Here is a 57,671-nt window from a genome sequence, read left to right as displayed (position 1 = left end):
TCATTGGTTATATGATTTCCACCTACAGGTATTAATTTTGAATAAATTAAAGTTTTTCTCTTAAATACTGAAATATCCATAGTTTCAGCACCTACATCAACTAGTGCTACTCCAAGTTCTCTTTCATCATCATTTAGAACAATTGTTGATGTAGCAAGGGGCTCTAAAATAATTCCATCTACCATTAAACCAGCTTTTTGAACCGTTCTAATTATATTTTGAACATTTGTAGTAGATGCAGCAACCAATTTAGCATCTACTTCAAGCCTTACTCCAACCATTCCAACTGGATCTCTTATCTCATCATATCCATCTACAATATATTGTTGAGGTATAATATCTATTATTTCCTTATCCGGCGGAAGCGCAACAACTTTTGCTGCTTGAATTACCCTTAAGACATCCTCTTCTGTTATTTCTTTATCTTCACGGGATACTGCAATAACTCCCTTATTATCAATTAAAGTACAGTAACCTCCTTTTATGTTAACAAAAGTAGACTTTATTTTAATATTAGACATTTGCTCTGCCATTTCTACAGCATTTTTAATAGCTTCAACTGTAGAATCTATATCAACGATTACCCCTTTTTTTACACCACTACATTCGGAGGTCCCAACACCAATAACATTAAACTGTTTCTTGTTAATTTCTGCAATAACTACGCTTACCTTTGAAGAACCAATGTCCATCGAAACTACTACATTGTTCATCTATATTAAACCTCCTTAATCCTAAAATACACCTAATAAATATAATTCAACAAAATTATCAAAATTCCTTTTTAAAATTAACAAAATTATTTGGTAATTCTTATATATTTAGGAATTATATTTTTTTTAAAACCATTTATATAAATCTTCTTTTCTTTTGTCATTCTAACATATAGTTGTCTATATTGTAGTTCTTTTATCTTGCTCTCTGGCATAGTCATAGCAAAGTATAACGCATCTGGATCTCCTATAGCCAATATTTCAAAAGGAGGTACAATATACTCACCATTAACCTTTATAACAGGCCCCTCGCAAGTAATTTCTGATGTAGAAATAATTCTTTTACCATTTACTGAAATAGCTTCCGCCCCAGCATTTTTTAAGTCAAATATTACATATAATATATCGCTATTATGGGTAATATAGTCCAATATATTATCATCATTAAAACTATAATTTCTATTATCATCTATAATTATTTTCAACCCAGGACCTTCAACATCTTCATATCCTGAAAAAAGTTTAACATAATCCAATTCTTTTTTCATCAAATTTAAAACATCTTGATTAACTTTACTACTGTTTTGATATTCTTCCAACTTATTTTTTAATAAAGTCAAATCATTTTCTAAACTTTTTATCTCATCCTTTAATTGAGTTAATTCCAATGTCTTTTTTTGAAATTCCACATAAGTTAATATTAAAGTTGGTTTAAAAGGAAAAGTAATAATAAAAGATGTTAATACAACACCACATAAAATGCCTAATGTAAGAAGGAAAATATCCTTTATATTAAACTTCATCATTTTTCCTCCTTACATTTTTACTACGTGCCATACTAAGAATTAACCTTCTAATAATAGCAAAATTATTAAACAATCTACTTCCAAAAACAAATACAGCTGCTAAATATATAGGAACATTAAGCCTATCTCCTAAGTAAGCTAACAAGGAAGCTATTATAACATTACCAAAAAAACCTGATATAAATATATCAGATTCAAACTTACCTTCTAGGTAAGCTCTAAATCCCCCAAACACTGAATCTAATGCCGCTAATATAGCAACAGGAACATATGTTGAATAAGCAGCTGGTATGTCAACTTTTAAAAACAGTCCCAAGATAATTCCTATTAAAAGTCCAATTAAAGGTATCAACTTATCACCTACTTCCTTTAACAAATTTATATTCTAATAACTTGTTATACTTTGATATTTTAATATTATTGGATCTAACTATTTTAATATCAAAGCCCCCTATCTTCTTCAAAACTTCAATTATGCTATCAGGCATTTTAAATGCTCCTTCTAAGATTGCAGGATCACCAATTGCTTTAATAACAAATGGCTGTGATGGATCAAATTTGCTATCATTTATTTTAATAGACAATCCTGCTTGTCTAATCTGAGTTCTACCAACATACCTTTCTCCATTTATTGATATTGCCTCTGCCCCTGCTGAATTTAATTCATTTACAATATCTATTAAATCTTTATAATAAATTTGAGAAGGCTGCTTATTTGAAATATCGTTAATAGGAGTTATAGTAATTTCAATCCCAGGTCCTTCAACATCTGTAAGCCCTGCTAATACTCTTAAATTATCTAATTCTTCCTTCATCTTACTTGCAATTTTATTTGTGCTTGCTACAGATTGTTCTATTTCATCTATTCTTTTTTGGTATTCTTCAACCTTTTTTTGTAATTCATCCCTCTGCTTTTTTAAATCTTCTGCCTCTTTTACAAGATTTTCAAACTGTCTTGTAGTATACTGATATTTAGGAGTTTTTATATATCTTAATTGATAGGTAATCATAAAACCTAAAATCATACAAATTATACCTACCCACAATTGCGAGGATACCCTTCTCATTTTGTATCTCCTTTCACCTTCTTTTAAATACTGCTACTCCACTTGAACGTACTTGTATAATTCCTTTTTGGTTTTTAAGTATATCACTTTTTAATATAGATTTTGCATATGCTAATTTATAATCTAAATTGCTACAGTCTCCAACATCGATGTCTATACCCTTATTAGTTTTAAAAGTTATATTATCAATATTACTTAGATTAACAGATACAATTCCTAATTCTTTAGTATAATCCGAAATTTTTAATACTTCAATTAAAGATTTCAATATTTTTTCATCATTCGTAACATATTCATTAGGAACATATTCTTTTATCTTTATTCCTTCAATTACAAAGATTTTATCAGTAGGAAAACTATCTAATTCCTGTATCATTCTCCCCTTATCATCTATGCTTATAAATAAGTTATCTAACTTTATAATACCTCTAATTTTTTTCTCCTTTATAATTAAAGTTACAGATGATGGAATATTTCTTTTAATCACTACATCTTCAATATATGGATTATTTTTTATTCTTTCTTTAACCTTTTCTAAAGAAATTAAAAATATATTTTTATTGTAAAGTTCAGAAAGAACAATTATTTCATCTTTAGATACCAAATAATTTCCTTGAACATTTATAACCTTTATATTAAAATAACTTGACCTAGTTAAAAGAAAAAACAAAAGAAAAACAAAAACAAGGAAAATAAACATACGTGCTTTTTTATTATTCTTTTTCTCCATATTAATCATCCTTTTTTAGGTAATTAACTATTATTTCATAAATCTTTTCGCTAGCATCTACCATTGCCATTTTTCTAGAATTAAAAGACATTTTTTCAAGCAATTCTTTATTAGTTATTAAATTAATAACCTGTTCAGAAAAAACTTCATCGTTTATCTGTGCTTCCTTTATAACTATAGCAGCTCCATTTTGTTCTAAATTTAACGCGTTGTATTCTTGATGATTATTTGCAACATTAGGCGAAGGTATCAAAATAGCTGGAATGCCAAGAGAAGTTATTTCTGATATTATCGTAGCTCCAGCTCTACTTATTATCAAATCACAAGACGTTAAAGCATCATCCATATTATAAACATATGGAACAATGACAATTCCTTTGTAATCCTTAATGTTTTTTTGTTTTAAAGTTTTTAAAACTCTATCGTATTCTCTTTCACCAGTTATAAAAATAAGCTGAATATCCTTTTCAATAAGCTTTGGTATTAAACTTATAACAAAATCATTCAACCTAGTAGCTCCCCTGCTTCCTCCTACTGCAAGTATAGTAGATTTACTAGGATCTAATCCCCATTTAGACTTATTATTTTCTCCAATCTTATTTAATATATTTTCTCTAACAGGATTTCCAGTTAAAACTACTTTATTTTTAGGAAAATACTTTTCAGAATCTTTAAATGTTATAGCAACTTTATTCACAAAGTGAGATAAAACCTTATTGGTTAAACCTGGAATAGCATTTTGTTCATGAATTACCGTAGGTATTCCTTTTAAACTTGCAGCTAAAACTACAGGTCCGCAAACATATCCTCCTGTTCCAATAACAATGTCAGGCTTAAACTGTTCTATTATCTTACTTGCTTCAAAAAAACCTTTAAATACTTTTTTTATTGCTGAAAAAGTTTTTAATGATATTTTTTTATTTAAACCTTCCACAGTTATAAACTTTATATCAAACCCTTCATTAGGAACTAACTTTTTTTCTAATCCATTTTGTGTCCCAACAAATAATATTTTAGCATTAGGATTCTTTTCTAATATCTTTTTAGCTATTGCTATTCCTGGATAAATATGTCCTCCAGTTCCTCCTCCAGATATTAAAACTTTCACTTTTATCACTCCGTTCTAAATATCTCTTGAAATATTTAAAAGTATACCTAAAGCAATTAAAGTAAATAAAAGTGATGAACCTCCATAACTTATAAGAGGCAATGTAACTCCTGTAACAGGCATAGATGATGATACAACTAAAAGATTAATACTTGATTGTATAGCAATAAGTGAAGTTATTCCTGTTGCTAACAAAGTCCCAAATTTATCTTTACAATTTATAGCAATCCTTATACCTCGCCATATAAGAATTGAAAATAAAAGTATTATAATAAAAACTCCTATAAAACCTAATTCTTCTCCAATTATTGAAAATATAAAGTCATTTTGAGCTTCAGGAATATAGTAATTTTTTTGCCTGGATTGTCCAAAACCAACTCCAAAAAGTCCTCCTGCCCCTAAAGCATATAAAGATTGTATAGCTTGATATCCATTGCCAAGAGGATCAGCCCATGGATTTAAAAATGCAGTAAATCTTCGCCATCTATAATCAGCGCTCTTTATAAGTAAAAAACCTCCTATACAACCTATAAACAATATCAAGCTAAGCTGGCTAATCTTAGCTCCAGCAACAAATAACATAGAAAAAGCTGTTGCCATAACAATAACAGAAGTACTCATATTAGGTTCTATTATTATCAACCCTGCAAATAATCCTGATATAATCAAAACAGGCAAAACACCCTTTAAAAAAGACTTTACTTTTTCTCCCTTTCTAGTAAGCATATCTGAAAGATAAACAACCAAAACTATCTTAGATAACTCAGATGGTTGTATACCAAGCCCTCCAAATCCAATCCATCTTCTTGCTCCTTTAACAGGCGGCAAAGCTAATACAATAACAAGTAAAAATATAGTTATGAGCATAGCTAATCCAATAAGCTTCCTATTTCTATATCTTTTATAATCTACCTTTGAAGTTATAAACATAAATACAATACCTAAAATTGCCCATACAGTTTGACGTTTAAGATGATAAAACCCGTCATTATAAATTTCCTTATCAATATACATACTTGCACTAAAAACCATATTTATACCAATAACCAAAAGTATAACAATAACAGCAAACAAAACGTAATCAAAAGATTTGCTCTTACTCATACTAACCTCCTAAATACTTATTGCTAAAAAAGCAATTAAACACAACACAGCGGTAAATATAGCAAACCATGCTACAATCTTAGTTTCATGTTCTCCTTTTTGCTCAAAATGATGATGTAACGGTGCCATCTTAAATACTCTTTTTCCAGTTAATTTAAAAGATATAACCTGTATTATAACCGACAATGTTTCAATAACATATACTCCACCAACAATTACTATAATAAAAGGCATTTTTAACAACACAGCAAGTGCAGAAATAGCTCCTCCTAAAGCTAAAGACCCTGTATCTCCCATAAATACCTCAGCAGGATATGCATTAAATTTTAAAAATCCTAATAAACTACCTGCTAAAGCTCCACAAAATATTGACAAATCTTTTTTGCCTAACCCATAAGTAACAACAGCAAAAAATACACTCACAATAAGAGTTACAGTCGCAGCAAGCCCATCTAATCCATCAGTTAAATTTACTGCATTGGTAGTCCCTACAATAACAAAAATCATAAATGGAATATACCAAATTCCTAAGTCTATAAAAGAATTAGTAAAAGGAATGTGCACCATACTACCTATTTGAGTATTTTTATATGCATAAAAAGATAATATAAATGCAAAAGTTATTTGCCCAATCAATTTTTGATATGCTCTTAAACCTAAATTTCTCTTCTTTATTATCTTTATACTATCGTCTAAAAGTCCAATAATTCCAAATCCTATAGTTGTCAAAAGGGCGATAAGTAAAGCTCCTGTTAATTTACCAACCACCGTAAAAATTGTTATCGTAATACTTAATATAAATATAATTCCACCCATTGTAGGAGTTCCAGCTTTTTTAAAATGAGATTTAGGTCCTTCTTCTCTAATTGCTTGCCCAAATTTAAACTTTCTTAATGCAGGAATAACAACTGGTCCCAATAGTAAAGAGATAATAAAAGCAATTATTGTAGCATAAATTGTTATCTGCATTTTCTTCCCCTCTTCCCTTTAAATCTTTTGCTCTATTTCCTTCAAAAATTCATTAACTATTTCTTTTTCATCAAAAGGTATAACTTTATCTTTTATAATTTGATATGTTTCGTGCCCTTTTCCAGCTATAACTATTACATCTCCTTCATTGGCATTCATTAAAGCATATTTAATAGCTTCTTTTCTATCCACTATAACTTTATAAGGACAACCCGTGCTTTCAACTCCAGGCAATATATCCTGTATTATTTTTTCAGGGTCTTCACTTCTTGGATTATCAGAAGTTACGATACAAAAATCTGCTAAACTACCTGCAGCCTTCCCCATAAGGGGTCTTTTAGTTTTATCTCTGTCTCCACCAGCACCAAACAATATCACTAGCTTGCCTTTTGTATATTCCCTTGTTGCTTTTAATATATTTTCAATACCATCTGGAGTATGAGCATAATCTATTATAACGGTAAAACCTTTTTTAGAATTTATCTTTTCACTTCTACCTGGAACACTTTTTAAACTTTCTAGCCCTAATTTTATAGTTTTTAAATCAATTCCTAAAGAAATTGCAGCTGCAGCACATCCAAGGGCATTATAAACATTAAACTTTCCTGGTAAATGCAAATTAATATCAACTTCTTGATTGTCATAACATAATGTAAATATAGTTCCGCTATCTTCTATTTTAAGGTTTTTAGCAAACACATCTGCTAAATTTTCTATTCCAAAAGTTATAACATTACAATTTACTAAATCTAAAGCTTTCCTTCCGTAACTATCATCAATATTAATTATAGCATGTTTTGTCCTTTCAAAAAGCTTTAATTTAGCTTTAAAATAATTTTCCATAGTTTTATGAAAATCAAGATGATCCTGAGTAAGATTTGTAAATATTCCTGCTTCAAATGTAACTCCATAAACCCTATCAAGTTCTAATGAATGGGACGATACCTCCATTACACAAAAATTACATTTGCTTTCAACCATTTGCCTAAACATAAATTGTAAATCCATAGACTCTGGAGTAGTTCTTTTGGCTTCAACTATATTATCTCCTATAATGTTATAAATCGTCCCAATTAGACCAGTTTTTAAATTTTTAGCTTCTAATATGCTTTTCATCATAAAGGTTGATGTTGTTTTTCCATTTGTTCCTGTAATACCTATAACTTTTAATTCTTTTAAAGGATTGTTATAAAAATTTGAAGAAATAATTGCCATTGCTTTTCTTGTATCTTTTACTTTTACTAATGTAACGTTTTTACTTAAATTTACATTTTTACTTACAACTAAAGCCACAGCTCCATTGCTTACTGCTTCCTCTGCAAATTTATGACCATCTAATGAAAAACCTTCTATGCAAAAAAACAACGTCCCTTTTTCAACCTGTTTACTATTATAAGAAATCTTTTTAATCTCTACATCCTCACCTATAAGCTCATAACTATCTAAACCATATAATAAGTCTTTAAGCTTCATAAACATACCTCCTAACAATTAAAAACGAAGTCATGCCAATAAAATTGGCTCTGACTTCATGCTAATCTTCTGGAACTTCAAGCATAACTTTTACTATGCTTCCCCTTTTAATTTCTGTATTAGGTGATATATCCTGCGAAACGGCAATTCCATCACCTAAAAACTCAATTTTTATTCCTATTTTTTCAGCAATTTCTAATATCTCTTTCCTTGTTTTTCCTGTAAAATCAGGAACTGCAACCATTAAATCCTTATTTTCTGAATTTCCCAGATATAAAACAATTTTAGTATTTTCTTTTACAACTACTCCTGGTTTTGGACTAATGTCATAAATTAAAGTTCCATTTCCTTGAATTTCATAATCTAATTTGTTTTCTTTTAATACTTTAATTGCAGAATCTACAGATTTTCCTCTAATTTCTGGTATAATAACTTCTTTAGGTTTAGAATCTGAAGTATACTTAGGAGGAACGTTTAAATATCTTAAAATATCCTCAAGAAGTTCTCTAGTTAAAGGTGCGGCAGTACTTCCTGCATAATAATTAGAAGGATCAGGTTCATCAATAGATAAAAATACAACCACCTTAGGATCATCTATTGGAGCAATAGCAGCAAATGAAGATATATACTTAGAAGGAGCATATCTACCATCTATAACTTTTTGTGCAGTCCCTGTCTTTCCTCCTATTCTATAACCTTCTATATATGCTTTTTGGGCTGCACCATTTTTTACAACACTTTCTAGCATAAGCAATAACTTGTTGGCTGTCTGAGGAGATATAGTTTGCTTTATTAATTTGGGTTGAAATTCCTTTACTACTGTAATGTTACCCTCATCATCTGTTTTTATTATTCTTTTAACCAAATGAGGCTGCATCATCTTTCCTTCATTTGCTATGGCTCCAAGAATTGAAATAAATTGTATTGGAGTTACAGAAATTCCCTGACCAAAGGATTCCGTTGCTAATTCAACTGGACCTACCCTATTAATGTCTCTTACTTTTCCAACAGCTTCTCCTGGATAATCTATACCAGTTTTTTTACCTAAATTAAAAAGCTCAAAATACTTATGTAGCTTTTCTTTTCCTAGTCTTTCACCTAACATTACAAAGCCAACATTACATGAATTCTCTAATATATTAGTAAAATTTTGTATACCATGTCCTGTCCTCTTCCAACAACGTATAATTCTGTCAGCAACTTTAATAGAACCATTGCAAACAAACTTATCATTGTCTGTTACTACATTTTCTTCTATTGCTGCCGCTGCTGTTAATATTTTTAATACAGATCCAGGTTCAAAACTATCGTTAACAGCTCTATTTTTCCATGATTTTACAGCTTCTTCTACAGAACCCTTAACTGGGTTGTTAGGGTCATAATCTGGCTTATTTGCCATTGCAAGTATTTCCCCTGTTTTAGGATCCATAACTATAGCTGTTATCTGTTTAGCCTTATACTCTTTAAGACCTTTTTCTAAAGCTTTTTCAGTATAGTATTGTATATATTGATCTATGGTTAAAACAATGTCATTACCATTTTGAGGTGGAATATAAGTTGCTAACCTATAAGGCAGTTCCTTAAAAAACTTATCCGTCTCCCCCATAAATCTTCCTGGGACTCCCTTTAAAACATCATTGTAATAGTATTCTAAACCTGCTCTACCATTGCCATCAATATCAGTATTACCCAAAACATGCGCTAAAAAGTTTCCATTAGGATAATACCTTTTTGTATCTTGAGAAACTACTATCCCTGGTAACTTAAGTTCCCTTATTTTATTACCTTGTTCTTTTTCTATTCTTCTTGCTATGGTTACACAACCTACAGGTTGACCATTAGACAACCTTTTATTAAGTTTTGCAAGAATAGTTTCCTTACTAATACCTAAAATTTGAGATAATTTTTCTGCTATCTCTTCTCGGGTTATCTTCTTGTCTTTTTCTGCATCAAAAATATCCTTCATAAATGCATCTACTCTTTCAACATTTCCACTTACAGCTAAAGGATTGCCATTTCTATCAAGAATTTTTCCCCTTTTAGCATCTATTTTTATATCATGTGTCCACTGTTCAACAGCCCATTTTTGTAATTGAGGAGCCTGAACTATTTGTATGTAAGCATACCTTAAAACTATTCCAGCTTGAACAAGAAATATGATAATTAAAAGAATTGCTGCCCTTTTCTTATTTAGTAAAGAAGTTCTTTGATTATCCAATTAAATACCCCCTATTGTATTAATCCAAGCAATCTATAAATAAATGACAAATTAATTTTTTTATTATTCTCTTCATCTTTTGCAACATTTAATGGAGTTACATCAACGTAATAAACATCACTTGGATGGGGAACAATCATTCCATATTTTTGAACTGCTAATTTATCAATATTTTTTAGCGTATTAAACTTAGCAATTTCTACTCTTAAATTATCATTTTCATCTTGAACTAATTTTATCTCCTTTTTTAAATTTCTTATTTCTGCATTTAACTTTATTATATTATAAAACCTAGCAAGAATAATAAACGAAAAAAATGAAACAAACAATACTTTTAATACAAATTTAAATAATTTTTTACTTTGTTTATTTTTCCTAGGTTTATTTTGTGTTTTCTTCTCTACTTTATTATCTTCTTTTAATTTGTATACAACAGACCCTTGAACATAATTTTTATTATTAGTCATTACCAATTTATTCACCTCACAATCTATTTATAACCTATATTTTTTCTGCTATCCTAAGTTTTGCACTTTTAGAACGAGAATTTTCTTTAAGTTCTTCTTCTGATGGAAGGATAGGCTTTTTAGTAATAACTCTTATATCAGGTTTCTTGCCACAAACACACATAGGAAAATCTTTAGGACACTTACAAGGATTTTCCCTATCTTTAAAAACATTCTTGACTATTCTATCCTCTAATGAATGAAAAGTTATAACACAAAGTCGTCCTCCACTTTTTAAAACGTCTATACAGTCATTAATAGCTTTTTCTAGTATATCAAGCTCCTTATTTACTTCTATTCTTATTGCTTGAAACGTCCTTTTAGCGGGATGTCCTCCTTCTCTTCTTGCTTTAGCAGGAATAGCTGATTTAATTATATCTACAAGTTCAAAAGTACTATTTATAGGTTTTATTGTTCGTTTTTTAACTATCATATCTGCTATTCTTGATGCAAAGTTTTCTTCCCCATATTCTCTTATAATTCTTATAAGCTCATCTTTAGAATAAGTATTAACAACATCCCAAGCCGTTAATTTATTTTCTCTATTCATTCTCATATCAAGCCTTGCATCGTGCATGTAACTAAATCCTCTTTCGGGAGTATCTAACTGATAAGATGAAACGCCAAGATCTAATAAAATCCCATCTACTTCTTTAATATTCAAATCTTCTAAAATAGATTTTATATTTGAAAAGTTATCATGAACAAAAACTACATTATTAAAGCCTGCTAGTTTTTGCCTTGAAGCCTTTAATGCATCAATATCTTGATCTATACCTACTAATTTTCCATTTTTTAATCTTTTTAAAATTTCTGATGAATGACCAGCTCCACCTAAGGTTCCATCAACATAAATTCCATCTTCTTTTATATTTAATCCTTCTATACATTCATTTAACATTACAGGATAATGTTTAAATTCCATGTCCCTCACCTTCTTATTATATTCCTAACTCTGACATTTTCTCAGCAATCTCGTTTAAATCCATATTTTGTTCGTTATACTCATTCCATTTTTCCTTGCTCCAAATTTCAATTCTACTTAATACACCTATAGTTACTATTTCTTTTGTGATACCAGCATATTCAATTAAATTTTGAGGAAGTAAAACTCTGCCTTGTTTATCCATTTCAACTTCTGCTGCCCCTGAAAAAATAAACCTTACAAAAGCACGAGCATCTTTATTGGTTAACGGAAGACCTTTTAATTTTTCTTCAAGTTTTCGCCACTCTTCCATAGGATATACATAAAGGCAACCATCTAAGCCTTTGGTCATAACAAATTTAGAGCCTAACTTTTCTCTAAATTTAGCCGGAATAATTACCCTATTTTTGCTATCTATTGCATGTTGATATTCACCAATAAACATATTTTATCCCCCGTTAACCACTTTACTCCACTTTGCACCACTACAAATATAATTCTATAATATTTTTTATTTTCCTTCCACAGTTTTTAAAAAATAAAAAAATTAAAGAGGCTTATGCCTCTTTAATTTTCAATTCCTTTTATATCATTTTTATTTTTTAACAAAGAAAAATAATATTGACTTATCAATCTATCTAAATCTTGACTTAAATTTATTATAACTTCATAATCATAGTTTAAATCTATGTATTCATGTAACTTATTCCTTAACTTTTCTATTTCATTTGTAATCATTAGCACCACCGCCATTTAAATTTGTTAACATAAAGTCATAACGTTTATATTTTACAATAACTGTTATTTTATGTCAAGATTTTATTTTTAAAATCCTATAATAACATTTTGTTTAAAAATTCAACAATTTTAAGCTCACTTGAATAATAATATCGAATGTTATATAATATTACAATGTTAAATTTAAAAATACTCTAAAGAAAGGAAGAAAAGTTATGAAGCTTGGAATAGTTGGATTACCAAATGTGGGTAAAAGCACGTTGTTTAATGCTATAACACAAGCAGGTGCTGAATGTGCAAATTACCCATTTTGTACTATAGAACCTAATGTAGGTGTTGTTGCTGTTCCTGATAAAAGATTAGATGAACTTGCTAAAATCTACAATCCTGAAAAAGTTACTCCTGCAGTAATAGAATTTTATGACATTGCTGGACTTGTAAAAGGAGCAAGCAAAGGCGAAGGGCTTGGAAATAAATTTCTTTCTCATATTCGTGAAGTAGCTGCTATAGTTCATGTTGTAAGATGTTTTGAAGATTCTAATATAGTTCATGTTGAAGGCTCTATAGATCCTATAAGAGATATTGAAACTATTAATCTTGAATTAATATTCTCAGATATGGAAGTATTGGAAAGGAGAATAGATAAAACTAGAAAATCAGCAAAATCCGGAGATAAAAAAGCACAAGAAGAACTTCAATTTATGGAAAGACTTTATGCTCATCTTGAAGCTGGAAAACCTGCAAGAACCCTTGAAACAACAGAAGAAGAACAAGAATTCTTAAAACAATACTTCTTATTAACATCTAAACCAGTATTATATACATGTAACATATCTGAAGATGATTTATTATCAGGCAATATTGAAAACGAATATGTAAAGAAAGTAAAAGAATATGCTAAATCTGAAAATGCTGAAGTAGTTGTTATTTGTGCTAAACTTGAAGAGGAAATATCATCTCTTGAAGGTGATGAAAAGAAGGAATTCTTATTAAGTTATGGTCTTGAAGAACCAGGACTAAATAAATTAATTAGAGCAAGCTACAAACTTCTAGGATTAATTAGCTTTTTAACAGCAGGTCCAAAAGAAGTTAGAGCATGGACAATTAAAAAGGGAACAAAAGCTCCTCAAGCAGCAGGAAAAATACATTCAGACATGGAAAGAGGATTTATAAGGGCTGAAGTTATTTCATATGAAGATTTAATCAAATGTGGTTCTGAAACAGTTGCAAAAGAAAAAGGATTAATTCGTCTTGAAGGTAAAGATTATGTAATGCAGGATGGAGACGTAGTAGTATTTAGATTTAACGTATAAAAGGCTGCCTTAGTTTAGGCAGCCTTCATTATAAAGCTTTAATTTATTTTCTATCTTTTCCCTTATAAATTCCATAATATTTTTCTTTTTAGTTATTTTTTCATCACACAATATTTCAAAGCATTCTTCAATATTATCAACAGCATAAATGTTAAAAAGTCCTTTTCTTACTGCTTCAAGCACTTCATCTTTCAAAATAAGATCAGATACATTGCTGGATGGTATTATTACCCCATGGCTACCATCTAAACCAAAAATCTTGCAAATTTCAAAAAATCCTTCTATCTTTTCATTTATACCACCAACCGGTTGGATTTCCCCCCTTTGATTTACAGAGCCTGTAATAGCTATACTTTGTTTTATTGGTATATCTCCAAGGCTAGAAATTAGTGCTATAAGTTCTGCGGCAGAAGCACTATCTCCTTCAATACCACCATATAATTGTTCAAAACATATACTTGCATTAAAAGAAAGAGAATATCTTTGACCAAACATTTGCCCTAAATAACCTGTTAAAATAAGAACTCCTTTATCATGGATAGTTCCTGACATTTTTACCTCTCTTTCAATATTTATTACTCCACCTTTTCCTCTATATGTTGTAACTGTTATCCTATTTTGTTTTCCAAAAGAATAATCACCAAGGTCTATGACAGATAGAGCATTTATTTCCCCTATCTTATATCCACTTAATTGTATAATATACTTTCTTTCTTTATACATTTCAAGCACTTTATCTTTATATAAACTATGCCTGTTCTCTATTTGAACTATTGCCTTTTTTATATCCTTTTCAGTAATACTTTTCCCATTTCTTTCTTTGCATACAACACAAGCCTCATCTATAATATTTGTAATATCCCTAAAACGAGCCGTAAAATATCTTCTACTTTCTGCTAATCTTAAAGCATACTTATATAACTCAATGAAACCTTTATTGCTTATATGGGGATAATTATTTTGTGAACAATATAAACTTACAAATCCTAAGAAGGCATTAACATTATCTGGAGTATTTTTTATTACGCTATCAAATTCAGCCTTTATACTAAAAAGCTCTTTAAACTCTTCATCATATAAATAAAGCAAATAATATAAAAATTCACTTCCTAACAGAACCACTTTTACATTCAAAGGTATTTTTTCTGGTTTTAAAGATACTATTGGTATAATCTCTAGTTGATTTCTTAGATTCTCTATTGTAATGCAATTATTTTTTAATGAATTTTTCAACGCCTTCCAACCTTGATAAGAACTTAAAAGCTGTATGGCATCTATAACCAAATAACCACCATTAGCTTTGTGTAAGCTTCCAGGCTTGATCATAGTAAAATCTGTAATCATAGCTCCTTTATCATTCTCATATTCAATAACCCCTATCAAATTATTAAATTCAGGATTTTCCTCAAAAACAACAGGCGCACCTTCATTTTTATTACAAGTCATTATATTTACATAATACCTTTTAAAAAACTCCTCATCAATTCCTTCTTCTTCATCCTGCAAAAACACATCTATATTATTTATTAAATCTTTTTGCAATTCATCAAGATATTCGATTATTTTTTTATTATATCCATACTTTTCTTTTAAAATATTTATTTTAGCACCAATTAACTCATAAGACTTATTTTCATCTAATATTTTTAATTTCTCAAGCATTTCTTTTCGTAAAGATTTTGTTTTTTTCAAAACATCAAGGGCAAATAATTTCAAAACTTTAACATCCTCTGCTATTTTATTCTTTTCATCAGAACTGAGTTCATTATATTGTTCTTCATTCATTTCCTCATTATCCTTTAACGGAATAAAAACAAATCCTTCTTTAGTAGATTTGACTACAAAATTTTTTTTCTTAGCTTCACTATGCAATTTTTCAATAACATTTAATATATTTTTTTGATAATAATCTATTATATTTTCCCTTTCCTTTTCATATTCTTCATCAGAAAAAATCTTTGGAACATCATCAAATAATGAATTTATCAAGCTTTCAATGTCATTTTTAAAATCTTCAGCAGTTCCTGCTTTTAAATTTATAGCAATAGGACTTAAAGGGTCATTAAAATTATAAACATAACACCAATCCTCTGGAGAAGGTTTATTTTTTGCAATCTCTTTCAATTTCTCTAATACAAATTTTTTCTTTCCACTTCCACTTATTCCGCTTACATATATGTTATATCCAATATTTTCTAGCTTCAATCCCATCTCTATGGCTTGTATAGCTCTTTCCTGACCTATTAAATCACAATAATTAGCTATTTCCTCGGTAGTTTTAAAATCAGGTAAAAAATCAATTTTTATAACTAAATCTTCATATTTAAGTTTTTTATACTTTGTCATTAAACCCCCCCTTATAGCCTTATTATATAATATTCACAATAAAACAAAAATATCCTAAAGGATTAGTATTAATCCTTTAGGATATTAAAATTAATATGCTTGTTGTTCCCCTGACTTACCAATTATTTTTAATGATGAGCTTGCACCTATTCTATTAGCACCTGCTTCTATCATTTTAACTGCATCTTCAAAACTATGAATTCCACCAGATGCTTTAACTCCCATTTCAGCTCCAACAGTTTCTCTCATTAACTTAACATCTTCAACTTTGGCTCCCCATTTACTAAATCCTGTTGATGTCTTTACAAAATCAGCACCTGCTTCCTTTGCTAATCTACATGCAATAACTTTTTCTTCATCTGTTAAAAGACATGTTTCAATTATTACCTTAACTAAAGCTTTGCCTTTTGCCGCATCAACAACAGCTTTTATATCTTCCTTAACATAATCATAATTTTTAGACTTTAACATTCCTATGTTAATAACCATATCAACTTCTTGAGCTCCATCTTCAATAGCCTTTGCTGTCTCAAAAGCTTTAACTTCTTTAGTAGTAGCCCCTAATGGGAATCCTATAACAGTGCATACTTTAACATTAGTTCCCTTTAATTCTTCTGCTACTAACTTAACGTGACAAGGATTTACACATACAGAAGCAAAAGAATTTTCCTTAGCTTCAGCACATACTCTTTTAATATCTTCTACAGTAGCCTCTGGTTTTAATATAGTATGATCGATAATTGATGCTACATATTCTTTTGTAATCATAAAGACCCTCCTTAGTATGTATATAAAACAGCATATCTATTTTATACTAAAATATTAAAAATGTCTATATTAATTAAATTATTTTCTTTTTTACATATTTGGAATTCATAGCTGCAAGAAATCCTCCATAAGTAAGGTAAAATTCCACTGCATCTCCAACACGTAATTTTTCAACATTGGTTACATCAAGTATTAAATGATCACTACTAGCTCCTAATATTTTTATATTTTCATTACAAGGAATTAAAAATTCTGGAAAAATATCTTGTTTACCAATAGCACAAATAGCCCTTTTCATAATTCCTTTATCTTCAAATTGAGGTTTTCTACCAAAAGCATCTACTCCTATAATTCCTATTGGAACAGAAGGTTTAAACTTAATCTCAACAACCTCTGCATATAATTTTGCTGTATTAGTATACAACCCTTCCACAGGTTTATCAAATAAACCTATCCCCATGGATAAGGCAACACCAAGCCTTAGCTGGTTTATTTCTTTAGGCATTTCACCATTTCTCATTATATCAATATTTTCAGAATTACCACCAGAAATTACGCTTATATTTATTCCAAACTTATCTTCCAAATATTTTTTTATATTTACAAGTTCTAAAAGATTTTCCTTCGTAGGAATTACTCCACCATAACAACATAAATTTGTTCCTATGCCAAAAAGTTCTATATTATCAAGTTCTAATATTTTTTCAACGGTATTTAAAATTTCCTCTCTATTTTTGTAAAAAATACCTTCTCTTAAATCTCCTACATCAATCATAAGGATAATTTTATAAATTTTATTTTCAAGTTTTGCATATTTATTTAATTCGTATATAGTTTCAATTTCAGATACTAAAGCCATATCAGAATATTTTACAATAGTTTTAGCTTGACTTTTCATTGGTATTCTAATAAGCATTTTGGGAATATCAAAATTTTTATATCTTATTAAATTTTCAATCCTAGAATCTGCAAGCATATCTACTCCACCTTCAATAAGAGCCTTTACTATTTTAGTATTACCAGCAAAAATTTTAGTAACCCCTGCAACTTGTATCCCTCTATCATGACATTCTTTTACCATTATTTTTGTATTTTCCTTTATTTTATGACTATCAATCTCAATCATAGGATAACCCATAACCCCACCCCCAAGACTTATTTATTATAAAAGTATATTCTACCATCACAATATAAATTCCTTCTCAAATATAAAAGTCCTAAGGAAAACCTTAGGACTTTTACGCATTACTTTCTTGATTTTTAGCTGCAGGTTGGTTTTGAGGTTGAACAGGTGGCTTTGGTGGAGCCTTTTTTATAAATGTTCCTGAAACTATTAAATCCTTAGGATCTGTTACTGCAAGATGATAATCCTTAGTTAACTCTATTGCTCCTCTTGGGCAAAAATCTGCACAAAGTGAGCAGAACGTACATTGCCCTTGATAAAAAGTGAAAGTTACTTTATCTCCTTCTTCCACTTTTTCGATGGTTCTTGTTATACAGCCAGGTGCACAAACTCTTATACATAAACCACAATTTACACACTTTTCAGGATAATATTTAATCTTACCTCTATATCCTTCTGGAGCTTCTTTATTCACCTTAGGATATGGTTCAGTGCTGGGTTTTTTAAAAGCAGACTTTATAGCTTCCTTTAAATAAGGGAATTTCATTTCATTGCCCTCCTTTTTTCTTTAAGTATTTCAATTGCCTTAGCAAGGCCATCAATTATAGCTTCAGGTTTAGGAGGACAACCTGCAACTGAAACATCAATAGGAACATATTTATCTAATGGTCCTTCAACTGAATAGCTACCATTAAATACATTTGTTGATCTTGGACATGAACCTATAGCTACCACAACTTTAGGATCAGGAACTTGTGCCAATGTTCTTATAAGTCTATCCTTTGACTGAGAAGTTATAGGTCCCGTAACTAAAACTATATCAGCATGTCTAGGTGTTCCCGTAAGCTTAAATCCCATTCTTTCTGCATCATATCTTGGAGTTATAACCGATACTATCTCAATATCACAACCATTACATGAACCTGTATTTAAATGAAATAACCATGGGGACTTTTCAAAACTTTTAGCAATTAGTTCTTTAAGCAAAAGTAACACCTCCTATTAAAAACCCATCCACACAAGTATTAAGCTTAATAATGCCAATGCAGTTGGATACGTCCAGAAAAATTTTAATACTTGTTCTACTTTTAATCTTGCAGTAATAGCTTTTAATGTGGAAATAGATACTATAACAACTATAGCACTTAAAATAACTTGCAACAATATATCTACTATTAGTATTCCTGTTCCTTTACCACTTAAAAATAACGTTACAAATAATGATGTCATTATAAACATTTTTATAGCATGATTTAATTTGAATATAGCAAGAGGTACTCCACTATATTCTACTAGAGGACCTTCACATATCTCAGTTTCAGCTTCTGCAATATCAAAAGGAACGCTACCAACTTTTATAGGAATGATTAAAAGTAAAGCTATTGCTGCAGGAATTAAACTCCATTTAGTTATCATAGGTCCATATTGAGCTTGGTAATTTACTATTTGTGAAAGAGAAAATGTTATAGCTCCATTATTTAAAGCCATGCCTACTTTTTTACCTATTGTTAAAAGAACAATCACTAAAGGAAGTTCATAGGAGATTATAGCTACCATTTCCCTGGAAATTCCAACTCCTGCATATGGGGAACCTGATGCAGCTCCACCTATTATTAAAGCAACAGCAGGAATTGTTAAAAGATAAATTATAACGATTATATCAGCAACCGTTGAAATTGCTGTAAATTTAAACATTGGAATAAATAATGCAACTGTAACTAAAGCTAATAACCCTATAACTGGTGCATATAAGAAAGTTTTTCTTGAGGCAGTTCTTGGAACAATTGTCTCTTTGCCTAAAAGCTTAAAGAAATCATAAAATGGCTGGATAATTGGTGGTCCTATTCTTTTTTGCATCCTAGCTACAACTTTTCTATCTATACCTGATAAAATAAGACCAACAATTGTTGAAAACAACAAACCTGGAAAAACTAATACATAAAACAAATAACTTAAAACTACCAAATCCGGTCCCTCCTTATGGAACAAGTAAGAAAATGTATACTATGAATATAGTCGTTGTAAATATAGCCCATAAAGCATAATCATTAATTATACCGCTATGAGCATCATGCATAAATCCAAAGTAGTGCCTTAAATCATATTTTAATCCCCAGAATAGGTCATTACCTTTAACATGAGAGTATTCGTTTGCTTCTCCACCAAAGAATACCTCATATTTTGAATCATCACCATCTACTGGTAATGATGCTGTATTAAATCCGCCTGCAACAGCAACTATAGTTACTGCTAATAAGAGTAATGCAAATAGAACTAACCATGCAACAGGATTCCAATAACCTGCAAGCACATAATCAACAGCTGGTATTTCAACAGGTTTTCCCAATATCTTTTCAGCATATCCATTGCCCATCATTATGTCAATATACTTTCCAACATTTAACGCAGCTGAAACTGCTGGTGAAATTAGATATTTTGTTACAAAATTAGGGAATATTCCTGTTAGAACACAAAGTATAGCCATTATCCACATAGGAATTCTCATTGAAAGTGGAACTTCTTTAACATTCTCAAACTCTTTTGGCATTTGACCAAAGAATATTGATTGTGCAACTTTTATAAATGAAGCTAAAGTCATTACACTAACTAAAAGGGCAACTATAGTTACAGGTGCTAAATTAGCTTGATAAGTTGCTTGATATACAAGCCATTTTGAAACAAATCCATTAAATGGTGGTAAACCACTAATTGAAAAAGCACCAATTAAAAATACTGCTGCCGTCTGTGGCATTTTCTTTGCCAAACCGCCAAGCTTATTTAAATCAGTTGTTCCAGTTGCATAGAATACTGCACCTGCAGTTAAAAACAATAATCCTTTAAATAAAGTATGGTTAAGTGCATGATATAAACCTGCTGTTAATCCTAAAGCTGTTGATACACCAACGGCAGTTATTACATAACCAATCTGTGATATACTGTGAAAAGCAAGTAGTCTCTTAAAATCATTTTGTGCAAGCGCCATTGTAACACCAACAAACATAGTAATTGTTCCAATTATTATTAAAAGCAATTGAATTGATTTAAAACTCATAGCATGATATAAAACATAAACCAATCTAATTATAGCATATACCCCAGCTTTATTTACCATTCCTGAAAAAGCCATTGATATAGATGATGGAGCTGACATATATGCATCTGGTGCAGCTGGGTGGAAAGGAACTACAAAAGCTTTTAATGAATATCCGGCTAAAAGCAATGCAAAGGCAAATAAAGTTGAAGGAGTTAAATTATTAAACAAAAGTGCAGAAATTTGAGCCATATTTAAAGTATGAACTTGAGAATATATAGTAATTGTTCCCGCTAAAACCAATGAGGAACCTATAGAACCTAAAACTAAATACTTTAAAGCGGCTTCTAAAGCACCTTCTTGATAATTTCTAAATGCAGTCAAACCAACAGCTGCAAAAGTCATTATCTCTATCATAACAAACATGTTAAATAAGTCACCAGTAAATACTAAACCTAAAACTGAACCAGAAAGCATTAAAAACAAAACATAATACTTATCAGTCTCAGAATCCTTTTCAGTATATCTAAATGAAAATACTATTGATAAAAATATAGTAACTACTGCTATAATCCCAAAGAACAAGCCTAAAGAGTCAACTTCAAGTCCTATACCAATAGCCCAATCATGAATAGGTCTCCAATTACCCATCCAATATTGAATAACGTTGTTTTCTATCATAACAGGCTTTATAAGCATCAAAACCAAAATTAATGATATAGATGATGCAACTAATGCAATAAACTTTCTTACAGTCTCATTTTTACTACCAAAGATAACCGTAAGGAAGGCGCCTAAAAATAGAGTAACAATCGATAAAATAGGATAATGTTGCATTAGCCATTCAACCTCCTTACCTTGTCTGCATCAAGGGTTCCATACTTTTCTTTTATCTTTATAACTAACGATAAAGCCATAGCTGTAACACAGGCACCTATAACTATTGAAGTTAGCGTAAGAGCTTGTGGAACAGGATCAACAAAGAAAGATTCTGGTCTAAGTTCACTAAATGTAAATATTGGCGCTGTTCCTCCAGGATTAAAACCTATGCTTATTATCAAAAGATTTATTCCATAATCAACAAGCCCCATACCAATTATTATTTTTAAAATATTTTTCTTAGTTAAAATAACATAAAATCCCAAAACAATTAATATTATACAAGCAATATAATTTACTAATATCAAATTTATTCACCCCTTCTAATTTTCGTTATCTGGAGCTAAAAGCCCTATCATTAAAAGAATCAAAAATCCTACTCCTGTTAAAACCTTATATCCTACAGAATCATTCATGAACATAATAGTTCCTGAACTTATAAGATCCCCTACGTTTCCAATACCTACAAAAACGTTAGTAAAGAAAACTGAACCATATAGTATACCCGCAAGTCCAAATACCGTAAATAGTATAGCACCTAAAGCTTCATTTTTCTTTATAAATTCCATGTTAAATCTTTTTGAAACCTCACTGTATCCATATCCTAAATAAATTAATATTACTGCTGATGCTACTAAAACCCCTCCTTGGAATCCTCCACCTGGACTTAAATGACCGTGTAATATGATGTAAAATCCTAAAACTAAAGCTATAGGAGTAAAAAGATCAGCCGCAGTTTTTACTATAACATCCTTAACTTTTCTATTATTTGACATTTGTGTCACTTCCCTTCTTATTGCTCTTTAAAATAACCACAGAACCTGCAATAGCTGTTAAAAGAATGAAGGACTCTCCAAGAGTGTCATATCCTCTATAGTCAAACACAACTGCTGTTACTGCATTTACTGCCCTAGTTCTTTTTAAGTTTTCTCTTATCATTATGTTAGCTACTCCATCTGGTTTTTCTAAATCATAGTTTTGTTCTGGCTTTAAAACCTCAGAAAGCTTAGTTCCGCTGTAAGTTCTATCTAAAGTAGATGAATAATACATCGCATATGAGCCCATTAGCAAAAACACCACAAGTGAAAATGCAATTGCAAATCTTTTCATTCTTCTTTGCCCTCCTTTACCTTTTTGAGGGTTATTATAAATATAACCGGTGATAAAACAGCTCCAACTGCTGCTTCTGCTATTGCAACATCTGGCGCATGTAAAAGCATAAACTCAAGAGCTACAAAAGATCCAGTAATTGATAAAGCTATTATTGAAGATAAAAGATTATCAAATTTTACCGTTAAAAAAGCTGAAATTAATATACCTATTATTACCAAAGTATTTAAAATTACTATACTATTCATCAGGATTATCCCTCCTATATTCATCAACCACTAAATTATCTGGCCTTATTCCATGCTTATATGCTCCCCTTAAAATTGCATGTCCTGAAATAGCACTTGTAATAACCACAAAAACTCCAATTAAAATTACCTTTATTCCAAAAGCAATATTATTATTCATAAAAGCATAAATCGCTACTCCTAAAACTGTCCAAAGAACTCCTAAAGTTGCAATATTTGTACTTGACTGCATTCTAGTAAATGAATCTGGCATTCTAATAAGCCCTACAACTCCAGCAAAAGCAAAAAAACAGCCAAGAAGTAAAAATAAGTCAATAATTATTCTTGCAATCATAACCTTCCCTCCAAATATCTTGCTATAAGAACAGTTCCTAAGAAACCTAAAATCGCTAAAACCAGTGCAATATCAAGATAAATACTTCTATTGCTAAAAATAGAGAATACAATCAATGCAACAACAGTTAAAATATCTATACTATCAGCAGCAACAGCTCTATCAACAACACTAGGTCCTTTTAAAACTCTGTAAAGCAACATTAGAGCTAATAAAGCATAAAATATTCCAACATATACAAACTCTATCACTTCCAGATCCTCCTTATCCAATTTTCTAGTTTTCCTTTAATTATATTGCCAGCTTCTTTAGGATCTTTGCTTGCAACGTCAATCCAGTGAATATAATAGAAATGTTGTCCATCTTCTTCTACTATTTCCATTGTTATAGTTCCAGGTGTTAATGTAATTGAATTTGCAAGCATAGCTAGTCCATATTCAGATTGTAAGTCAACTGGAACTTTAACAATTCCAGGATTAATTGGAAGGTTGGGACTTAAAGCTCTTTTTGCAACATCAACATTTGCCTTCCAAAGTTCTACAGGAAATACAAATAACACATAAGTAATAAAATTAAGCAACACATTTGGTTTTAGCAGATGAAAAGCATCTTCATGAATTAAATACTTTTCTGCAAATAAAGCTACTAGTAAAGATACTATGGCTCCTGCAATAAGCTCTTGCGCCGTAAATGTAAGCGTAAACAATATCCAAAACAAATAGCACAATATAAATGTTGCAATTATTGATGATGTTTTTTTCATCCTTTTCCCCCCTTACCTTGTTAGTTTATTTTTAATTTTTTCTTTTATTGAATTGAAAAATTCTTTATTGTCATATTCCTTTCTTGATGAAAATCTGTAAACCTCAAGCTCTGGATTTAATCCTTTAGCATATTTTATAACTTTTTCTTCATCAAATTCAAAGTAATCCCTCATATCAAACTTATTTAAAAGAAGTACGTTTGCAACTGAAAACATAAGTGGATATTTCTGAACCTTATCATCACCTTCAGGAATGCTTAAAATAGCTACTTTTAAATCTTCTCCTAAATTAAATTCCGCAGGACAAACTAGATTACCTATATTCTCAATTAATAACACATCTATGTCATTTAAATTGAAATAATTTAATATATTTTTAATAGACATAGCTTCAATATGACAAGCTCCATCTGTATTTAACTGAACTACAAGAATACCCATCTGACTTATTTTCTCAGCATCTATTTGTCCAGTTATATCTCCTTCAATAACAGCAACCTTATAATCTTTAGAAAGCTCCTTTATCAATTCAACAATTACACTAGTTTTTCCAGCACCTGGAGATCCCATAATATTTATCATAAAAACTTTCTTCTCATCTAATTCCTTTTTTATTTCATTGCTACAATCTTCATTCCATCCCATTATTTGTTTTACAACTTTTATTTCCATTACTCCACCTCCAAAGATTCAACAAAAAATTCTTTGCCACTTATCATTTTGTATTTATATGCACCACATTTAGGACAACAAATTTGACTTCTTTGAATCTCACTCTCGCTTTGACACTCAAAGCAGTATATTCTAATAGGAACTCTATCTATAATAAGCTTTGCTCCTTCAACAATAGTTCCTTTAGAAACTATATCAAAATACTCTTGAATTAAAGAAGGAACAACCCCCGAAAAATCCCCGCATTTTATTTTTATATTTAAAACCTTCTTAGCTTTATTTTTTTCTGCTACCTCAGATGCTATTTTAATTATTCCCTCAGTTATAGCTAACTCATGCATATTATCACTACCTATCTAAGCATGAGAAACATGGGTCTATACTTGCTATAATAAGTCCTGCATCTGCAACAGAATTATTTCTTAGCATATAAGGAACTGTTGGAGCTGTTTTAAATGTTGGGACATGAATACTTAATCTATAATTTGTCTGTCCCCCATCAGTTACAACATAGTAAATTACCTGTCCTCTTGGAGCCTCTACCCTTTGAGTAAATTCTCCTGCTGGAACCTTTGGAATTTTCATTCCTAAATTCACAGGACCTTCTGGAAGATTCTCTAAAGCTTGTTTTATAATCTTTATACTTTCATCTACTTCTAATGCCCTTATAACAACTCTTGCAAAAACATCTCCATCTTCAACTACAGGAACGTCAAACTCAAAATCTTCATAAGAAGAATATGGAGCATCTTTTCTAACGTCGACTTTTACTCCTGACGCCCTTGCATGAGGACCTATTGTTCCCATTTGAATTGCTACATCCTTTGGTAAAACTCCAACGCCCTTTGTTCTCATAGCAAGAGTTTTATCATTTAAGATTATTTCTTTTATTTTTTCATGTTCAACTTTAAATTCATCTAAAACTTGTAATATATCTCTTCTTAAATCATCACTAATATCTCTTCTTGAACCACCTATAATAATCATGCCATAGTTAACCCTATTACCTGATATCGCTTCTAGAATATCCATTATCTTTTCCCTTACATTCCAAATATGCATAAATAAACTATCATATCCTACCAAGTGTGCAGCTATTCCAAGCCATAGATAATGTGAATGAAGTCTTTCAAGTTCAGCCATTATAACTCTTATGTATTGACCTCTTTTAGGAACTTCTATATTAGCAATATTCTCTATAGCTTGTGCATAAGCAAATGGATGAGAGTGGGAACAAATTCCACAAACCCTTTCTACTAAAACTAATGTTTGAATAAAATTCTTTTCTTGAGCCAATTTTTCTATACCTCTATGATTGTAACCAATAAAAACTTCTGCATCTTTTATTATTTCACCTTCTGTATAAAGCTTAGCATGAATTGGCTCTTCTAATGATGGATGATATGGTCCTATTGGAACTACATAACTCATCTAATCACTCCTTTTCCCCTTGAGTTTTTTTAACTAATTCACTTAATGGAGTAACTAATATTTGTCCCTTTCCTTCAAACATTGTATCTGGTAAGAACAATCTACCTCTCATCTTTAGTCCTTCAAAAGTTACTCCAATAAGTTCATGAAGTTCTTCTTCTGGCCATGATGCTGCAACATCATAAATGTGAGATATCGTAGGAAGAACATCTTCTCCCTTAACTGTGTAAGCTTCTACAGTATCTCCAACTTCATACTGATAACTTATTACCTTTTTTCCTTCCTTATCAACATAGCCATGAATCATTAAAAGCCTTATTCCTTCACTTTTCATTTTTTCTGCAATTGGAACAATTTCTTCTTTTTTAATTTCAATACTTTTAAACTTTTGCATTGCAACACCTCCATTAACATATCCTCGGGAGCTGTGCCCCTGTTAATTTATTTAATATTCTTGATCCACCAATACCAGTTTTTAAAACAACAACACCTTGATAAGAAGAGGTAACATTTCCTATTATAGCTGCTTGCTCTCCTTCCGGTAAACTTTTTATATCTGACAACAAGTCCTCTGCTATACTTTTTGCTGCTATAAGAACAATCTTACCTTCATTTGCACTATATAAAGGATCAATTCCTAAAACTTCACAGGCAGCTAATACTTCCCTTCTTATAGGTATTTTATCCTCAAATAACTCAATTGACAATTGTGTCCTTTCTACAAATTCATTTAAGGTAGTTGCAAGACCTCCCCTTGTTGGATCCCTCATTATCTTTACTTTATCACCATACTTAAAAATAATATTTGCTAAATTAATTAAAGGCATACAATCTGACTTTATGCTAGAATCCACAAAAAAATTATTTCTTGCTGACATAACAGCTATTCCATGATCCCCAACAGGACCGGTTACAATAACAACATCTCCATCTTCTATTTTATCCTTTCCATAGGATTCAACTTCTAAAAAACCTATACCAGAAGTGTTTATATATATTCCATCTCCTTTTCCTTTTTCAACAACTTTAGTATCTCCAGTTACAATTTTTACATTACAAACTTCTGCCGTTTCCTTTATAGAATTTACAATAACCTTTAAATCTTCTATTTTAAAACCTTCTTCTAAAATAAAGCTTAAACTCAAATATTTAGGTATTGCCCCACACATTAATATATCATTTATTGTTCCACAAACTGCCAACTTCCCTATATCTCCACCTGGGAAAAAATAAGGAGAAATTACAAAACTATCTGTAGAAAAAACGATTTTCTTATGACCATTTAAAATAGCCCCATCCATCAAACTATTTAAAATATCATTATTAAAAGCTGGAAGTATAATTTCTTCTATTAACTGTGATGTTTTTTTTCCTCCACTACCGAAATCTAATGTAATTATATCGTTCATAAACCCACCTCATACTCTTAAATACTTATAGTAAGCAGCACATGCTCCTTCACTTGATACCATACAAGGTCCTACAGGATTTTCTGGTGAACAAATCTTTGCAAACAACGGACACTCATTAGGTTCCATCATACCCTTTATAACTTCTCCACATTTACATGCAGTAGTTTTTTCTTGATAATCTAGCTTTATGTTAAACTTTTTAACAGTATCATATTCTGAATAACAATCTCTAATTCCCATTCCACTTTGAGGTATAAGCCCTATTCCCCTCCAAATATCATCAACAGGTTCAAATACTTCATTCATTACATCTTGAGCAATTTTATTTCCTTCATAAGTTACTACTCTTAAGTATTCATTTTCTATTATAGCAAAATTCTTTTCAAACTGCATTATTATCTTATAAATAGCCACAATTATATCTTCAGGCTCAAAACCTGTAATAACAGAAGGTTTTTTGTATTCTTTTGCCAAAAATTCAAATCCTTTTATTCCTAATATAGCAGAAACATGCCCGGGACAAATAAAAGCATCTACATCAAAATCATCAGAATTTAACAAAGCTCTAAGGGCTGGCTCAACAAACTTGTGTAATGAAAATACAGAAAAGTTTTTTATATTTTTAGCCTTTGCTTCTTTTATAGCAATAGCCGTGCCTGGCGCAGTTGTTTCAAATCCTATTCCTAAAAATACTACCTCATAATCAGGATTTTTTTCTGCAATAGTTAAAGCATCCATAGCTGAATAAACAATTTCAACTTTTGCCCCCATAGACTTTAATGTAGATAAACTCATTCTATCTACGCTTCCTGGAACTTTAAGCATATCTCCAAAAGTAGTAATTATAATATCCTTATTTTGAACTAAGGATAATATTTCATCTATTCTAGTTATAGCTGTTACACACACCGGACATCCAGGCCCAGATATAAGTTTTATATTATTTGGAAGAATAGACCTTATACCACTTTTGGCAATTGACATGGTATGCGTTCCGCAAATCTCCATTATTTTAATATTTTTTTTATTATAGTTTTTTATAAATTCCACAATATCCAAAATAGCTTTATAATCTTTGAACTTTAGCTGCATTTGCAACCTCCTTAATAAGTTCTATATTCTCTTTGGCTAATTTCTCATCCAACTTATTTATAGCAAATCCTGCATGAACATAAACATAATCACCTACTTTTAAATCTTTAATAAGATCTATTCTAACCTTCATTTTAACCCCATCAAGTTCAGCTAAAGCTTCATTGCCATTTATCTCTACTATCCTTAATGGAACCGCTAAACACATAAAAATCCTCCTCCATTTGCAACAACAGCTAGTTGCCCTAAAGCTATTCCTTCATCATTAGTAGAAACTCTTTTATGAGTATATACATCAAATCCCTTATTTCTAAGTCCTGCTACCATTCTTTTTAAAAGATAAATATTTTGAAACACTCCTCCAGAAACAACCACACAATTTATCCCATAGATTCTTCTTAGATTATCTATTATATCTAAAGACGCCTTTACTAATGTATTCATAAAACCCGCTGCAATAAATGAGACATCCCTAAAGCTTAAATCCTCTACAATATTTTCTATCATTGGTTTCCAGTCTAAAATCATAATGTCACCATTTATAATATCATATTTATAAACCAAATCACTCTCTTTAGCTATGGATTCTAAAAGCACTGCTGCTTGTCCTTCATAGGTTACTCTATCTTTAATGCCAAGTATACTAGCCACACCGTCAAATAATCTTCCTATACTAGTCGAAGTTGCTACGTTTATATTTTTATCAAGCATTAAATTTATAATATTAGCATCATCAGTTTTTATAAATTTTTCAGGAATACCTCCAAAAATATCCTTTAAAATAGAATACTTTATCCTATAAACTTCTTTTACGGCCTTATCCATACCAGGCAGTTTAATACTCCTAATGGTAGCAACTCTTTTAAACTCCTTATAATCACCAACCAAAAATTCTCCACCCCATATATTGCCATCAAGTCCAAATCCAGTTCCATCCCAAACAACACCTATCACAGGACCTTCTATATTATTATCCACCATACAAGATGCCATATGGGCATGATGATGTTGAACCTTATAAAGTGGAATATCAAGTCCTTTACTAACTTTAGAAGCATAATGAGTTGACATATAATCAGGATGCATATCACAAACTATTTTTTCAGGCTTTATATCAAATAACTTTTTAAAATGCTCTATCTGTTCTTCAAAATGTTTATATGTTTCAATATTTCTTAGTTCCCCTATATGCTGACTTAAAAAAACAAAACCATTTTTACTAAGCGCAAAGGAACCTTTTTGCTCTGCTCCACATGCTAAAATATTAGACTCTATATTAACCTTTAAAGGAAAAGGAACATACCCTCTCGATCTTCTTATAAAATATTCCCTTCCTTCGAAAACTTTAACTATTGAATCATCACATCGCACATATATATCCCTATCATGCATCAAAAAACCATCAACTATATCCTTTAAAAAAATTAAAGCCTCATCATTAACATATGATATAGGAACATCATGAGGATTTCCACTTGTCATGACTAAAACATCAAAATATTGCATAATAATATAATGAAGTGGAGTATAAGGAAGCATTACCCCCAGTGAATCATTTTCTGAAATATGATCAAACAAATTATTCTTCTTTCTAAGAAGAACAATAGGCCTTTTATAGCTATTTAAAATTTCTATTTCATCTTCATCTGCATAACAATAATATTTAACCACATCAACATCCTTCATCATCAAAGCAAAAGGCTTTTCATCTCTACCCTTTCTTTTTCTTAACTTCTCAACAGCATTTCTATTTTTAGCATCACATGCTATATGAAAACCACCTATTCCTTTAATAGCAACAATTTTCCCATCTTTTATGTATTCAATAGCTTTATCAATAGCATTTTTAAATATATTTCCTTTTTCATCTATAAACCAAAGATGTGGTCCACACTCAGGACAACAATTAGGCTGAGCATGATATCTTCTATCTTTAATATCTCTATATTCCCTTAAACAATCTTCACACATTTTAAATTGATTCATTGTAGTCTTTTCTCTATCATATGGTACATCTTTAATAATTGTAAACCTAGGTCCACAGTTAGTACAATTTATAAAAGGATATTGATATCTTTTATCATTTTCATCAAACAATTCTCTAAGACAATCCTCACATATCCCCACATCAGGAGATATAAAAGTAAATTTATTATTATATTCCTCACTTTTTATAATATTAAATTCTTTGTAATATTTCAAATCTTGAAAAAATTCTGTTTCAAGGTTTTCTATATATGCAAGTTTTGGCGGATTATTTTTAATATCGTGTACAAAAGCCTTTAAATTTTCTTCATCACCTTCAACTTCCATTTCTACACCAAAAGAAGTATTTTTAATCCATCCATTTAAACAATATTTTTCAACCAACTTATTTACAAATGGTCTAAATCCTACCCCTTGAACAATACCATTTACTTTAATAAATGCTCTTTGCATATGATTATCACCTGTGTAAAACAGTCTTTACTTGTTTTATATAACAGTTCCTACAATTAAGCTAAAAAACTATCATTAATTAGTATAACACAAATTTATTAAATTTTAAATACACAAAAATAAACTTAAAATATCCTCAAATTATATAAATCTTAGAATGACCAACTATTTCTTAAAGTTTGAATATAAAATAAGCTAAACATCTTATTATTAAATTAAACTTTCTCTATTATAATTTCTCTTTTATAGATAACCCCATACCTATCATTTATAATACATCGTCATTTTTATTATACATCCCACATAGTCCATATAAAACTTATACCCTTTTTAGGAGGTTTTTATTTTATTTTATTTAACTTTGTGAAATAACTTTTTTTATATAACAAATTAAACTAAATAACATACACATCTCCTCCTTTTTATTAATTAAATTTACATCCCACATAGTCCATATAAAACCAAGAGATATAAGAAAAATTAAAAATAAGATAATAGATTTACATCCCACATAGTCCATATAAAACTCACAACTCCAACCTTCGATATAGAATGTTTCAGCATTTACATCCCACATAGTCCATATAAAACTTATATGGTTCATAGTTACCGTTGCTACAATCACATAAATTTACATCCCACATAGTCCATATAAAACACGATGCACACCAAACGATTTAATCGATTGCGAGGGTGATTTACATCCCACATAGTCCATATAAAACAAATAATTACAAATGGGTGTTCAATATGTCAAAACTGATTTACATCCCACATAGTCCATATAAAACTTTCCACCCAGCCTATGCCACATAGAGCAACATATGACAATTTACATCCCACATAGTCCATATAAAACAGTTTTACCTTCTATCGGAGCATCAAGGGTATAATTATTTACATCCCACATAGTCCATATAAAACGTAATTGCTGCTAATTCGGTTATGGCTGAACATATCGATTTACATCCCACATAGTCCATATAAAACATTAAATGCTTTTAGAAGATGTTTTACCGAACTAAACGATTTACATCCCACATAGTCCATATAAAACTTTGTGAATTTTGATAGCATGTTTTTGCAGCAATATGCATTTACATCCCACATAGTCCATATAAAACAAGTGGCTCTTTTTCCTCCATTGCTCTCGCTTCGTTATTTACATCCCACATAGTCCATATAAAACTAATAGTGACAGAAGTTGCAGAAGCAGAAGAGGCATTAATTTACATCCCACATAGTCCATATAAAACTATCTATTTTTTCTTCAAGCCTTTTTAATTCTTGTTTCTATTTACATCCCACATAGTCCATATAAAACCAACAGGGATTAACAAATGAATTAGTGTATTATAAAGAAATTTACATCCCACATAGTCCATATAAAACTTAGTTGCCACTCGTCTTCACCACCTCTCCGCCAAAGAATTTACATCCCACATAGTCCATATAAAACGATGATGAATTTTTATTTATAGTGCCAAGAAGTTCAATATTTACATCCCACATAGTCCATATAAAACAAATACTTTAAAAGTTTTTATATGCTCTTCCCACGCATTTACATCCCACATAGTCCATATAAAACAAATTTTGGGACGATATACTTCAAGAACGTATAGACGATTTACATCCCACATAGTCCATATAAAACGCTATTTTTGCGTTTGTGATACTTGCGTCTTTTATATATTTACATCCCACATAGTCCATATAAAACTTGAATAAATAAAAACGCCTTCAAGTTAGTTTTATCAATTTACATCCCACATAGTCCATATAAAACCTTCGTTTATATCTTCACCGAACTTTACAAGAGCGTATTTACATCCCACATAGTCCATATAAAACCCTATTTAAGCATATTAAATCAATCTTTAATTATTCTAGCTTAAATTAATACTATTCAAATTTATGATTGTTATTTTTTGCAGCAAAGGGGGGATTGTGAAAATAGAATTTAAAAACGAATAGTCTTTAAATTAGTTTATTCAAGGCTTAAAATGACTTTCTTTCAAAATTAGGTTCGCTGCAGTTATATAAATATATCCTCATAGCTTTTTACAATCCCCATTATATCCTTTTTAACCTGTGCTGGAAAGTTAATTCTATATACATAAATAGAATCCTCTTCTTTTTTTATAATTTTGCTTACTTCAAACAAACACTTTTGCAACTTCCCTTCGCTTATTTCTCCCTCAAAAACTGAATTTTGAGTCCACATAAGATATTGTTTTAATTTTTTCCTAACTTTATTTACTCTTTTTTCTCCTACGTCATAGGTAATAATTACAAACATATTACCACCATGCCTTTAATGGTTTATATATTTCATCCCCTAAAAGATGTTTTATGAGTTTATAACATTCCAGCAATATAAACCCCTTATAAGATACACTTCTATTTAGTTTTCTATGTTTAATCGTTGTATGAAGTTTTTCCTCATATTCCTTTATAAACTTTTTCTTACCATTATCGTTTAAGAAGTAAAAATCATCCTCATAATCAAAATCATCCTTTGTAATTATTCTATTATTAACAAGCCTAAAAATCACTGGATCAACTATTAGAGGTTTAAAAATTTCTGCTATATCAAGACTTAATGAAAACCTTTTTGTTGAGGGTTCATGAAGATAGCTTATAGTAGGATCAAGTTGAGTTTTATAAATCTCACCTAAAACTGTAGTATACATTTGCATATTTCCAAAGGAAATCAAAGCATTAACTGGATCCTTAGGAGGTCTTTTTTCCCTAGATTCAAAACCAAAATCATTTTTTAAAATCTTGTTAAAGGCTGAATAATAGATTTTTCTTATCCTACCTTCACACCCCATAAGCTCATCTATATCCTTGACTTTTTTTATATTTTCTCTTTCCAAATTAATCCTTTCTATTTCCTCGTCTGTGTTTTGATATTCCTTTAAGTTTCTAACAATATGATACGCAGCACTTTCAACAAAACATTTTGCCAAATATAATCTTTTTTCAAAATTTGAATAATTATCTGCCTGCTTTACAAGTAAGAACCCCGAAACATTTTTCTTTTTAGGATAAAAGCTGCCAACATAATAACCATAATAATTATAAAAATTTATTATAGCTCCATGAGTTGCAATAAAACTCAAAAACTTGTTGTTTAAATCCACCTCTCCAAATACATGTATCTTTTCTACTGTCTCAATTGGAATAAGCTTTAAATTTCCTTCAGTATCTTCAAAATACACTGTGTTTTCTTTTCTTCTAAGTCTTCCATTTGAAAATATATAATAATCCTTATTCATATTAATCGACCTCACCAGAATAACAAAGTTCATAATAGGAACATTTTTTACAATAAGGCAATTTCTCCAATTTGGGGGGCCTTTCTAATTCTAAAATATCTTTAATATCCTTTAAAGCCCTTTTTATTTCCCTTTCAGCTTCTACATCTAATTTTATAAATTCCCTTCTTTTTTCCTTTACATAATTAATAACTCCAACCTTTTCTATTCCCATATTTTTTAAATAATAAAGATAATATAAAAGCTGCATTCTATCAGCCAAAGGCATCTTACTTGTTATTTTAACTTCCCTTACATATTCATCCTCTACAATGTCTATTTTCAAAATATCATCTACCATAATTTCCCTTGTTTCAATCCTAGGATAGGAGCTTTCGTGTAGTAATTTCCCTTGCAGCACTCTGTCGCTTTTATCTTCCATAGTTATTCCTTTTGAAAAAAGCCAAAGCTTTCTTTTACATACGTAATAATAATTAACCTTTATTCCTTGAACTTTAAAATCCTCTAAATTAAATTCCATAGTATCACCTTTAAATAAAATTAGTTACTTCTTCCCCAACATGAAGTCCAATTTTACTATCATATTTATAATTCACAATAAAGATTCCATTAATTTTGCTGTCAAGCAAATTATTTTTTACCCTATAGTACGGAACATCCATAGTTAGCTGTTTTATATCAATAAGTTTATCTCTTTTCCTTTTATAATCTTTTTCGTTTAAGTATTCTTCAATTAAAGTTATATTCTTTTCATAAATTTCCTTAGGAATTACCTTAACATTAGTAAAATCCCTCAGTTCTTTATGAGCATCCCTTTTATCAAGATCATAATCATAAACAGAATCCAAAAATTCCAATGCTTTATCAAATTCTTCTAAATAGTGCGTTCCTTTTAAAGATTCCCGTGAATAGATTTTATCTACAATTTCGCCCTTCTCTTTTTCAGTTATAAACTTTCCATCGTATTTTAATAATTCGTCCCTGCTCTTTTTAAAAATCTCTTCATCGTAGATAGTTCCAATACCGCTAACTTCATTACAATAAATATAAATGTTAGGTTCTTCATCGTTATATTCTCTTTTTCTAAAACATCTCCCCATTCTTTGAAAAAGGCTATCTACTGTAGAAAGTTCAGTAAAAAGAATATCAAAATCTATATCAAGGGATGCTTCTACTATTTGAGTAGTTATCCATATTCCATTTTTATTAAAATTTTTAATTTTATCTTCTTTATCAAATCTATCCTTTTGAATAAAAAGAGAATGTAATAAATTAACTTCAATATCATTTTCCTTTATCAATTCTTTTTTCACTACTTCTTCATAAAGTTCCATTGCTTTTTTTACAGTATTTACTATAATTAAAACCTTTTTATCTCGAGCCTTATCAATAATGTAATTTAAATTATCATTAATTTTTTCTTGCTTTATACAAATTTTATGTCTATTGATATCACTATAAAATTCATTAAATTGGAATGTGATTCCCTTATTTTCAAGATATTCTTTAAAAATATTAGGAAGTGTTGCTGTCATTATCATAAATTTTCCACCCATTTTATGTATCATCTCAATCCCTTTTAAAATCGCTGCTGCTATTTTAGGCGAATACGCCTGTATTTCATCTATTACTACCTTAGAATAAGCTAATGTTGCTAATATCTTTTCATATCCTTTAAACTTAAATGGAAATGTAAAAAGCTGATCTATAGTCGATAAACTTATCGGGTAAGAAAGTTGCTTTGAAATCTCATATTTTTCAAAGGAATCCTTATATCCTTCCTTGGAAAGAAAATCATAGCTTTTAGAGTGTAAAAGCCCTACATCTTTATATTGCATATCCTCTAATATTCTTTTATATATTGCATTTATTGAAACTCTTAAAGGAAGGGTAAAAAAAGCCTTATCATTATTTATCCAAAGTAAAGCCGATTCAGTTTTCCCTATGCCTGTTGAAGCAATCATAATTATGTTATTATCCTTATTTTCAAGGCAAAATTTTTGTGGTTCCCTTAAATTAGAACTTAATTTTTTTGTTATATAATTTACAACAGTTTCTGATATATTTTTTTCTGGCTTAATCTCAACATCCACATGAGCTGAGGCACTATGATCTATTCTGTGTAAAAGCCCCTTTAGCATAATATATTTTTTATAGCCTCTATCCCCTTCCTTTATCCTTACCTGCTGCTTTATGTGATTTATATATTTTTTACTTACCTTTTCAAGAGAAATCCCCATTTCTTCGTTTAGCTTTTCAATAGCAAAACTTAAATCCTTATCTAGCACCTCTTGAATATTTCTTAAATCCTCTACATCACTATCCCTTTCATGATGAAAAGCTATTGCTTGAACTAAAATTACATAATTATTTTCGCCAAACTTTGTTTTTATATATTTACTGTTTAAAAAGGCAGGAGATAAGTATCCATGTGGAATATCGTTTTTAAATTTTGTATTTAAAAGCTCCATTTTTAATACCTTTCGAATTTCATTTTGAAAGGGTGTATAAACTTTACCAAAATCATGATAAAAACATGCAATTTCAAGCATATCCCAAAACTTCTCTTCTTCAACAATATTACTAATATCATTTTCATATAATTCTTTAAGTTTTTTATAATTTTCCATTACTAAATCTGTATGTTCCTTTAGGCTTTCAACAGGATTAGACTTTGCAAAAATCATACTATCTCCCCGACCTTCTTATTAAAGAAAATAATATCTCCTTCATTATCTAAATAAATTTTTCCGTTTGTTATAACATTGGCATCCTTTTCAACGTAAACTACCTTAACTTTTTCCCATTCCCTTATTTCATTTTTTATGTTATATTTAAAATTTAAATTATAATTTATTCCTGTAAGAGCTTCATAATTATAAAACTTTGGGATATATGCAGAGTATTTTAAAACATAAATATCATCTTCTTCGTCTAAATCAACTTCTCTAAACTCAACCATCTTTATATCGTCTATCCTTACTAAATCTTCCCTTCTGCCTAAACTAAAAAATTCCTTAGAATTTTTCATATTTTCAATTATTTTATTCAATATTGCTTCTTTAGCATATACATGAATTAAAAGTTCAACATTATGAAGATAATGAACATTTAAAGGTCCTTTAGTTATTTCGTTTTGTTTGTAAAAATAAAATGTTTGTAAATTTATAAATTTATCTTCATAATCTCCCTGAACAGATATTGCCATATCCACAAAATCCTCAGCCTCAAGAACATAATGTAAAAAACCTTTAACAGTAGAATAAGGAGGCAGAGGATAAGTCTCTGCCACCTTTAATGCAAAGGGTTTTTTATAGCATGCAGTTTCTTGAAAAAGCTTAAGCTTTAGAGCCTTCATCTAATCACACCCCATAATATGTTTTGATTTCCTTTTTCATATTTTCAAAAAACTGATTTACACTCAAAGTTCTATCCTTAAATAGATCCTTTATCTCATCCTCATTTGCAAATATTCCACTGACAATTCCAACAAATGTTTTTTCCTCAACCTTACAATCCAAAACTGAAACTTCCATAGCTGATTTTATAGGTTCAAGATCAATTGCAAAAGAATCCTTTACACCCAAAAGCTTAATCCTTCCTAAAAATAGTGGGTTTGGGAAATCATAAACTCCACCAATTACAAATAGAGGTGATAAGTTTTCTAATCTTCCTCTTATTTCCCTATTGAGTATTTTTACTATATCTAAAAACTGAGATATTCTATTATACCTTGTTTCATTATCCAATCTTATTTCTCCATCTACCCCTATTTTATCTAAATCCATAGTAATTGTATAAGTATAATAACTTAAATGCTGTTCAATATTTGCAAGATTGGCATTTTCGTTAATCCTATCAGCAAGACCTTTATTGCTTAAAAACTCAATATCATTCTTATATGGCTCTAAAGAAGTTGCAAAACTTATTCTAACAGCTGCTGACCTATTTTTCCCACCCTCACCTTCTTTAGTTTTCATATATCCAAATAAGTCCATTTCTTCAGAATCTTTAATACTCAATTCATCTTTAAACTGCACAGTCCCTTTACTTTTATCAACAACCTGCAAATTCCAGCCGAACAATGCACCACCAAGCCTTGCTATATCATATCTTAAGCATTGTCTTGATGCTACTGTAAATTGTTGTCCATTTCCTCTTGTTAATTTTTTAAGTTCTGAAATATTGCTTGTCCCTTCACCATAGTTTAAGCTTTGAGCTTGAAAAATTATGCTCATTGTTGCAGTTTTACTCATGAACTTCAACCTCCTTAGTTTCAGTTATTAGCCCAGCAATAAAGCTTTGAGCTAATGTCTCAAAATCTATATTATCTTCATAAAATGCTTCTAAAAAAATCCTTGGCATTTCCATTTCTGAATTTACATAAAGCCTTAAAACCGTGTCCATAAAATCCTTTTTGTTCCCCACCTTTGCAGTATTTAAAAGTCTGTAGGCAAGAGAACTTATTTTGTTTTCTGATTTGTTTTTCTTAAGATATTCCCTCATCTCCTTACCTGTAAAAAAAGCTCTATATACTTTATCTTTCACTTTATTTTCATCTCCTTTCATTTTTATACAATTTAACAAAGCTTTTGAAAGAGTTGAATAATATATATCCGCCCCATTTGCATTGTTTTTTATGTATTCCTTCAATCTTATAAAAATAACTCTATTTAAATCTTCATTTTGTAGTATTTTATCAATCAACTCAACTTTTAATTTTCTATTTTTTATCCTACCTATTGTTCCTCTTGAATAAGTTTTAAAATATTTGGCCATAGATTTGCTAATATGCATATATTTAAGATTTGATTTTTTGCTTTGATATTGACCATTGAACTCAACAAACAAAATATTTTGTAAAGTCCATATCGATTCTTCCCTTGCTTGTTCTAATATGTCAACAATAAATTCTTTATAAGGATTATCAGAACTTATCTTCTTCTTTAGAGATTCATTCTTTTTAAATAAGTCTTCTAAATTTGTATCTAAATTAACAAAAGTATAGAAATTTCTTTTCCACCATTCTTCCTTTTCCATATAAAACTTATCAAATTTTACTACTCCTGCAGGTGCACATAAAATAACTAACTTACATAGATTGCAAATAGGATATTTAGTTATAAAATTCCAGAAAAAATTAAAAGCATTTTCGTTGCTAACACCCAAAATCAAAAATCTTGATTCATTAAAATCTTCTTTAAATGAGGGATAAATATTGCAAATTGAACAATAACTATTTGCACACAAACTTTCATTAAATTTATTTACATCCTTCTTAGATTTTTTTAAGTAATTTTTATAAGCCTTTATGTTTTCCTCTTTGCCTTGTTCGTTTTCTAAAAAACTGCTTAAATTGTTAAAATCATTATTTTGAAGATATTCTTTAACTTTAATATCAACAATTAAAGGCTTTATAAAATCCTTAAACATAATTTGCTTGTGTTCATCTAGGCTTTTATTAGATAAGCCTTTTTGAAGAAAACTCATTTGTCCAAAAAAATTATCATACATCATGCTTCTTATATTATCTAAAGCATATTTTTCTACGATATCATTCTTATTTAATAAACTTTCTATTTTATTAATTAAAATTGCCAGAGTATTTAAATCATGGTTTTTCTTGACTTTTTTAATTATATCTAATAACTCCTTGACTTCACTTTCAAAACCTTTCTTTGTCGCTTTATCAGCTAGTTTAGTTTCTGATAAAAACTTTTCTATTTCCTTTATTATATCTCCATCTGATCTTAACTTTAATTGGTTAAACCTATCTTTAATTTTTATATACTCCTTTTCTGTATATTCGTCATAAAAATAATCAAAGTAATAATTATGAAAATTGTTAATAGTTTTATCGTCAATCTCTAAAAAATCTTCTCCTAAAACAAAACTTATATCCTCTCCCTTTCTCTTTGCATGCTCTAATATCCTTATCATTCCAACAATGCACATATTGTAAAACCAATCATTTAAGTAAACTCTAACCTGCACCTATACCACCTCTAACATTCCAAAACCTTGGTTTCGCCTAAAGGATAATCCTAACTGATAAATTAAATTTAAATCTTCCACATCTCCTTTTAATTTAAAAGTTCCAGAGTATGCATTAACTTTATAATAACTATCTTTATTTTGATTTAAAAAATCCTTATTCAATTTTACAATCCTTTTTTTCATATCAATTGGTTCAAAATTAATTTCTTTTTTAATACCATAACCTCTAAAATTTTTAACTATTAAATCAGCTATATAACTTAACTCTTGATTAAATTTTTCATCATCTATATCAAGGTAATTATTATTTTTATCTTTTATACATATCGGAGATAAAGTTTTGAATATTACCTCATCATTATCTATAACTTTTTCTTTAATAAAAACTACTCTCTTTCTTTTTAGAGTATATTCTTTATAATTAAAAAATTTTGTTTTTAATAAACCATTATAAAAATTAACAAAAAACTCTAAGTCTGGAGAAGTAAGATTAAAAATTACATCTCCCCCAATATTAAAAACATTTCCATCTAATTTAAAATTATTAAAACCTATAGCAAAAGAATAATTTTTACTTTTTTTGTTCTGCTTATTTTGATAATAAAATAATTTATTAAAATAATCTTCATCCGACTTTTTTAAACATTCCTTTATAAAACTTACAAACATCATATTGTAGTCAACAGGTATGAAATTACTTTCAAAAAAGCACTTTATTCTCAAAATTTCACCTCCTATTTACTTAATTCTATAAATTTTGTAAAGATCCTTCTTCGTATAAAAAATATGGAGATAAATTTATAAAACTACATTTATAATACCTACACAAATCCCCTCGACGTTAATTCAATTTATTGCTATAATATATAATTGTTAAACTTAGATTCAAATTGTAATTTTTATACAATAAAATTTAACATAGAAGGAGAATGCTTATGGGATTTAAAGAAAAGCTTACTCAAAAACTTCAAGATGCATATTGGGAAAAATATAAAGACCGTATAACTCAAATTCATGGCCATGTATTAAGCGTAAAAATAACAGAAAAAGTTATTTTAGGATTTATCCATTTATTAACTGCTGATATAGTTGTTAAACCTGAAAGAAGTAAAGTAGTAGTTAAATGTCAATACAAAAGAAGAAGATTCTTTAAAAAGCCTGACTTTATCCAAATCAATCAAGGACATCTTTTATTAATCCAAGGATTAAAACCTAAAAAAAATAAAAAGAAAAATTCAGATGTAATTGAAATTTTAAATATCATCAATTTAACAACCAAAAAAGAATTAATTCCTGTTGGAATAGACATTAAAAAACTTCAGCAAAAACAAATAATAAGGAAGTAAAGCAAAACTTTACTTCCTTATTTTTTATACCAATATAAATTTGAAATTAAAGAAATGGTTCCTGAAAATAATAAAACTATAAACCACTGAACTATATTTAAAGGATGAGTATAAAATATCCTTTGCATAAATGGATTGTAAAATATAAAAATTAACATAAATAATGAAGATAAAACAGCACAAATCAAGTATTTATTAGAAAAAACCCCAAGCTTAAATATAGACTGCCTTTCAGATCTACATTCAAATACATGGAATAATTGAGACATAATTAAAGTTCCTAAAGCTATCGTTCTTGATACTATTATATCTCCAAAATAATTTAAACTTATTGCATAAGCAGTAACCGTGCAAACTCCAATTAAAATGCCCCTCAAAATAATTTTATGAACAAGTCCATCTGAAAAAATACTTTCATCTTTCCTTCTAGGTCCTCTTTGCATAATATCCTTTTCACCTTTTTCCATGCTAAGAGCCATAGCAGGTAGACCATCAGTTGCTAAATTTACAAATAAAATTTGAATAGGTAAAAGAGGTAAAGGTAAATTTAACAAAGAACTTAAAAACATCGTTAGTACTTCACCTATGTTACACGAAAGTAGATATCTTATAAATTTTCGTATATTTTCATATATAATTCTTCCTTCTTTTACGGCAGCTACTATTGTAGCAAAATTATCATCAAGTAAAATTAAAGATGCTGCTTCTTTAGTAACATCTGTTCCTGCCTGTCCCATAGCTATTCCTATATCAGCTTCTTTTACCGCTGGAGCATCGTTTACCCCATCTCCAGTCATTGCAACCACTAATCCTTTTCTTTTAAAAGCTTTAACAATTCTATATTTATGGGCTGGAGTCACCCTTGCAAAAACTTTTACATCTGAAATTATTTTTTCTAATTCCTTATCTGAAAGCTTATTAAGCTCATCTCCTGTAAGGACTTTATCATTATTTCCTAATATACCTATCTCCTTAGCTATTGCAGCAGCAGTTAATTTATGGTCTCCTGTAATCATAACAGGAGTAATGCCTGCCATTTTACATTCTAAAACTGCATTATAAACTTCCCTTCTCGGTGGATCTATCATGCCTAATAAACCTATGAATATCAAATCATTTTCCGTATCATCTCTATCTACCTGTTTATAGGCAAGAGCTAAAACTCTCAAAGCTTCCTTTGCCATTTCATCATTAATATTTAATAAAAATTTTTTATCTTTTTCAGTAAATTCAACTATATCATCATCACTAATTTTATATTTACATCTTTGAAGTATTTTTTCTGCTGCACCTTTTACAAATAAATATCTTTTTCCATCCTTTTGAACTAATACAGACATCATCTTTCTATCTGAATCAAAGGGATTTTCTTTAATTAACATAAAATTTTTTAACTTTTCCTTTGTGTATCCACATTTTGCCGCCATAACAAGCAAAGCTATTTCAGTAGGATCACCTGATATATTGTTTTTTTCTAAAACAGCATTATTGCATAAAACACTACATTCCATCAGCTTTTTAAAAGCTTCATTCCTTTCCAAATTTACTGTCAAACCATTATACTGTATTTCCCCTTTAGTATTATAACCTTCACCAGTAATGCTATATAGTTTATCTAAGTAAATTTTTCTAACAGTCATTTTATTTTGAGTTAATGTTCCTGTCTTATCTGAACATATAACTTGAGTACATCCTAATGTTTCAACAGCTGGAAGCCTTCTTACCACTGCATTCTTTTTCATCATCCTTTGAACTCCAAGCGCAAGTGAAACAGTAACAATTGCCGGAAGGCCTTCTGGAATTGCAGCGACGGCTAAACTTACTCCCACCAAAAACATTTTATAGATATTTTCGCCCCTTATTATTCCAGTAGCAGTAACTAAAGCACAAATTATTAAGATAAGATAAACCAAGTATTCACCTAGTTTGTTTAATTTTTCCTGTAGAGGTGTCTTAGAATCCTCTATGCTATCAAGCATATCAGCTATCTTACCCATTTCTGTATTCATACCAGTTGCTATAACTTTGCCAATACATTTACCTTTAGTTATTAAACATCCCATATAAAGCATATTTTCAGGTTTTATACTCTTACCATCATATTCTCTTTTTTCTACCGGCAAAGACTCACCTGATAAAAGAGATTCATCTGTTTGAATAAAATCTGTCTTTAAAATTACAATATCTGCAGGAACCCTATCTCCACTTTCTAATTCTACAATATCCCCTATAACTATTTCCCTAGCTTTTATAACCATCTTCTTTCCTTCACGAATAACCTTTGCAGTAGGTGATGCAAGTTCCTTTAAAGCTTCTAATGCACATTCTGTTCTATATTCTTGAATAAAACCTAAAATTCCGTCCATCAATATAATAATCAGTATAGTTATAGCATCTGCAATTTCTCCTAAAAATGCCGAAACAATAGTTGCTGCAATTAATACCCAAACTATAAAGTCATTAAACTGAGATAAAAAAATAAGTATTGGAGATTTTCTTTTTTTCTTTGTTATTTCATTATACCCATATTTATCTAATCTCTTTTTTACTTCATGTTTACTTAATCCAAAATATGCATTATCTTTTTTTAAATCTGTCTCAAGAAGTGCCAAGTTATCATCCCCCTTAATCGAAATATGTTAGTAATTTTTTAATTCTTACAGTAAATTATATTTTTTATTTTGTTTTTATATCACAAAATCGAAATATCATATTTGAAATTTATAAATTATTAGGTATAATAAATAAGGTAAATTATAGGAGGTGTTTGGATGAAAGAAATGAAAGATGTAATCTACGTATTTGGTCATAAAAATCCCGATACTGACTCAATTGCAGCTGCAATTGCATATGCTGAACTTAAAAAACGCCTCGGCTTTAACGCTATAGCTAAACGACTTGGCGATATAAACAAAGAAACAGAATTTGTTTTAAACTATTTTGGCATTCCTGTGCCTGAACTTCTTTCAACAGTTAAAACTCAAATAGCTGATTTAAACTTAGACAAAGCAATTCCAGTATCACCTGATGCTTCTTTAAAAACAGCATGGTCATTAATGAAAAAAAATAACGTTAAAACCCTTGCAGTAGTAGATGAAAATGAAAAGTTTTTAGGGTTAGTTACTCAATCTAATATAACAAATGAATACATGGATACCCTAGAAAACAATATAATAAGAACCCCTTTAAAAAATATATTAGAAACTTTAAATGCAAAATTAATATTAGGAGATGAATCTAAATTTAATACTAGCGGTAAAATAGTTGTAGCATCTTTAGCACCAAACAGTATGGAACCTTTTATTGATAAAGGAGATATAGTAATAGTTGGAAACAGAGCAGATGCTCAGAAAAAAGCTATTGAACTTGGGGCCAACTGCTTAATTGTAACTGGAGGATTTGAAGTAGAAGAAGAAGTGTTAGATTTAGCTAAAAAATCAAACTGCGTAATTATATCAACTCCTAACGATACGTTTACAACTTCAAGATTAATTAATCAAAGCATACCAATAAAATATGTAATGACAACAGAAAATATTGTATTATTCTATACAGATGACCTTGTAGATGAAATAAAAGAAAAAATGCTACAAACAAGATATAGAAGTTATCCTGTTTTAGATGAAAACAATAAAATTTATGGATTTATTTCAAGATATCATTTAATTTCTAACAAAAAGAAATATGTAATATTAGTAGACCATAATGAAAAAGCTCAAAGCGTTCATGGAATAGAAGATGCTGAAATTTTAGAAATAATTGATCACCACAGAATTGCTGACATTCAAACTGGAAAACCTATTTACTTTAGAAATGAACCTGTAGGAAGCACTTCCACTATAGTTGCAAATATGTACTTTGAAAATGGAATTAGGCCTTCAAAGAGTATAGCCGGCCTATTATGTGCTGCTATTATATCCGATACGGTAAAATTTAAATCTCCAACATGTACTTACATAGATAAAATAACAGCAGAAAGACTTGCAGAAATTGCAGAAATTGATATAGATACTTTTGCACTTGATATGTTTAAAGCAGGAACTTCCTTACAAGGTAAAACTCCAGAAGAAATATTCTATCAAGATTTTAAAGAATTTAAACTTGGAAAATTCAATATAGGTGTAAGCCAATTTAATACAATGGACCTTGATAGCCTACAAAATATAAAACAAGATATCTTGAAATTCATGGATAATTTATGCAAAGAAAAAGGATATGATCTTTTATTAATAATGTTAACAGATATTATAAAAGAAGGTTCTGAAATGTTATTTGTAGGAGAACAAAAAGAAATTATAGAAAAAGCTTTCAATGTAAAAGTAGAAGGAAACTCTTTCTTCCTACCTGGTGTTATATCAAGAAAGAAACAAGTAGTTCCTCCTTTATCACAAGCCATAGAATAAAAATAAAAAATGCGTCCTTTTATCAGGGCGCATTTTTTATTTATAAGGATGAAACTTTTACTTGAACTGGCTGATCAAATAAACCTCTTTTTACTTCAGTTGCGGTAATATGAGTTGCACCAAATTTTTCTGTCATGTAATTGCAAGCATCCCAAGGATTTATATGATCGCCGCAAGTAAACACATCTACAGCAGCATATCCCAATTCTGGCCAAGTATGAATTGTAAGGTGAGACTCAGATATAACAACAACTCCACTTACTCCTAAAGGACTAAACTTATGAAAAGCTACTTCCCTAACTTCTGCACCTGCGGCAAGAGCTGCATCAACCATTATCTTTTCAATTTTTTCTCTATCATTCAAAATTTCAGCATCACATCCATAAATTTCTGCTATAATGTGACGTCCCAATGCATTCATTCTAACTCTCAACCTCCTTTTCTATTTTTACAATAATTAAATTTTATCAAAATCAAACAAAAAGTCAAGTATTTTGCAGAAAATCTAAAATTATATTAAATTATACTTGAAAATCCTTAATTTTTCTCATTAAATCTCGTTTTTTTATATTTAAATAATTTCACTACTAAAATTAATTATATAACTATTTTCAAAAAAAGCAATAATTCTACATAAAAAAATAAGGGTAGGCCTCTAATTGCCCACCTTAACCTGTAACTTTACTTTTAGCATCCTTCATTGATAAAGATATTTTTTTATTCTCATAATCAATATCTATTATCTTTACCTTAACCTTTTGACCTATTCTAGCTATATCTTGAGGTCTATTTATTTTTATATAGGACATATTAGAAATATGCACAAGACCTTGTACCCCGTCTTCTAATTCAACAAAGGCTCCAAAATCAGCAAATCCAACTATTTTCCCCTCAATTATATCTCCTACAGAATACTTTTTAGTAAACTTTTCCCAAGGAGTTTCCATAGTCCTTTTTATGCTTCCCGTAACTTTTACCATAGCTCTATCTATCTTTATTATCATAAACTCAACGTTATCACCTATATTTACTACATCGCTGGGTTTTTGTATCTTTTTCCATGATAATTCTGAAATAGGAATAAACACATCATAATCATTAGCATCTACAAAAACTCCAGAATCAATAATAGTTTTAATCTTACCTTTTTGAACATCTCCTTCTTTTAAGCTTTCTATTTTTTTTCTTGCTTTTTCTAATTTTTCTTGCTTTGCTACATCTTTTCTTGAAACTATAATCTCAACATTTTCATCTTCTTTAACCTCTAAAATATTCACTTTAAACTTCTTTCCTACAATACTTTCTAAACTATCTTGAAAACTAAGCCCTGAATGGGATAACGGCATAAAACATTTTATATCGCCTATCCTACACTCAAATCCACCTCTAATACTCTTTACTATCTCAACTTCTATCAATGTTCCATCTAATTTACATTGCTTTAATTTTTCTATAAACTCCATACGTTCAATGTTTTTTCTACTAAGCAACACATTTCCTTCTCCATCATTTAACTTAATTACTTCAACATCATAAACTTCGCCTAATTTAAACTGTTCTTTTAAATTCACAAAGGAATCAACTTCTTCTTTTAAAAGGATCCCATCAGATTTATATCCTATATCGAAATAAACCTCATTTTCTGTAACATGTATTACCTTTCCCTTTATGATATCACCAACTTCAAGCCTTTTAAAATCACTAAAATAATCAATATCCTCATTACTAACCTCTTCATCTAAATCTATAATATTGCTTAATTTTTCTATAACCTTTTCAATTACAAACTGGGGCGTTGAAGCTCCTGCTGTTATTCCTATTTTTTCATAATCCTTTACTTTTTCAACTTCAAGCTCATCAGCATTTTCTATAAAAATAACGTTTTCACAATTATCTTTAGAAATATCATAAAGTTTTTTGGTGTTAGAACTATTTTTTCCACCAATAACTATCATCAAATCAACATTCTTAGCTATTTCTTCTGTTTCCTTTTGTCTTATTTCAGTAGCACTACAAATAGTGTTTATAACTAAAGACTCCTTTGCATAAAAAATTATTTTACTTGCAATCAAATGCCACTTTTTCAAATTAAACGTAGTTTGTGCAACAACACATACCTTTTGATTTTTAAACTTTTCTTCATTTACCTCATCTACATCTTTTATTATAATAGCACTATTATCACACCAACCATTTATCCCTTTAACCTCTGGATGTTCAGAATCTCCTATAATAACTATTTTATATCCCTTAGAATAATTTTGTTCTACTATATTGTGTATATTTTTAACATAAGGACAAGTCGCATCTATTACATTAACTCCTTTTTCTTTAAGATCTAATAATTCTTTTTTTCCAATTCCATGAGATCTTATTATTACAGTATCCTCAGGCTTTACATCATCAATACTTTCAACTACAAAAATTCCTTTTTTTTCTAAAAGATTTACTGCATCAGGATTATGAATGATTGGCCCTAAAGTTTTTACATTTTTTTCTTCTTCCGCTGTCTTTAAAGCTTTATCCATAGCATTTTTAACTCCAAAGCAAAATCCAGCACTTTTAGCCACAATTAACTCCATGTTAATTTTCCCCCTCTTTTAATTCCCTAATTTTTTGTATAACTATCTGGCTTAAATTAAAATAATCGTCGCCAGTTAGCTTGTCCTTACTATAAACAGAAAAATCAATAGGTTTTCCAAACACAACCCTCATTTTAGTAAATGGAACATAATTACCACTTATATAAACAGGAATTACTTTTTTACCCGATTTAATAGCAAACAATGCTACTCCCGAATGGGCTTTCCCAAGATCATTCCCTTTAACTCTGGTTCCTTGAGGAAATAACCCTACTAAATTCCCCTCTTTTAACAATTTTAGCGTATTTTTAACAGCATTAAGATCCGCCTCACCTCTTCTTACTGGATAAGCTCCAAGGTATTTTAGCAAAAACCTCAAAAAAGGATTTTTAAATGCCTCTACCTTAGCCATAAACCTAATAGGTCTTGGAGTAACTATACCAACAATAACAGGATCAGCCCAAGTATAATGATTAGGACAAATTAAAGCACCTTCTTTTTCAGGAATATTTTCAAGCCCTACTACTTCTATTTTATAAATCAAATTAAATACAATTTTTGCTATAAACTTTAAAACATTATATAATACCATACTCACACCCCTTAATTTTAAAGCTAATAATATTTAAAATTTCTTCTACAACCTCATCTATCGTTTTATTGCTGCTATCAACAATTATAGCATCTTCTGCCTTTTTTAAAGGGTTAACCTCCCTAGTTGAATCTATAAAATCTCTTTTTTCAATTTCCCTTAAAATATCTTCATAAGAAACTTCTATACCTTTTTGTTTAAGCTCTTTATATCTTCTTTTTGCTCTTTCCTCAACAGAAGCTATTAAAAATATTTTTACATCTGCATCTTTTAAAACATTTGTTCCAATATCTCTACCATCCATGATAACACTAGAATTTTTAGCAATATTTCTTTGTAATAATACAAGCTTTTCTCTAACTTCTTTTATAGCAGCAACCTGTGAAACATACTTTCCTACATGTGGCATCCTTATTTCTTCTGAAACATCTAATCCATCTAAATAAATTCTATTATTTACAAACTTAATTTCAATATTATTAAGCATATTTAAAAGCTGCTCTTTATCATTTATGTCAATGTTATCTCTTAAAATTTTTAAAGTTACCGCCCTATACATAGCACCTGTATCAATATATTCTATGTTTAATTTTTTCGCTATAATTTTTGCTATAGTACTTTTCCCTGCTCCAGCTGGACCATCAATGGCTATACTTATTTTTTTCATATGCAACTCCCCTTTTAAATATTATTATATTTCTATACATTTTCTTAAATTCCTTCACTAAATTCAGGTCTTAAATTAACTGCACCTTTAAGATAAACATTTTTTACCTCATTTTGTTTTTTATCACCATTAACCAAAATTAATACTCTAATACATCTTGATAAACTATTTTCTACAAACATCTCCTGAAGGCACATCAAAGAAGCATAAGTAATTCCCATCTGTCTTATAGCTTCTGCAGGATATGCGCTTTTTAAATCTTTTGTTACTGAAAATATAATACATACGATATCCTCTATATTTAGGTCATTTAACTCTACTATCTTTTTAAATAGTTCTTTGGTAGCTTCAAAAATATCTTCTTTTGTATCTTTATCAACAGTTATCGCTCCTCTTATAGAAAACACAAGCATCACTCCTAACAAAAATATCCTGCGCAATATCCAGTTGAAAAGGCAATCTGTAAATTAAAACCTCCTGTATAAGCATCAACATCTAATAATTCACCAGTTATATATAAATCCTTTACTATTTTCGACTCCATAGTTTGAGGATTAACCTCTTTTACAGAAACTCCTCCCCTTGTTACAATAGCTTCTTCTATTGGTCTTGTTCCTATAACTGTTAATTTAAATTCCTTTAAAAGATTAACAAGATTTAATCTTTCTTGTTTTGTAATTGAATGAACTTTTTTATTTGGCTCAATTCCAGATAATTTTACAACAACAGGTATTAATTTTTTTGGCAAAAGCTCATCTAGTGAATTTTTAAAATCCTTATTAATAAACTTTTCAAAATCTCTAAGTACTCTTTTATTAAGCTCTTCACGAGTTAACGCAGGTTTTAAATCTATGTAAAAATCAACTTCAGAAGGTAAAACATCCACTATGCTTCTGCTTGCTGATAACACTATAGGTCCTGATATGCCAAAATGAGTAAAAAGCATCTCACCAAAATCTTCATATATAACTTTGCTTCTATGTTTAACCTTTATAGCAACATTTTTTAAAGTAAGTCCCATAAGTTCCTTAATCCATTCTTCTTTGGTTATTAATGGAACTAGGGAAGGTTTAAGGTCTATTATAGTGTGACCTAATTTTTTAGCAAACTTATATCCATCTCCACTAGAGCCTGTTCCAGGATATGATGCACCTCCAGTTGCTAAAATTACAACATCAGAATATAACCTTTCTTTATTATTTATTTCAACTCCAATTACTTTATTATTTTCAACTAAAATATCTGTTACCTTTGTATTTAACATAATTTTTACTTTATAATCTTTAAGATAACCTTCAAATGCTTTTACAATATCAATTGATTTATCGCTTTCAGGAAAAACTCTATCACCTCGTTCTATCTTAAGCTTAACCCCTTTTTTCTCTATCATATTAATTAAATCAAAATTTGAAAAAGTATTTAATGCTTTATACATAAACTTGCCATTTCCAGGTATATTTTGTATTATGTCCTCTATGCCTTTACTTGTTGTAACATTGCATCTACCTTTTCCCGTTATAAGTATCTTTTTTCCTAGCCTATCATTTTTTTCTATCAGCAAAACTTGTTTGCCATATTTTGCAGCAATTATCGCAGCCATCATTCCAGATGCTCCGCCACCAACAACTATTACTTTTTTCATATTACCCTCCTTAGATTAAATTAATAAACCTTGTTTATTATAACATATTTTACCCAAACAAACATTACATAATAAGACAAAAAACTATCCTAATGCATGTTGCATTAGGATAGTTTACTTCAAAAATTAATTTTAATACCAACCTCTTGCCTTCATTGCTGCTGCTACTCTCTTTACTGAATGCATGTAAGCAGCATTTCTCATTGAAACATTGTATTGTTGCTTAATGTCCCAAATAGCATTAAATGCTCTAACCATAAGATCTTCTTCTTTTTCTTCAACCTCTTTTTCGCTCCAATAATATCCCATTAAGTTTTGAACCCATTCAAAGTATGATACAGTAACTCCACCAGCATTTGCTAATATATCTGGAACTACCAATATTCCCTTTTCTTCTAATATCTTATCAGCATCTGGAGTTACAGGACCATTAGCACCTTCTACAATTATCTTAGCATTAATCAAGTGAGCATTTTCTGTAGTTATAACATTTTCTAGTGCTGCTGGAACAAGAATATCAACATTTAATGACCAGAATTCTTCAGGAGTAATTTCTTTAGCTCCTGGGAAACCAAGTATTGTCTTATTAGCCTTAACATATTCCATCAATTCTTTAGCATCAATTCCATCTTCTTTATAAATAATTCCATTCCATTCAGCTACTGCTACTACCTTTGCACCAAATCTATTTAAATTCAATGCTGAATAACTTCCAACGTTACCAAATCCTTGAATAGCAGCAGTTGCCTTGCTTATATCTATTCCCATCACTCTGCAAGCTTCTCTTGCTGTTACTGCAACACCAAAACCAGTTGCAGCTGTTCTTCCTAATGAACCTCCAAATTCAATTGGCTTTCCTGTCAACACTCCAACAGCACTATGACCAACTAGTTTATTATATTCATCTACCATCCAAGCCATAATTTGTCCATTAGTATTAACATCTGGAGCAGGTATATCTACCTTTTCACCTATTAACTTATGTATAGCTTGAATATATCCTCTGCTTAATCTTTCTAATTCACCTTGTGATAATGTTTTTGGATCAACTATAACTCCACCTTTTCCTCCACCATATGGAATTCCTACAACTGCACATTTGAAAGTCATCCATAATGATAATGCTTTAACTTCATCCATTGTTACATTCGGATGGAATCTAATTCCACCTTTTGTTGGACCTACTGCATCATTGTGTTGAGAACGATATCCCTTAAATACCTTTATTGTTCCATCATCCATCTTAACAGGAATTGAAACTTCAAGAACTCTTAGAGGTTCCTTTAAAATTTCATATACTGCTGGATCAATATTTAGCTTATCACATGCCTCCTTTAATTGTCTCTGGGCATTCTCAAATGGGTTTAAATTTTCCTTTGCCATTAATAAAACCCCCCTTAATAAACCTTACACTACCATTATGCATGATTTCTTGCAAAAATTCAAGTCAAAAAAATAATATATTTCATAATTATCATAAATTTTTTAAATAAATCATACTTTTTTTATTATTTTTTGAAAAATCTCAAAAATATTAATCATAATTCTTTGAACGGCCACCATAAACATTATATTCTTCCCATATATTTTCTAATGTCTTAAATGTTTCAGAGATAACATCCTTTTGTTTAACTCCAACAGCAACTATTAAAGCATTAATAAGACTTAGTGGAGCAACTAATGAATCAACAAAAGATACCATATTACTTTGAGCTATTAGCGTGTAATCTGCATGGGCTGCTAAAGGAGAAAGAAGACTATCAGTAATAGCAACAACCTTTGCATTTCTATCTTTCGCAAATTTTAAGGCATCTATGGTTCTTAAAGAATATCTAGGAAAAGATATTCCTATAACTAAATCCCCTTCTCCTACTCTTAAAAGTTGCTCAAATACATCACTTACGCCCCTTGAAATTACTCTTACATTATCTAAAATTAAATTTAAATAAAATCCCATAAACTCAACTAAAGCCTGAGAGCTTCTGAAACCTACTATATATATTCTATTAGCTTTTAAAATTTCACTTACTACCTCATCAAAGGTATTTTGATTTATTTTTTCCAAGGTAACCCTGATATTCTCTATATCAGCTTTTAATACGCTTTTTAAAGGATTTTCCTCGTCAATAAGTTCATTAGTAATTTCAATTCTTTGAACAGAGGTGAGCTTTGTCTTTATAAGCTCCTGTAACTCTTTTTGAAGACTTGGATATCCACTAAACCCTAATTCATTAGCAAATCTAACAACAGTAGATTCACTTACACCAACTGTTTGTCCAAGCTTTGCAGCTGTCATAAAAGCAGCCTTATCATAATGCTTTAAAATATATTCTGCTATTATCTTTTGCCCCTTGCTTAACCTTGGAAACTTCATTTGAATTATCTTTATCAAATCCTGTCTATTCCCTTCCATATTCTACCCCTTTTCTTTGTAAATTGCAGTATTGCAATTTTCTAAAAATCAATTATATTTTATCATTAAATTTCAAAATTTGCAATATATCCTTCATTTTTCGGTATTTTGTTCATAATTTGTATATTCGGCATCATATATAGAGATAGTATCCTTTCCATCTTTTCTGGTTAAACCAAATATTAATCCATATTTCTTCAAATTCTTATTCAAAAAGTCAACCACTTTATACATCTCATCATAACTTTTAAATTCCATTAATGCAATCAAGTGTAGGTCTTCATGCATTTTTTTCATAAAATAACCTCCTTTGTCAGCCATAAATTAACCTCATTTATTATGTTAAAATTAGTCAAATCATAGTGTAAAGGTGTTACAGTTATATATCCATTTTTTATATAAAATACATCAGTGTCAACATCATCAAAGTCTTTAACTTCTCCAGCAAGTTGAAACTTTCTTTCACCTTCATTACCTGTTTCTTCCTCTATATAAGCATTTACATAAATCCTGTTTCCTAAGCTACAAACCTTTATTCCTTTTATATCCTCCTTTGGAACATTAATATTTAACACAACATCATTTTTTAGTTTAGAATATGAAGTTTCAGCTATCTTCTTTACATGTCTAGCTGCCCTTTTGTAATACTCATCATCTGCATTAAAATCAACAGAGACTGCAATAGAAGGTATCTTATATATAGCTCCTTCTACAGCTGCTGATACTGTCCCTGAATATATTACATCTGTTCCTAAATTAAAACCGTTGTTTATTCCTGAAATTATCATATCTATTTTATCTTCTAAAAGCTTTTCTATGGCAACCTTAACGCAATCTGCGGGTTTACCATCAACACTATATGCTATACTCTTAATTCCTTCAAGTTTAACTTTTTTAACCGTTATAGGTCTGTGTAATGTAATAGCATGACCTGCTGCACTTCTTTGTTTATCTGGAGCCACTATTATACATTCATGATCTTTTTCTAACTCTTTTGCTAAATAATAAATACCTTTTGCATAAATCCCATCATCATTTGATATAAGAATTCTCATAAAATACCTCCTTTTATGGAAATATTAAATATAAAAAGAAAGAAAGGAGCATGAAGATGATACAAATAGACGATGCTGGCAGTGGAAGTTTAGTAGGAGGAACATTAATAGGTATAATTAGAACATCAACCCTTGAATATTATTATGACATTATTCCTATAAAATATTTTCAATATCCACACTTTCAAGAAAAAAAATTTGAAGATTACTGCATTAAAATAGTTGAAAATGGTATAAAAAAACTTAACATAAATAAAAATGAAGAAATTAATATATGCAGAGGATATATATTTAATAAAACAAGAAACTATTTAACAAACAAGGGATTTAAAATTTTTAACACTAAAATAACAGATCCTTTGCAAAGCTTAGTTGAAAATACATTTAAAGAATACATCATAAACCTTGGCGTTCCTCAAGATTATATAAATTATACAAGATATCCCTTTCATTTTCATAAATTACTACGTTGGGTTTTAGCTGATCCTAAAAACAGAATAAAACTTTGTAAAACTGGCTGGAATAGTTGGCAAAAATATATTAACAACATAAAAATTGAAAAACATACCGACTATATATTTAATGGAAATTTTGTTTGCTTAAAATGTGGAAACAAAATAAATCCACCTTCAAAAATAAAAGTTCTAAAATTTTACACAAACAAAGAATATCTTATTTATTTACATTACAACTGTCATTCTTTTCAATAACAATTAAATACGGAGCTTTTTCATCCCTATTTACAAATTTAATCTGCATTACTGAAAAAACTTTAGGATCTAATGATTTTATGTAGTTTTTCAAAGCCACTTCTTCTTCTTTCCCTCCAACATGACCAGTATAGACAACGATAGTAACAATTCCACCGGGTTTTAATATTTTTAATGAATCCTCTAAAGCTTTTAAAGTAGTATCTGGCTTTGTAATTATGCTTTGGTCTCCCCCTGGTAAATATCCTAAATTAAACATAACAACTTTAATAGGCTCATTTATATATTTTAAAATATTTTCATGTCCATCGTTAATTAAGATAACATTTCTTATATTTTTCTCATCTAAGACTTTTTTAAACTTATCTACAGCATAAGATTGTATATCAAAAGAATATACTTTACCTTTATTTAAAATACTGCTTAAAAATAAGGTATCATTTCCATTTCCTAAAGTAGCATCTACGGCAAAATCATCTTCCTTTAAAACCTTCTCTACTATGTCTTGAGCCATCCTAGTTGCTTTTAAAACTATTTTATACACCTTAAAACCCCCTTTTATAATTTCTTTACCCAATCTATTTCTTCTTTAGTTAAATATCGCCACTGTCCTAATTTTAAATCGCCAAGCTTTATATTCCCTATTTGAATCCTCTTTAATCTTACAACCTTATGACCTATTTTTTCGCACATTTTTCTTACTTGTCTGTTCTTTCCTTCATGTATAACAATTTTTACTATAGAATTTTTACCTTTTATTTTTAAAATATCTATTTTTGCTGGAGAAGTTATATAATCCTCTATTCTAAGGCCTTTTCTAAATTTTTCAAGTTCATCCTGCGTAGGAATCCCCTCAATCTCTGCAATATAAACTTTATCAACTTCTTTTGAGGGATGCATAAGCTTGTATGCAAAATCTCCATCATTAGTCAAAAGCAAAAGCCCCGACGTATCATAATCAAGTCTTCCTACAGGATAAATTCTTTCCTTAACATTAACCAAATCAAGAACTGTTTTTCTACCTCTATCATCTTTAACAGTTGTAACATATCCCACAGGTTTGTTAAGCATTATATAAACTTTATTTTCTTCAGGCTTTATTATTTTACCATCAACTTCAACAATATCTTTTTGAGGATCAACCATAACAATTTCTTTTATTATATTTCCATTTACCCTTACCCTTCCTTGCTTTACTAATTCTTCAGCCTTCCTTCTTGAAGTTACTCCACATCTTGCAATATATTTTTGAATTCTTTCCATTTTTTCACCTCTGCAACTAGTCTTTTGCTTTTATGAATTATATCATTTATCATAAAAAGGTTCTATAATAAATGTTGGGGTGGTAAATAAACCTCAACATTTTTTCTTTAAATACAAAAAAGCACTTTATTCAGATGCCAGCTTTGCTAAAATATAATTAACCCACAAAATATTTTGAAAGGAGGCATCTGATAAAGTGCTTAGGAATAATTTTATCAATAATTTGCTTAATTTAAAAGATGTTTTCGTAAAAAATATTGTAAATGGTGATGATTTCGTTGAATTTCATGTTGAAACTAAAAAAAAATCTCATGTTTGCCCTTCTTGTGGCTCTACTACTTCTAAAGTCCATGACTACAGAACCCAAAAAATTAAAGACGTTCCTATTCAGAACAAGAA

62 protein-coding genes and 1 CRISPR repeat array (1 of these 63 running past the window's edge) are annotated in these 57,671 nt (G+C 29.7%); of the genes, 5 read left to right on the top strand and 57 right to left on the bottom strand.

Annotated elements, in window-relative coordinates; genetic code table 11:
- The 14 genes from ftsA to C4R78_RS04795 form a co-directional block, all read right to left on the bottom strand.
- Positions 1 to 713, bottom strand: the 5' portion of a protein-coding gene (gene ftsA, locus C4R78_RS04860; RefSeq protein WP_103895973.1) for a cell division protein FtsA. The gene continues 559 nt to the left of window position 1, outside the view; the window shows 713 of its 1,272 coding nt (coding positions 1–713); its start codon is at positions 711 to 713; its stop codon lies off the left edge, out of view.
- Positions 714 to 799: 86 nt separating this feature from the next.
- Positions 800 to 1,516, bottom strand: a complete 717-nt coding sequence (locus tag C4R78_RS04855) for a DUF881 domain-containing protein (protein WP_159945817.1) — start codon at positions 1,514 to 1,516, stop codon at positions 800 to 802.
- Positions 1,506 to 1,871: a small basic family protein gene (locus C4R78_RS04850; protein ID WP_103895971.1), complete on the bottom strand. Its 366-nt coding sequence runs from the start codon at positions 1,869 to 1,871 to the stop codon at positions 1,506 to 1,508. The genes C4R78_RS04855 and C4R78_RS04850 overlap by 11 nt, the downstream gene beginning before the upstream one ends.
- Before the next feature lie 4 nt (positions 1,872 to 1,875).
- Positions 1,876 to 2,586: a DUF881 domain-containing protein gene (locus C4R78_RS04845; RefSeq protein WP_103895970.1), complete on the bottom strand. Its 711-nt coding sequence runs from the start codon at positions 2,584 to 2,586 to the stop codon at positions 1,876 to 1,878.
- A gap of 13 nt (positions 2,587 to 2,599) precedes the next feature.
- The gene (locus tag C4R78_RS04840) at positions 2,600 to 3,316 is read right to left on the bottom strand and encodes a cell division protein FtsQ/DivIB (protein WP_159945815.1); all 717 of its coding nucleotides are present in this window, start codon (positions 3,314 to 3,316) and stop codon (positions 2,600 to 2,602) included.
- 1 nt (position 3,317) lies between these two features.
- The gene (gene murG / locus C4R78_RS04835; protein WP_103895968.1) at positions 3,318 to 4,424 is read right to left on the bottom strand and encodes an undecaprenyldiphospho-muramoylpentapeptide beta-N-acetylglucosaminyltransferase; all 1,107 of its coding nucleotides are present in this window, start codon (positions 4,422 to 4,424) and stop codon (positions 3,318 to 3,320) included.
- A gap of 15 nt (positions 4,425 to 4,439) precedes the next feature.
- The gene (spoVE, locus tag C4R78_RS04830) at positions 4,440 to 5,528 is read right to left on the bottom strand and encodes a stage V sporulation protein E (RefSeq protein WP_103895967.1); all 1,089 of its coding nucleotides are present in this window, start codon (positions 5,526 to 5,528) and stop codon (positions 4,440 to 4,442) included.
- A gap of 9 nt (positions 5,529 to 5,537) precedes the next feature.
- A complete protein-coding gene (gene mraY / locus C4R78_RS04825; RefSeq protein WP_103895966.1) occupies positions 5,538 to 6,497 on the bottom strand; it encodes a phospho-N-acetylmuramoyl-pentapeptide-transferase in 960 nt (319 codons plus the stop codon).
- A gap of 18 nt (positions 6,498 to 6,515) precedes the next feature.
- The gene (locus C4R78_RS04820) at positions 6,516 to 7,970 is read right to left on the bottom strand and encodes a UDP-N-acetylmuramoyl-L-alanyl-D-glutamate--2,6-diaminopimelate ligase (protein WP_103895965.1); all 1,455 of its coding nucleotides are present in this window, start codon (positions 7,968 to 7,970) and stop codon (positions 6,516 to 6,518) included.
- A 61-nt stretch (positions 7,971 to 8,031) separates the two neighbouring features.
- Positions 8,032 to 10,188, bottom strand: a complete 2,157-nt coding sequence (locus C4R78_RS04815) for a stage V sporulation protein D (RefSeq protein WP_103895964.1) — start codon at positions 10,186 to 10,188, stop codon at positions 8,032 to 8,034.
- A gap of 11 nt (positions 10,189 to 10,199) precedes the next feature.
- Positions 10,200 to 10,655 (bottom strand): FtsB family cell division protein, encoded by a 456-nt coding sequence (locus tag C4R78_RS04810; RefSeq protein WP_242971196.1) that lies wholly within the window; start codon positions 10,653 to 10,655, stop codon positions 10,200 to 10,202.
- Between the two features lie 34 nt (positions 10,656 to 10,689).
- The gene (rsmH, locus tag C4R78_RS04805; protein ID WP_103895962.1) at positions 10,690 to 11,619 is read right to left on the bottom strand and encodes a 16S rRNA (cytosine(1402)-N(4))-methyltransferase RsmH; all 930 of its coding nucleotides are present in this window, start codon (positions 11,617 to 11,619) and stop codon (positions 10,690 to 10,692) included.
- Between the two features lie 16 nt (positions 11,620 to 11,635).
- Positions 11,636 to 12,064 (bottom strand): division/cell wall cluster transcriptional repressor MraZ, encoded by a 429-nt coding sequence (gene mraZ / locus C4R78_RS04800; RefSeq protein ID WP_103895961.1) that lies wholly within the window; start codon positions 12,062 to 12,064, stop codon positions 11,636 to 11,638.
- A 122-nt stretch (positions 12,065 to 12,186) separates the two neighbouring features.
- Entirely contained in the window at positions 12,187 to 12,357 is a 171-nt protein-coding gene (locus C4R78_RS04795) for an aspartyl-phosphate phosphatase Spo0E family protein (protein WP_146057667.1), read from the bottom strand.
- 215 nt (positions 12,358 to 12,572) lie between these two features.
- On the opposite strand from C4R78_RS04795, the gene ychF reads away from it, so the two are divergent.
- Complete coding sequence (gene ychF, locus C4R78_RS04790; protein WP_103895959.1) at positions 12,573 to 13,670, top strand: redox-regulated ATPase YchF; 1,098 nt, start codon at positions 12,573 to 12,575, stop codon at positions 13,668 to 13,670.
- Between the two features lie 9 nt (positions 13,671 to 13,679).
- Here ychF and C4R78_RS04785 read toward each other — a convergent pair whose 3' ends face one another.
- From C4R78_RS04785 to cas6, 30 genes are all read right to left on the bottom strand, one after another.
- Positions 13,680 to 16,016, bottom strand: coding sequence for a Lon protease family protein (locus C4R78_RS04785; RefSeq protein ID WP_103895958.1), 2,337 nt, complete (start codon positions 16,014 to 16,016; stop codon positions 13,680 to 13,682).
- A gap of 90 nt (positions 16,017 to 16,106) precedes the next feature.
- Positions 16,107 to 16,784 (bottom strand): deoxyribose-phosphate aldolase, encoded by a 678-nt coding sequence (gene deoC, locus C4R78_RS04780; protein ID WP_103895957.1) that lies wholly within the window; start codon positions 16,782 to 16,784, stop codon positions 16,107 to 16,109.
- Between the two features lie 73 nt (positions 16,785 to 16,857).
- On the bottom strand, positions 16,858 to 17,922 hold the full coding sequence (gene orr / locus C4R78_RS04775; RefSeq protein ID WP_103895956.1) for an ornithine racemase Orr: 1,065 nt from the start codon (positions 17,920 to 17,922) through the stop codon (positions 16,858 to 16,860).
- Positions 17,923 to 18,022: 100 nt separating this feature from the next.
- Positions 18,023 to 18,454 (bottom strand): 4Fe-4S binding protein, encoded by a 432-nt coding sequence (locus tag C4R78_RS04770; RefSeq protein ID WP_103895955.1) that lies wholly within the window; start codon positions 18,452 to 18,454, stop codon positions 18,023 to 18,025.
- Positions 18,451 to 18,903, bottom strand: a complete 453-nt coding sequence (locus C4R78_RS04765) for an NADH-quinone oxidoreductase subunit B family protein (RefSeq protein ID WP_479722863.1) — start codon at positions 18,901 to 18,903, stop codon at positions 18,451 to 18,453. The genes C4R78_RS04770 and C4R78_RS04765 overlap by 4 nt, the downstream gene beginning before the upstream one ends.
- Positions 18,904 to 18,909: 6 nt before the next feature.
- On the bottom strand, positions 18,910 to 19,872 hold the full coding sequence (locus tag C4R78_RS04760) for a respiratory chain complex I subunit 1 family protein (protein ID WP_103895953.1): 963 nt from the start codon (positions 19,870 to 19,872) through the stop codon (positions 18,910 to 18,912).
- Between the two features lie 13 nt (positions 19,873 to 19,885).
- The gene (locus tag C4R78_RS04755; RefSeq protein ID WP_103895952.1) at positions 19,886 to 21,775 is read right to left on the bottom strand and encodes a proton-conducting transporter transmembrane domain-containing protein; all 1,890 of its coding nucleotides are present in this window, start codon (positions 21,773 to 21,775) and stop codon (positions 19,886 to 19,888) included.
- A complete protein-coding gene (locus tag C4R78_RS04750; protein WP_103895951.1) occupies positions 21,775 to 22,125 on the bottom strand; it encodes a sodium:proton antiporter in 351 nt (116 codons plus the stop codon). Before C4R78_RS04750 ends, C4R78_RS04755 begins: the two co-directional genes overlap by 1 nt.
- Positions 22,126 to 22,140: 15 nt before the next feature.
- Positions 22,141 to 22,593: an MnhB domain-containing protein gene (locus C4R78_RS04745; RefSeq protein WP_103895950.1), complete on the bottom strand. Its 453-nt coding sequence runs from the start codon at positions 22,591 to 22,593 to the stop codon at positions 22,141 to 22,143.
- Complete coding sequence (locus tag C4R78_RS04740; RefSeq protein ID WP_103895949.1) at positions 22,583 to 22,927, bottom strand: hypothetical protein; 345 nt, start codon at positions 22,925 to 22,927, stop codon at positions 22,583 to 22,585. Before C4R78_RS04740 ends, C4R78_RS04745 begins: the two co-directional genes overlap by 11 nt.
- Positions 22,924 to 23,175, bottom strand: a complete 252-nt coding sequence (locus tag C4R78_RS04735) for a hydrogenase subunit MbhD domain-containing protein (RefSeq protein WP_103895948.1) — start codon at positions 23,173 to 23,175, stop codon at positions 22,924 to 22,926. Before C4R78_RS04735 ends, C4R78_RS04740 begins: the two co-directional genes overlap by 4 nt.
- A complete protein-coding gene (mnhG, locus tag C4R78_RS04730; protein WP_103895947.1) occupies positions 23,168 to 23,509 on the bottom strand; it encodes a monovalent cation/H(+) antiporter subunit G in 342 nt (113 codons plus the stop codon). Before mnhG ends, C4R78_RS04735 begins: the two co-directional genes overlap by 8 nt.
- On the bottom strand, positions 23,506 to 23,760 hold the full coding sequence (locus C4R78_RS04725; RefSeq protein ID WP_103895946.1) for an MrpF/PhaF family protein: 255 nt from the start codon (positions 23,758 to 23,760) through the stop codon (positions 23,506 to 23,508). Before C4R78_RS04725 ends, mnhG begins: the two co-directional genes overlap by 4 nt.
- The gene (locus C4R78_RS04720) at positions 23,757 to 24,272 is read right to left on the bottom strand and encodes a Na+/H+ antiporter subunit E (protein WP_103895945.1); all 516 of its coding nucleotides are present in this window, start codon (positions 24,270 to 24,272) and stop codon (positions 23,757 to 23,759) included. The genes C4R78_RS04725 and C4R78_RS04720 overlap by 4 nt, the downstream gene beginning before the upstream one ends.
- Before the next feature lie 12 nt (positions 24,273 to 24,284).
- A complete protein-coding gene (gene hypB / locus C4R78_RS04715) occupies positions 24,285 to 24,944 on the bottom strand; it encodes a hydrogenase nickel incorporation protein HypB (protein ID WP_103895944.1) in 660 nt (219 codons plus the stop codon).
- Complete coding sequence (gene hypA, locus C4R78_RS04710) at positions 24,944 to 25,285, bottom strand: hydrogenase maturation nickel metallochaperone HypA (protein ID WP_103895943.1); 342 nt, start codon at positions 25,283 to 25,285, stop codon at positions 24,944 to 24,946. Before hypA ends, hypB begins: the two co-directional genes overlap by 1 nt.
- A 7-nt stretch (positions 25,286 to 25,292) precedes the next feature.
- Complete coding sequence (locus C4R78_RS04705; protein ID WP_103895942.1) at positions 25,293 to 26,375, bottom strand: hydrogenase large subunit; 1,083 nt, start codon at positions 26,373 to 26,375, stop codon at positions 25,293 to 25,295.
- A gap of 4 nt (positions 26,376 to 26,379) precedes the next feature.
- The gene (locus C4R78_RS04700; protein ID WP_103895941.1) at positions 26,380 to 26,769 is read right to left on the bottom strand and encodes an NADH-quinone oxidoreductase subunit C; all 390 of its coding nucleotides are present in this window, start codon (positions 26,767 to 26,769) and stop codon (positions 26,380 to 26,382) included.
- 13 nt (positions 26,770 to 26,782) lie between these two features.
- The gene (hypE, locus tag C4R78_RS04695; RefSeq protein WP_103895940.1) at positions 26,783 to 27,784 is read right to left on the bottom strand and encodes a hydrogenase expression/formation protein HypE; all 1,002 of its coding nucleotides are present in this window, start codon (positions 27,782 to 27,784) and stop codon (positions 26,783 to 26,785) included.
- 9 nt (positions 27,785 to 27,793) lie between these two features.
- Positions 27,794 to 28,879 (bottom strand): hydrogenase formation protein HypD, encoded by a 1,086-nt coding sequence (gene hypD / locus C4R78_RS04690; RefSeq protein WP_103895939.1) that lies wholly within the window; start codon positions 28,877 to 28,879, stop codon positions 27,794 to 27,796.
- Positions 28,854 to 29,087 carry a HypC/HybG/HupF family hydrogenase formation chaperone gene (locus C4R78_RS04685; RefSeq protein ID WP_103895938.1) on the bottom strand — a complete coding sequence of 78 codons (234 nt, stop codon included), beginning with the start codon at positions 29,085 to 29,087 and terminating at the stop codon, positions 28,854 to 28,856. The genes hypD and C4R78_RS04685 overlap by 26 nt, the downstream gene beginning before the upstream one ends.
- Positions 29,078 to 31,318, bottom strand: coding sequence for a carbamoyltransferase HypF (gene hypF / locus C4R78_RS04680; RefSeq protein ID WP_103895937.1), 2,241 nt, complete (start codon positions 31,316 to 31,318; stop codon positions 29,078 to 29,080). Before hypF ends, C4R78_RS04685 begins: the two co-directional genes overlap by 10 nt.
- A 433-nt stretch (positions 31,319 to 31,751) precedes the next feature.
- Positions 31,752 to 33,172: direct repeats of the CRISPR family, unit length 29 nt; unit sequence ATTTACATCCCACATAGTCCATATAAAAC.
- A gap of 184 nt (positions 33,173 to 33,356) precedes the next feature.
- Positions 33,357 to 33,620: a CRISPR-associated endonuclease Cas2 gene (gene cas2 / locus C4R78_RS04675; RefSeq protein ID WP_008910040.1), complete on the bottom strand. Its 264-nt coding sequence runs from the start codon at positions 33,618 to 33,620 to the stop codon at positions 33,357 to 33,359.
- 1 nt (position 33,621) lies between these two features.
- On the bottom strand, positions 33,622 to 34,602 hold the full coding sequence (gene cas1b / locus C4R78_RS04670; RefSeq protein WP_103895936.1) for a type I-B CRISPR-associated endonuclease Cas1b: 981 nt from the start codon (positions 34,600 to 34,602) through the stop codon (positions 33,622 to 33,624).
- Position 34,603: 1 nt separating this feature from the next.
- Positions 34,604 to 35,122 carry a CRISPR-associated protein Cas4 gene (gene cas4 / locus C4R78_RS04665; protein ID WP_103895935.1) on the bottom strand — a complete coding sequence of 173 codons (519 nt, stop codon included), beginning with the start codon at positions 35,120 to 35,122 and terminating at the stop codon, positions 34,604 to 34,606.
- Positions 35,123 to 35,132: 10 nt separating this feature from the next.
- Entirely contained in the window at positions 35,133 to 37,289 is a 2,157-nt protein-coding gene (locus C4R78_RS04660; protein WP_103895934.1) for a CRISPR-associated helicase/endonuclease Cas3, read from the bottom strand.
- Positions 37,286 to 37,960 carry a type I-B CRISPR-associated protein Cas5b gene (cas5b, locus tag C4R78_RS04655; protein ID WP_103895933.1) on the bottom strand — a complete coding sequence of 225 codons (675 nt, stop codon included), beginning with the start codon at positions 37,958 to 37,960 and terminating at the stop codon, positions 37,286 to 37,288. The genes C4R78_RS04660 and cas5b overlap by 4 nt, the downstream gene beginning before the upstream one ends.
- Positions 37,961 to 37,964: 4 nt before the next feature.
- Positions 37,965 to 38,858 carry a type I-B CRISPR-associated protein Cas7/Cst2/DevR gene (cas7i, locus tag C4R78_RS04650; protein WP_103895932.1) on the bottom strand — a complete coding sequence of 298 codons (894 nt, stop codon included), beginning with the start codon at positions 38,856 to 38,858 and terminating at the stop codon, positions 37,965 to 37,967.
- Positions 38,851 to 40,596, bottom strand: coding sequence for a type I-B CRISPR-associated protein Cas8b1/Cst1 (gene cas8a1 / locus C4R78_RS04645; RefSeq protein ID WP_103895931.1), 1,746 nt, complete (start codon positions 40,594 to 40,596; stop codon positions 38,851 to 38,853). Before cas8a1 ends, cas7i begins: the two co-directional genes overlap by 8 nt.
- A complete protein-coding gene (gene cas6, locus C4R78_RS04640) occupies positions 40,597 to 41,322 on the bottom strand; it encodes a CRISPR-associated endoribonuclease Cas6 (protein ID WP_242971194.1) in 726 nt (241 codons plus the stop codon).
- Positions 41,323 to 41,534: 212 nt separating this feature from the next.
- On the opposite strand from cas6, the gene C4R78_RS04635 reads away from it, so the two are divergent.
- On the top strand, positions 41,535 to 41,945 hold the full coding sequence (locus tag C4R78_RS04635) for a hypothetical protein (RefSeq protein WP_103895930.1): 411 nt from the start codon (positions 41,535 to 41,537) through the stop codon (positions 41,943 to 41,945).
- Between the two features lie 17 nt (positions 41,946 to 41,962).
- Here the strand turns inward: C4R78_RS04635 and C4R78_RS04630 are convergent, their stop codons facing one another.
- Positions 41,963 to 44,557 carry a calcium-translocating P-type ATPase, SERCA-type gene (locus tag C4R78_RS04630; protein ID WP_103895929.1) on the bottom strand — a complete coding sequence of 865 codons (2,595 nt, stop codon included), beginning with the start codon at positions 44,555 to 44,557 and terminating at the stop codon, positions 41,963 to 41,965.
- A 168-nt stretch (positions 44,558 to 44,725) separates the two neighbouring features.
- Here C4R78_RS04630 and C4R78_RS04625 point away from each other — a divergent pair, with 168 nt between their 5' ends.
- The gene (locus C4R78_RS04625; RefSeq protein ID WP_103895978.1) at positions 44,726 to 46,348 is read left to right on the top strand and encodes a putative manganese-dependent inorganic diphosphatase; all 1,623 of its coding nucleotides are present in this window, start codon (positions 44,726 to 44,728) and stop codon (positions 46,346 to 46,348) included.
- 40 nt (positions 46,349 to 46,388) lie between these two features.
- Here the strand turns inward: C4R78_RS04625 and speD are convergent, their stop codons facing one another.
- The 10 genes from speD to surE form a co-directional block, all read right to left on the bottom strand.
- Positions 46,389 to 46,769 (bottom strand): adenosylmethionine decarboxylase, encoded by a 381-nt coding sequence (gene speD, locus C4R78_RS04620; protein WP_103895928.1) that lies wholly within the window; start codon positions 46,767 to 46,769, stop codon positions 46,389 to 46,391.
- A 247-nt stretch (positions 46,770 to 47,016) separates the two neighbouring features.
- Complete coding sequence (locus tag C4R78_RS04615) at positions 47,017 to 48,930, bottom strand: bifunctional 4-hydroxy-3-methylbut-2-enyl diphosphate reductase/30S ribosomal protein S1 (protein WP_103895927.1); 1,914 nt, start codon at positions 48,928 to 48,930, stop codon at positions 47,017 to 47,019.
- A 1-nt stretch (position 48,931) separates the two neighbouring features.
- The gene (locus tag C4R78_RS04610) at positions 48,932 to 49,522 is read right to left on the bottom strand and encodes a lysophospholipid acyltransferase family protein (RefSeq protein WP_103895926.1); all 591 of its coding nucleotides are present in this window, start codon (positions 49,520 to 49,522) and stop codon (positions 48,932 to 48,934) included.
- Complete coding sequence (gene cmk, locus C4R78_RS04605; RefSeq protein ID WP_103895925.1) at positions 49,509 to 50,189, bottom strand: (d)CMP kinase; 681 nt, start codon at positions 50,187 to 50,189, stop codon at positions 49,509 to 49,511. The genes C4R78_RS04610 and cmk overlap by 14 nt, the downstream gene beginning before the upstream one ends.
- Before the next feature lie 44 nt (positions 50,190 to 50,233).
- Positions 50,234 to 50,602 carry a chorismate mutase gene (gene aroH, locus C4R78_RS04600; protein ID WP_103895977.1) on the bottom strand — a complete coding sequence of 123 codons (369 nt, stop codon included), beginning with the start codon at positions 50,600 to 50,602 and terminating at the stop codon, positions 50,234 to 50,236.
- Between the two features lie 5 nt (positions 50,603 to 50,607).
- Entirely contained in the window at positions 50,608 to 51,831 is a 1,224-nt protein-coding gene (locus C4R78_RS04595; RefSeq protein ID WP_103895924.1) for a BaiN/RdsA family NAD(P)/FAD-dependent oxidoreductase, read from the bottom strand.
- 132 nt (positions 51,832 to 51,963) lie between these two features.
- Complete coding sequence (locus C4R78_RS04590; protein WP_103895923.1) at positions 51,964 to 53,214, bottom strand: Glu/Leu/Phe/Val family dehydrogenase; 1,251 nt, start codon at positions 53,212 to 53,214, stop codon at positions 51,964 to 51,966.
- A 151-nt stretch (positions 53,215 to 53,365) separates the two neighbouring features.
- Entirely contained in the window at positions 53,366 to 54,244 is an 879-nt protein-coding gene (locus C4R78_RS04585; RefSeq protein WP_103895922.1) for a MurR/RpiR family transcriptional regulator, read from the bottom strand.
- A 93-nt stretch (positions 54,245 to 54,337) separates the two neighbouring features.
- Positions 54,338 to 54,565, bottom strand: coding sequence for a YpmA family protein (locus tag C4R78_RS04580; RefSeq protein ID WP_423236635.1), 228 nt, complete (start codon positions 54,563 to 54,565; stop codon positions 54,338 to 54,340).
- On the bottom strand, positions 54,538 to 55,299 hold the full coding sequence (gene surE, locus C4R78_RS04575) for a 5'/3'-nucleotidase SurE (RefSeq protein ID WP_103895920.1): 762 nt from the start codon (positions 55,297 to 55,299) through the stop codon (positions 54,538 to 54,540). The genes C4R78_RS04580 and surE overlap by 28 nt, the downstream gene beginning before the upstream one ends.
- A 56-nt stretch (positions 55,300 to 55,355) precedes the next feature.
- On the opposite strand from surE, the gene C4R78_RS04570 reads away from it, so the two are divergent.
- Complete coding sequence (locus tag C4R78_RS04570; protein WP_103895919.1) at positions 55,356 to 56,009, top strand: hypothetical protein; 654 nt, start codon at positions 55,356 to 55,358, stop codon at positions 56,007 to 56,009.
- Here the strand turns inward: C4R78_RS04570 and mnmM are convergent.
- Positions 55,972 to 56,553 carry a tRNA 5-(aminomethyl)-2-thiouridylate-methyltransferase MnmM gene (mnmM, locus tag C4R78_RS04565; RefSeq protein WP_242971193.1) on the bottom strand — a complete coding sequence of 194 codons (582 nt, stop codon included), beginning with the start codon at positions 56,551 to 56,553 and terminating at the stop codon, positions 55,972 to 55,974. The two genes, C4R78_RS04570 and mnmM, sit on opposite strands and share 38 nt — an antisense overlap.
- 14 nt (positions 56,554 to 56,567) lie before the next feature.
- Entirely contained in the window at positions 56,568 to 57,272 is a 705-nt protein-coding gene (locus C4R78_RS04560) for a pseudouridine synthase (protein ID WP_103895918.1), read from the bottom strand.
- A 196-nt stretch (positions 57,273 to 57,468) separates the two neighbouring features.
- Between C4R78_RS04560 and C4R78_RS09570 the strand changes: the two genes are divergently transcribed.
- Positions 57,469 to 57,671: transposase family protein (locus tag C4R78_RS09570; RefSeq protein WP_146057666.1), on the top strand; the 203-nt coding region annotated here is incomplete at its 3' end.

It is taken from the genome of Caloramator fervidus, from assembly GCF_900108045.1.
In the GTDB taxonomy this organism is placed as follows: Bacteria; Bacillota; Clostridia; order Clostridiales; family Caloramatoraceae; genus Caloramator; species Caloramator fervidus.
The sequence above is the reverse complement of the archived record's forward strand: the minus strand, read 5'-3'. Positions and strand labels throughout refer to the sequence as shown.

Bases quoted from the DNA above. Each gene is read 5' to 3' on its own strand.
- C4R78_RS04735 (WP_103895948.1), bottom strand. From the start codon at position 23,175: ATGAATAGTATAGTAATTTTAAATACTTTGGTAATAATAGGTATATTA.
- C4R78_RS04770 (WP_103895955.1), bottom strand. From the start codon at position 18,454: ATGAAATTCCCTTATTTAAAGGAAGCTATAAAGTCTGCTTTTAAAAAA.
- C4R78_RS04560 (WP_103895918.1), bottom strand. From the start codon at position 57,272: ATGGAAAGAATTCAAAAATATATTGCAAGATGTGGAGTAACTTCAAGA.
- hypE (WP_103895940.1), bottom strand. From the start codon at position 27,784: ATGAACGATATAATTACATTAGATTTCGGTAGTGGAGGAAAAAAAACA.
- rsmH (WP_103895962.1), bottom strand. From the start codon at position 11,619: ATGGAATTTAAACATTATCCTGTAATGTTAAATGAATGTATAGAAGGA.
- C4R78_RS04740 (WP_103895949.1), bottom strand. From the start codon at position 22,927: ATGAAAAGATTTGCAATTGCATTTTCACTTGTGGTGTTTTTGCTAATG.
- cmk (WP_103895925.1), bottom strand. From the start codon at position 50,189: ATGAAAAAAATAAGTATAGCCATTGATGGTCCAGCTGGAGCAGGGAAA.
- C4R78_RS04635 (WP_103895930.1), top strand. From the start codon at position 41,535: ATGGGATTTAAAGAAAAGCTTACTCAAAAACTTCAAGATGCATATTGG.
- C4R78_RS04615 (WP_103895927.1), bottom strand. From the start codon at position 48,930: ATGGAGTTAATTGTGGCTAAAAGTGCTGGATTTTGCTTTGGAGTTAAA.
- C4R78_RS04785 (WP_103895958.1), bottom strand. From the start codon at position 16,016: ATGACAAAGTATAAAAAACTTAAATATGAAGATTTAGTTATAAAAATT.
- cas4 (WP_103895935.1), bottom strand. From the start codon at position 35,122: ATGGAATTTAATTTAGAGGATTTTAAAGTTCAAGGAATAAAGGTTAAT.
- orr (WP_103895956.1), bottom strand. From the start codon at position 17,922: ATGGGTTATCCTATGATTGAGATTGATAGTCATAAAATAAAGGAAAAT.
- C4R78_RS04660 (WP_103895934.1), bottom strand. From the start codon at position 37,289: ATGATTTTTGCAAAGTCTAATCCTGTTGAAAGCCTAAAGGAACATACA.
- C4R78_RS04590 (WP_103895923.1), bottom strand. From the start codon at position 53,214: ATGGCAAAGGAAAATTTAAACCCATTTGAGAATGCCCAGAGACAATTA.
- C4R78_RS04810 (WP_242971196.1), bottom strand. From the start codon at position 10,655: ATGACTAATAATAAAAATTATGTTCAAGGGTCTGTTGTATACAAATTA.
- C4R78_RS04795 (WP_146057667.1), bottom strand. From the start codon at position 12,357: ATGATTACAAATGAAATAGAAAAGTTAAGGAATAAGTTACATGAATAC.
- hypD (WP_103895939.1), bottom strand. From the start codon at position 28,879: ATGCAGCTAAAGTTCAAAGATTATAAAGCTATTTTGGATATTGTGGAA.
- cas5b (WP_103895933.1), bottom strand. From the start codon at position 37,960: ATGAAGGCTCTAAAGCTTAAGCTTTTTCAAGAAACTGCATGCTATAAA.
- cas7i (WP_103895932.1), bottom strand. From the start codon at position 38,858: ATGAGTAAAACTGCAACAATGAGCATAATTTTTCAAGCTCAAAGCTTA.
- C4R78_RS04580 (WP_423236635.1), bottom strand. From the start codon at position 54,565: ATGGCTGACAAAGGAGGTTATTTTATGAAAAAAATGCATGAAGACCTA.
- C4R78_RS04720 (WP_103895945.1), bottom strand. From the start codon at position 24,272: ATGAAAAAAACATCATCAATAATTGCAACATTTATATTGTGCTATTTG.
- C4R78_RS04745 (WP_103895950.1), bottom strand. From the start codon at position 22,593: ATGTCAAATAATAGAAAAGTTAAGGATGTTATAGTAAAAACTGCGGCT.
- cas1b (WP_103895936.1), bottom strand. From the start codon at position 34,602: ATGAATAAGGATTATTATATATTTTCAAATGGAAGACTTAGAAGAAAA.
- hypB (WP_103895944.1), bottom strand. From the start codon at position 24,944: ATGGAAATAAAAGTTGTAAAACAAATAATGGGATGGAATGAAGATTGT.
- speD (WP_103895928.1), bottom strand. From the start codon at position 46,769: ATGAATGCATTGGGACGTCACATTATAGCAGAAATTTATGGATGTGAT.
- surE (WP_103895920.1), bottom strand. From the start codon at position 55,299: ATGAGAATTCTTATATCAAATGATGATGGGATTTATGCAAAAGGTATT.
- C4R78_RS04755 (WP_103895952.1), bottom strand. From the start codon at position 21,775: ATGCAACATTATCCTATTTTATCGATTGTTACTCTATTTTTAGGCGCC.
- mnhG (WP_103895947.1), bottom strand. From the start codon at position 23,509: ATGATTGCAAGAATAATTATTGACTTATTTTTACTTCTTGGCTGTTTT.
- C4R78_RS04625 (WP_103895978.1), top strand. From the start codon at position 44,726: ATGAAAGATGTAATCTACGTATTTGGTCATAAAAATCCCGATACTGAC.
- cas2 (WP_008910040.1), bottom strand. From the start codon at position 33,620: ATGTTTGTAATTATTACCTATGACGTAGGAGAAAAAAGAGTAAATAAA.
- C4R78_RS04845 (WP_103895970.1), bottom strand. From the start codon at position 2,586: ATGAGAAGGGTATCCTCGCAATTGTGGGTAGGTATAATTTGTATGATT.
- mraZ (WP_103895961.1), bottom strand. From the start codon at position 12,064: ATGTTTATTGGTGAATATCAACATGCAATAGATAGCAAAAATAGGGTA.
- C4R78_RS04855 (WP_159945817.1), bottom strand. From the start codon at position 1,516: ATGAAGTTTAATATAAAGGATATTTTCCTTCTTACATTAGGCATTTTA.
- C4R78_RS04700 (WP_103895941.1), bottom strand. From the start codon at position 26,769: ATGCAAAAGTTTAAAAGTATTGAAATTAAAAAAGAAGAAATTGTTCCA.
- hypA (WP_103895943.1), bottom strand. From the start codon at position 25,285: ATGCATGAGTTAGCTATAACTGAGGGAATAATTAAAATAGCATCTGAG.
- aroH (WP_103895977.1), bottom strand. From the start codon at position 50,602: ATGCTTGTGTTTTCTATAAGAGGAGCGATAACTGTTGATAAAGATACA.
- C4R78_RS04585 (WP_103895922.1), bottom strand. From the start codon at position 54,244: ATGGAAGGGAATAGACAGGATTTGATAAAGATAATTCAAATGAAGTTT.
- C4R78_RS04840 (WP_159945815.1), bottom strand. From the start codon at position 3,316: ATGGAGAAAAAGAATAATAAAAAAGCACGTATGTTTATTTTCCTTGTT.
- ychF (WP_103895959.1), top strand. From the start codon at position 12,573: ATGAAGCTTGGAATAGTTGGATTACCAAATGTGGGTAAAAGCACGTTG.
- C4R78_RS04705 (WP_103895942.1), bottom strand. From the start codon at position 26,375: ATGAGTTATGTAGTTCCAATAGGACCATATCATCCATCATTAGAAGAG.
- C4R78_RS04610 (WP_103895926.1), bottom strand. From the start codon at position 49,522: ATGGTATTATATAATGTTTTAAAGTTTATAGCAAAAATTGTATTTAAT.
- C4R78_RS04570 (WP_103895919.1), top strand. From the start codon at position 55,356: ATGATACAAATAGACGATGCTGGCAGTGGAAGTTTAGTAGGAGGAACA.
- spoVE (WP_103895967.1), bottom strand. From the start codon at position 5,528: ATGAGTAAGAGCAAATCTTTTGATTACGTTTTGTTTGCTGTTATTGTT.
- C4R78_RS04595 (WP_103895924.1), bottom strand. From the start codon at position 51,831: ATGAAAAAAGTAATAGTTGTTGGTGGCGGAGCATCTGGAATGATGGCT.
- mraY (WP_103895966.1), bottom strand. From the start codon at position 6,497: ATGCAGATAACAATTTATGCTACAATAATTGCTTTTATTATCTCTTTA.
- C4R78_RS04820 (WP_103895965.1), bottom strand. From the start codon at position 7,970: ATGAAGCTTAAAGACTTATTATATGGTTTAGATAGTTATGAGCTTATA.
- hypF (WP_103895937.1), bottom strand. From the start codon at position 31,318: ATGCAAAGAGCATTTATTAAAGTAAATGGTATTGTTCAAGGGGTAGGA.
- C4R78_RS04685 (WP_103895938.1), bottom strand. From the start codon at position 29,087: ATGTGTTTAGCGGTTCCATTAAGGATAGTAGAGATAAATGGCAATGAA.
- deoC (WP_103895957.1), bottom strand. From the start codon at position 16,784: ATGATTACAAAAGAATATGTAGCATCAATTATCGATCATACTATATTA.